Raw genomic sequence first — 57,671 nt, forward strand, 5'->3', positions numbered from 1 at the left:
ACCGGGAACAGGCCCTTGCCGTATAGGCTCTAACCGCTAGACCAGTCCAACTACTGGGGACCAGTTCAGAATGGGTGCCGGGGTTCCAATGGTCGTGTCTACCGATTACTTGCGCTTGCGGGTGAACGCAGAAATACCGGTGACTTCGCGGCCCACAATGAGTGCCTGCATGGAGTCGGTGCCCTCGTAGGTGGAGACGACTTCCATGTCCGTGAGGTGGCGGCCGATGTGGTTCTCCAGGAGGATGCCGTTGCCTGCGAGCATGTCGCGGGCAGTACGGCACATGTCCAGGGCCTTGCGGGAGGTAAACATCTTGACCATGGATGCCATGGCATCGGTGAGCTGGTCGTTCTCCGCCAGGTGAGCCATGCGGGTGCACATGAGCTGCATGGCGGTCAGATCCGCGAGCATGGTGGCGAGTTTTTCCTGCACGAGCTGGAAGCTGCCAATGGGGGCACCGAACTGCTCGCGGTCCAGGGCGTATCGAGCTGCGATCTCGAAAGCAGCCATGCCATGGCCCAGGGCCTCCCAGGACGCGCCTCCGCGGGTGGCCTTCAGGACCAGGTTGACGTCCTTGAAGCTGTTGCAGTTGGGCAGGCGGTTCTCATCGGGGATTTTGAGGTTCTCGATCACGATGTCCGCCTGGTTGATGGCGCGCTTGGCGATCTTGCCCTGGATCACCTCGGGTCGGTAACCCTCGGGGTACTCGCCGTTGTCCTGCTTCTCGACTACGAAGGCCTTGACCTGGCCATCGGCTTCATCGCGGGCGTAGAGCACGATCACGTTGGCGGCATGGCCGTTTCCGATCCATCGCTTGTGGCCATTGATGACCCACTGGTTGCCTTCCTTGCGGGCGGAGGTTTCCAGGGAGACGGAGTCAGAACCGTGATCCGGTTCGGTCAGGGCAAAGGCGCCCGTCTTCTCGAGCTTGGCCATGACCGGGAGCCAGCGGTTTCGCTGTTCCTCGTTACCGAGCATGTAGATGCTGCCCATGCACAGATTGGAGTGCACGCCCAGGAACGTGTTGAACGAGCCGTCGATACGGCCGAACTCGCGAGCCACAATGCCCGCAGTCTGACGTGAGAAACCGGGGCACCCGTAACCGGGGATGAACGAGCCGATGATTCCCAACTCTGGCAGCTTGGCGAACACCGGCTCGGGGTGTTCCGCCCGCTCCCAGTACTCATTGATGGTCGGCAGGATTTCCTTCTGGCCGAAGGCTCGGACTTTGTCCCGCAGCTCAATGTCCTCGGGGGAGAGGTCCTGGTCGAGGAGGAAGAAGTCAGGATGGTCGATGATCGCGGTCATGGTGGGCCTTTCAGTAGCAAGTGATTGGGCGGTGATGACCGCTTCGTGGCGGTCTTGAAGGTCAGGGTTATTCGGTGATGAGCGCGCTCGAGAGAGCCTGGCGCATCTGATCGTCCAGGGGTTCGGGCTTCTGGGTTTCGGGGTTGAGCTGGACGATCGCGGTTTCCGCCACGACGCACGGTTTGTCGTTCTGGTGGAGTTCGTGGTGCACGGTGTAGGACGTGGAGCCGATCCTGGAAATCCACACGTGCGCCCACAGCTCAGGTCCGTAATTGATGGGCCGAAAGAAGTCCACGTTGAGCGAGCGCACCACACGAGGTCGCGCACCGTTGGGCATGGTGCCCGTCCAATGCAGGGCAGCACGCACCCGCGCTTCCTCCACCAGCGTGATCGCACGAGCATTGTTGACGTGGCCGTTTGCGTCTTGATCGGACCAACGCAAGTCGATCTCACGCGAGAACTTGGTGCCTTGCGGTTGGTTGGTCTCAGTCATGACGACGGCGCTCCTCTAGCCATGCGAGCACGGTTGCTTGATCTGCCCCCAGAGCTGGTGGCGCTTTGTCGTAACCGACGGGCGTGCGGCTGAAGGACATGGGGTTCTTGATGGTGGGAACAGCATTCTCGCCAGCGCCGGTCTCAACCACGGGGTTCAGGCCCAGGCGCTCCGCGTATTGCACGCCCTCATCGATATTGAGGATGGGCGCGCACGGAATCCCTTGGGCCTGCAACTTGGTGAACCATTCGTCGGCGGTTCCGGTGGAGAGAGCTTCTACCAACATGGGCCGGAGAATGTCGCGATGGTTGTTACGGCCCTTCATCGTGGCAAAGCGTTCGTCATCGGCCAGGTGTGCCACACCCAAGGTGTCCACCAGTCGCGCGAACTGGTTGTCGTTGCCCACGGTGATGATCAGGTCTTTATCACTGGTGGGGAAGGGCCCGTAGGGATAGAGGCTCGGGTGATCGTTGCCCAAGCGCTGGGGCACGTTGCCGCAGGCCGCATAGCCGGTGGTCTGGTTGACCAACCCGGACAAGGCGGAGGACAGAAGGTCCAGCTGCAGGTGCTGGCCCTGGCCGGACTGTGCACGTTCATGTAATGCGCCCAGGATTCCGATGGCGGTGTGCAAACCAGTGATCACATCGAACATGGCTACGCCTGCACGTTGAGGCGGCCCGTCCGGGTTACCGGTGACAGACATGAATCCTGACATGCCCTGCACCAGCAGATCGTAGCCCGGCATGGTGCGACCGCCCTCGGTCCCGAACCCTGTGATGCTCGCGTGGATCACGTGCGGCCAGCGCTCCGCGACTGAAGCGGCGTCGAGCCCGAAGCGTTCCAGACCGCCCGGTTTGAAGTTCTCAACGAAAACGTCCGCGGAATCCACGATCTGATGAGCGGTCTCCAGGTCTGCCGGGTCCTTGAGATCCAGCACCACCGAGTGTTTGTTCCGGTTCACGGACAGGAAGTAGGTGCTGACACCGTCACGGTGCGGCGGGATCCACTGGCGGGAATCGTCGCCACCGGGACCTTCGACCTTGATGACTGTGGCGCCCATATCGGCCAGGAGCATGGTGCAGTACGGTCCCGCGAGAATGCGGGTGAAATCAGCAATGACTACTCCGCTGAGAGGGCCCCGGGGAGCCTCGGTGGTTGGCAGCGTCATGAAGGTGACCTCTAAGGGTGGAATCGAATGTGTTTTGAACCACATAACCACCGCTATTAGGCTCTGTCTAATATAAATTGCGTCCCCCGGTGATGCTCGAAACGCAATAAAGGCGGCAATTGATGGAAGTGCACCAGGCCAAGGCGTTCCTCGCGGTTGCCGAAGAGCTACATTTCGGACGAGCGGCTACCCGATTGCGGGTCGCCCAGCCCCCTCTGAGCCGACTCATCAAACAGGTCGAGAAAAGCTTGGGTGCGGAACTCTTCGAGCGCAGTACTCGTCACGTGGCACTCACCCCCGCGGGAAAAGCACTGGTCGAACCGGCCACGAGGCTGGTGGCAACTTCTGAAGAAGCTAGGCAGGCCGTGAGAGACGCTGTCAGCGGCGAGACCGGGCGCGTGCGCTTGGGCTTTGCTGGGGCGTCTATCAATCACAAGGTCGGTGAGCTTGCTCGGCAGGTGAAGGCCAAACGACCCGGCCTCATGCTAGATCTGCACAGTTCGCAGTTCTCGCACCTGGGCCTGGAACGGCTTCTGGATGATTCGCTCGATTTGGTCATCGGGCGCTGGGATTTCATCCCCGCCGAACTCAACTCCTGCATTCTCGCGCTAGAGGAGGTCATGGTGGTGCTGCCCAAGAATCACCGGTTGGCTCATCAGCCGCGCGTGAGTATGGCCAGCCTGTCCGAGGAATCGTGGGTCACCCTGCCGGGCGGAGCGGTATCGGCGCTCTCGAACCGTTTGAACTCATTGGCAATGAGCGCGGGATTCGTGCCACGTGTGGTGCAGACCGCCCCGGATTCCTGGACCCTGGTCGTGCTGGTGGGCGCGGAAATCGGGTGTGCAGTGAGTCTGGATTCCGTGCGCGACAACGTGTCATCTGACGGCGTGGTGTTCCTGCCGCTCGCTGAGGAGCAGCGCCCGCTGGAAGTCAGATTGGTGTGGCGGGCCTCGGACCGCAACCCTGCATTGCGATCAGTGATCCAGATCGCGCGCACGATGTTCGCCGAGGCCCGCCACACCGGTGAGCAGAACGCTCAGTCGTAGCTGTACCAGCCCTGCCCGGACTTTCGTCCGAAGCGGCCGGCCTCATAGAGCTCCTTGATGGCGGGCCGCGGGAGGCTCTCCGGATTTCCGGTTTGCTCGTACTCGGCCATACGGATCAAGTAAACGACGTCCACACCCACCAGGTCCATCAATTCAAACGGGCCCATGGGATGGCGCAGCGCGGTCTTCGCGGCGACATCGATGTCCTCGAAGTCGGCAATGCCCTCTTCGTAAAGCTTGAGCGCCTCGGTGCGGAGCGCACCCAGCAGACGGTTGGCCACGAAACCGGGGGTCTCCTGCTTGAGCTTCACGGGCTTCTTGCCGAAAGACTTGGCCAAGGCCACCGCCGTTTCGACCGTCTCAGCGGAGGTGTGCTCATTGGGAACCACTTCCACGCACTCCATGACCAGGGCAGGGTTGAAGAAGTGAAAATTGCAGACCTTGTCCGGGCGTTCGGTCGCATCGGCCACGCGGGAGGACACGATATTGGACGAGTTCGTGGCCAGGATCGCGTGCGGTGGGCAGATCTGGTCCAGCTCCGTGAACAGTTCACGTTTGATACCCAGATCCTCCACTGCCGCCTCGATGACGAAGTCCGTCTGGGCGGCGCTCCCATCGCGGTCGGTGGTGAATGTGAGCCGATCGAACGCGGCTGCCACGTCCTCCTGAGAACGGCGGCCCTTTTCGACATCGCGATTCATGCGGGATTCAAGTTGAGATTTGGCGCGCTCCACGTACTCCTCGGCGATGTCCACGAGGGCGGTGGTGTATCCGGCCAGCGCGGACACCATGGCGATCTGGGAGCCCATGGCACCGGCACCGATCACGGTGACGTGCTTGGCGCCCTCCAGGGGATTGCTGTTGTCGCTCACGCTTCATCGTCCTTTCGCTGGGCAGCTCGGTAGTCGGGCGTGCGCTTTTCCAGGAACGCGTTGGTTCCCTCGACCTTCTCGGCGCTGCTGTACAGCACCGACTGCGCCAGGCGTTCCAAGAGGATTCCCGTGCTGTGATCGGCGTCGAATCCGTGGCGCACCACGGTCTTGGCCAGCTGAGTGGCCAACGGTCCCTTGGAGAGGATCGTCTGCGCGGTTTCCTTGGCCTTTGACATGAGTTCTTCGGGTTCGACGACGTCCGTCACCAGTCCCATGGTCAGGGCCTCTTGGGCTTTGACGCGCCTACTGGTCAGAATCATCTCGGTGGCTCTACCCACTCCCACCAATCGCGCCAGGCGCTGAGTGCCCCCTGCGGCCGGCATGATGCCCAGGCTGGTCTCTGGTAGGGCGAACTGGGCGTTGGTGGACGCGATCCTGATGTCACACGACAAGGCCAGCTCGTGGCCCCCGCCGAAGGCATAACCGTTGACCGCGGCGATGGTCGGCTTGTGGAACTGTTCGACCTTTTCGTAGACACCCTGCATTGCGGCGCGCAGGCCGTCCTTCGGCTTGCGGACGGCCAGCTCATTGATGTCAGCACCGGCCACAAAGGCCTTTTCGCCGGCACCCGTGAAGATCACGATCTGAGCGTCGTCGTTGGCGGCCAGCTCATCCAAGGCCTGGGAAATTTGGCCGAGAACGGTCGCGTTGATGGCGTTGCGTACCTCGGGGCGGTCGATGGTGATCACGGCGATGCCATCCTGGATGTCCACCGTCACGGTGTTGTCAGCAGAAGTCACTGAGCGGGCTCCTTTTCTTCGGCTTGGGGAATGCGGGCTATTTGGCCGGTGTCCGGGTCAATCACCGGTGCAGGTTTCATGATGCGAACCACCACCGCAGAGACGACCACGATGGCCAGACCGATTAAGGTCACTACGAGACCGGGCAGGAACATCATGAATCCGCCCACTGCCAGTAGGACACGGAAGGGAATCGGGACCTGGCGGTCCACGAAGGACATCCAGCCGCCGATGGCCGCTGCCAGTGCATAGACGGCGATCAAGCTGAACACGAAGGCCAGGGCAACTTCTCCCGGGGGCGCCTGGGCAACCAGGGCGGGGTTGAGGGCGAAGCCGAACGGCACCACGTATTTGACCGCTCCGAGTTTCATGGCAGAGAAACAGGTAGCCATTGGCGAGGCCTTGGAGATACCGGCGGCAGCAAAGGCTGCCAATCCCACGGGCGGGGTGATGTAGGAGACCGAGGCCCAGTAGATCACGAACAGGTGTGCGGCGATCGGATCGACGCCCAGGGCGGTCACCGCTGGGACCATCACGATGGCCAGGAACACGTACGCGGCGGAGATGGTCAACCCCATACCGAGCACGAAACACACTGCTGCGCCGGCCACGAGGAGCAGTATGACGTTGTCGCCCACCAAGGCCACCAGGTCACGCGACAGTGACAGGGCCACACCGGTGGCGCTCAAGCCACCCAGGATCAGACCCACACCGGCAATGATGGCCACGATCTGACCGAGGGTCTTGCCCACGTCCACGCCCAGGTCGATCCACTGCGAGGGACCGAACTTCAGGCCGGGCTTGATCAATGCGATGACCAGCAGCAGACCGACTACCCAGAAGGGGACCTGGGATTCGGAATCTCCCACGAAGAGCATGACGGTCAGTAGACCGAGTGCGGCCAGGTACGGCCAGCCGGCGATCAGCGAGGCACCCGCACGGGGCAATAGGTGCTTGGCGGTGCCGCGCAGACCGCGCTGCGCGGCATAGCCGTCGATCTGGAAGAAGATGCCCAGGTAGTAGAGCAGGGCTGGGATCGTCGCGGCGATGAGGATGTTGGTGTAAGGCACACCCACGAAGGACACCATCAGGAATGCCGCGGTGCCCATGATGGGCGGGGTGATGGAACCACCGGAGGAGGCTGTTGCCTCCACCGCGCCGGCCACCTTGGAGCTAAACCCGGACTTCTTCATGGCTGGGATGGTCATGGGGCCGGTGGTCAGAACGTTGGAGACGGCCGAACCGCTCATCATGCCCATGGCTGCGGAGCTTGCCACGGAGACCTTGGCGGAACCACCGCGGTAGCGGCCGAAGATTGCCATGGACAGGTTGTGGAAGAAGTCCGCGCCGCCGGTGTGCTGGAGCACGGTACCGAACAGCAAGAAACCCACCAGGATGGTGCCAGCGGTCTGAAGCGGCAGCCCCAGGACACTGTCCGCGCCCATGGTGTGAACCTGGGCCAGTGTGGGCAGGTCGTAAGAGATGCCCTGCAGGAAGGAGAGCGGAATGGCACCGGCGAATAATGGGTACACCGAGAACGCGAAAGCAATCACGGTCACGATCCAGCCGGACCCGCGACGCAGAGCCTCCAGCACGATGATCCAGAACACGAAACTGAGCACGGTGGCCAGAGTGGGCGCAATGAACTGCCAGCCGTATTCCTGGATCTTCACACCGTTCACAGCGAAGTACCCGCACGTGCCAATGGTGACCAGAATCAGAAGGATGTCGTACCACGGAACTCCGCGAGCGGCGTCGGCGGTCTTGCCAGGGCGCGCTGCCGAGGAACCATCGCCGTCAGATCGTTCAGTAGTCTCTGCGCCCTTGGCCGGCTCCTTCTTCTTGACCAGCGGGGTGGCGATGAAAACGATCGGCACGAAGCACGCGATGAGCAGGTACAGGAACGTATTCGTCAGGACTGCCAGACCACCGATGTTCCAGAAGAACACCTGGTTCATGGTCAGGAGGATGCCGGCGACGGACAGCGCGATAATGACCCCGCGCCAGAAGGGGGTCAGGCGAGGGTTGTGGTCATGGAGCACGGCGTCGCCGGCGTGCGCGTGGGTATCGGCGAACGGATCCACATCCTGCGCCACGGACTGAGCGGATGGCTGACCGGCGGATTTGGCGGGTTGCTGGACGGTGCTCATGCCGCACCTCCGTTATCTGAAGAGTTGGGAAGGTCATCGATGGTGGGGAGCTTGGGTAGGTTCTCGCGCTTCCAATCGACCCACTTGGCGGGCACCTCGGGGTCGTTCTTATGCTGCTCCCAGAAGTCCGGCCAGGCCTCCGCCATCCGTTGTTCCCTGTCCAGCAGGGCGTCGTTGCGGGTTTGAAGGTCTTTGGTCCAGCGACCTTTCTCCTTGAGGAAATCGACCATGGCCTCGTGGAACGGGACCACCATCGGGTCCAGCAGGATCTGGTCGAAGGCGAAGTTCTTGGCGTCCGGGGTGGCGTTCTTGTAGTCCTCGAAGTACTTGTCCATCGCTGTGACCAAGCGAGTGACCTCGTCGTAGGGGCGCTCCGCCAGGGTGGTCAAGGGAATGGAGTACTGCATGTTGACCGCGGACTCGCCGTCGGCCATGCCTGCGCCGTCCGTGAATCGACCGGGGATGACCATGGGGGCGAGTTCTTCCCAGGTTTCGTAGCGGGACTGGTCGTTGCCGCCCAGGTCCAGCCAGCGGATCGGGTACTGCGAAGCAAGTTCCTCCACGTTGGCGCCCACCACGTTTTGATACATGGCGTCCAGCTGTCCGGTCTTGACCGCCTCGATCTGGCCGCCGTAGGAGATGTCCACCATTTCGACGTCCGACCCGGTGAGACCGCCGTAATTGAGGATGGCCTCCAACTTGCGGTTCATGGACGTGCTGGCGACCAGGCGAGGGTACTTTTTGCCCTTGAGGTCGGCCACAGTCTCGATGCCGCTGTCCTTGCGAACCAGCACGCCGTAGTTGCCCGGGGGTGTCCACACCTGGCGCAGGGGTTGGGGTCCCCACTGTTCGGAGGCGAACTCGTCGTTGCCTTCAAAGGCGTAGTAGTACTCGTCGCCCGCTCGGGAGTACTGAGCGGTGCCGTTGATCAGTGGAGCTAAGCGGCCAATGCCGGTGTCAGAGGTCATGAGTCGGATCTGGCGACCCGTTTTACCGGTCAGCGTATTGGCTATGGCGGCGAGGTCGTTGTAGGTGCCCGTGCCCACGTTGTAGGTGGACCACACGAGCTGTTCGGAGCGATCGGTGGCGCGGGGCCCCGAGGCGCAGCCGGAAAGTACGGCCAGTGCGGACAGTGACGTCATGCCCGTGAGCAATGAGCGTCGACTGATGGAACTAGGCATATTGCCTCCGTAGATCACTGTTGGAGAAAAATCGCTCGGCATGGGCGCGAGGATCAAAAGGCGCCGCGCGGTCGCGAAAACCGGCGTTGTCCATTCTTACCGTCATTGTGTGATGCGCAACACTACAGAGGGTAATTCATGTCTAACCGGTCATAATCTGATTCATGTGAGGCAATGGGCTTCGAATTGACCACGTTCGCTACGCCGGCGGAAACACCAACGTCCCACCCAGCGACACTGCCATGATCACCAACGTGGAGAGCAGCCCCAGGATCACCGGGCGTCCACCCACCTTCAGTAGAGATTTGAAATGCACGCCCAGCCCCAACGCGAACATGGCGGCAGCCAGTAGAAGGGTCTGCACAACTTGTAAGACCTCGAGAACTCCTTCTGGGAGAACCCCGGCTGAGCGGACCAGCATGGCGATCACGAAACCCACCACGAACAGCGGGACCAAGGGTGGGCGCTTGCCGGTGCGCTGCTCGCCTCTCCTGTTCATGTACACGGTGATGCCAGCGATGACCGGGGCCAGCATGAGCACACGGGCCAACTTCACAGTCACGGCAACAACCAACGCACCTCCGCCGACGGCGCCGCCCGCCGCCACCACCTGGGCCACCTCGTGCGTGGAGCCGCCGATCCACATTCCTAAGGATTCGTCGGATAGTCCGATCAGGCGACCCAGGAAAGGCGCCAGGGGAATCATGATGGTTCCGAAAAAGACCACCAGGGCTAGAGCCGTAGCTGTTTCTTCTTTGCTCGCTTTGGCGGTGTCCTCTGTCGCGGCCACGGCAGCCGCGCCACAGATCGAGAACCCGGACGCGATCACTAACCGCTGGGCCAGACCGATGCCCATCAGCTGCCCCATCCACAGTGTTGCCCCGAAGGTCACGGCAACGGCCAGGATCACCACGAGCAGTACGCCCGGGCCCAGGTCGAGAATGGTCGACAGTGACAATTGGAAGCCCAGAAGGATGATCCCCGTGCGCAGCAGCTTCACGGAGGAGAAGTCCACGCCGGAGTTCAAGGTCTCCGGGAGCGGCAGCAGATTGCGCCACAGGGCACCTAACAAAATGGCGATCAAGAGGGCACTGAGTCCTGGAATGGCTCCCGAAACGAGCCAAGAAACGCCGGCAACCAGAAGGCAGACAGCTACCCCCGGAATGAGATGTGTTGTCTCCCTGACACTGCCGACCATGCCTCCGAACCTACCGCCAATAGCGCGGCGGCCTCCGGAGCTGGAGGCGTGGTTACTCGGCGGTGGCTTACGATGCACTGAACGCGCATGTCAGACCCTAATCGGTGAATGACCGGACTTTCTCACTCAGCCCCAGCCGCACGGTGGGCCACTCGCGGTCGATGATCGAAAAGACGACGACGTCGCCCACGTTTCCCTCCCGCCGTACACCGTGATTGCGCAGTACCCCGTCCTGCTTGGCGCCGGGTGAACCCGACCTTGTAGAGATCGTCTTCCGCAATGGCCTCCGCCAGCTCGAGAGCGTGCTCAATTGTCAACGGTCCGAGATTGACCAAATCTCCGCTGAGGTGCGCCCTCGTGACCGGCTGCGAACGAAGGTGCTTTCTGAGCTAGTTCATTGGCGAACAGTGGCAGTCCCGCCTGGGATAGTCCGTGAAGATATTCACCCCAAGTTATCTTCGGATTACGCATATCTGTGACCACTTCATGAGCGATCGCGCACACCGTTGGAGTGTCTAAGTCCAATTGATCGAGTAGGAAGTCATCGGGAGATCTAACCCCAATGTCGTAAGGCCTGAGCGAGGTGGCGGGGAAGTCTTTCCCATTGAAAGTAACAATGAGCTCAGCACCTGCTCGCACCGCAGCTGCCAGCACGTGCCGGTCCTTGAGATCGCTGGTCATGCCTGGCACTAAGCTCTCGTAGTTCTCTACAAGAGCAGTCGGGGAAGAAGTTCCGCATGGCGTCTACTCGCCTGCGGGCGCTTGATGGCTCCTTGCTGAGCTTCCCTACCAAGTTACGCTCTACCTCGTCCAAAATTTCATCCGACCAAAGCGGCCTGAACTGTTTGGCTGTTGCTAAGCGAAGGAGTAGATCTGTGATTGGCATCGGGATCAGCACACAGGCATCGAGTACCACTGGAAACGACATAATCGGTCACCGAGTGGACGAGTCTGTTGGAGTGTCGAAGTAGGTGCCGTCGTTCGCTGCTTCTTGGGTCGCCAGTCGGAGACCTTCGCGACGTCGTTCCTCTAGATCTTTTTCGTAACCAACGAGGTCAGTCAGAAGCACTCTGCGATGCCTGCCAACTTTCGTGAAAGGGATGTCACCTTGCTCCAACAGCTTTACCAACGTTGGGCGGGAGATCCCAAGGTGATCGGCGGCTTGTTGGGTGGTCAGCCTTGTGTTGGTAGGCACCACAGACACGCCTCGATCGTTGGCGAGCGCGTCCACCACGTGAGTAAGCAAGAAGTAGACCTCTGCGGGGATCTCCTGCTTGTCGCCAGCGGGGGACACAAGGTAGGGGATCTGCCTGTCTTTCGCGGCGGGAGTGCCATCGAGGAATCGAGAAAGAGCCTTGAGCTCTTCCTTATGCGCAGGGCTGGGCGCCACGGTTGATCGTTCCTGGGCGTTGGTTGTCATGACTCCAGTGTAGTAAATAATCGAAATATTCGAAACGGTACCCGTGGCCCTAACTAGCCTCCCCACGCAACCGCTCATACAACCCGTTAGCCAGCAGCAGCGACACCAACTCCCGCTGCCCCAGCTCCTGCAACCGCTTGGAAAACTCGGCCGACCCCATCTGCTGAGACCAAACCCCGTCACCAGAACGCTCCACCAAGTGCGGTGAGAACGCGAAGTCCGCCTTGGTGTTGTTCCGCGCCTGCATCTTGAGCTTCTCGTCCTCAGCCACGATGGACGTGTACTGCTCCATACCAGCCACCAGGAACTGTTCCCCGAGTTCCAAATCCCCGAACAGTTCATTGACCCTCTCGATCAACTCCGCCTTGGCAGCCCGCTTCCGCTCCTGCTCGCGCTTCATCCCGGCCTCGGTCATACCCTGCAGCCCAGAGGCCTCGCCCTCTCGGAGCTTCAAATCTGCCTCGCGCTGCTTCTCCAGGCGGTAGTGGGTGAGCACCACGTCATCGGCGTCGACGATCTCCCGCGCTCCCGAATCCAGCTCCGAATTGAGCCGACGCGCCAACAGATCCGCGAACACCGACAACTTCAAGTAGTACTCGTCCCCGAAGTTCAAGATCTGGGAGAAGAACGCGTACGCCTTCACAAAGTTGGTCAGCAGCGAACGGAACTCTTCGAGCTCCTGGCGGGCCTCGGCGTCGTCGTCATAAATTGCGCGCTCCCACTTGTGCATGAACCGCTCGACCGCGGGGTCCATGCCCGCAGACAGGCCACTGTGCTTACCCCGCACCTTGGCCCACGCGGTCCACACTTGGTTGACCTCGCCTCGCGTGTAGATGCCCGAAGCATCCAGCTTGGTCATCTGCTTGGCCACCAGGTCCGGGTCTGAGGCGGTCTCAATCTCGGCTTCCTGGTAGTACTCCTGGAACGCCTCGAGAATCTTGTCCGGGTCATTGGCGAAGTCCAACACGTACGTGTTGTCCTTGCCGTCCGCTCGGCGATTCAGGCGTGACAGAGTCTGCACCGCCGCGATTCCGGAAAGCTGCTTGTCCACGTACATAGCAACCAACAGCGGTTGATCGAACCCAGTTTGATACTTATTGGCAACCACCAGGATGTTCTGGTCGTCCTGCTTGAACAGCTCGGCCAGGTCCCGCCCGTGGCGCTCGGGGTTCATGGAGGATTCCGTCACCTCGGGCACCTCCACACCCGGGAGAGCGGAGACATCCGGGTCCGGCAGAGATCCTGAGAACGCAACCAGCGTTTTCAACGGCAGATTTTCCTGCTCGATGTGCTTCTGGAACGCACGCTGATACCGCACCGCCGCCGCGCGGGAGCCGGTGACCACCATGGCCTTGGCGCGCCCACCCAGTTCGTGTCGCACCGTATTCAGGTAGTGCTTGATGATGACGCCCACCTTCGAATCCACGTTGGTGGGGTGCAGCTCCACGAATCCGATGTACGCGCGCGTTCCCTTGCGCACGTCCACCTCAGTTTCTGTTGACGACGCCGCTGCCTCCCGCTTCCTGCCCTCCGGCACGTTCTCGAGGTCGGTGCCTCGCAGTGCGATTCGAGCGGCCAATTCGTACGAGGTGTAGTTCTTGAGCACATCCAGGATGAAACCCTCCTGGATGGCCTGCTTCATCGAGTACAGGTCGAACGGCTGGGGTTTGCCGTCCCCTACCTTGACGCCAAAGAGGTCTAAGGTCTTGGCTTTGGGAGTAGCCGTGAAGGCGAAGTAGCTGATGCGCTTACCGTCATCGGCCTGAGCGGCCATTTGTACTAGCGCGTCCTGGTCAGCACCGGGTTCCAGCTCGGTGTCCTCGCCCACGTGCGCTGCCGAGGGGTCGTTCAAATACAACAGGTCCTTCACCGACGACGCCGCCGCGCCCGTTTGCGACGAATGCGCCTCGTCCGCGATCACGGCAAAGCGCTTGCCCGCGAAGGTTCCGCCTTCCTCGCGAATCTTGGATAACGCATAGGGGAAGGTCTGGAGAGTTACGCCGATGATCGGTACGCCAGCCGTCAGCGCTTCCAGGAGCTTCTTGGTCTTGGAGCCCTCATTGCCCGAGGTGATCGGCTGGAACTGGCCCGTCGTGTTCACAAGCTGGTCTACAGCGTCCTGCAGCTGGCGATCCAGCACCTGACGGTCCGCAATCACGAAGACGGTGTCGAAGACCTTCTCGCCCTCCGCCGTGTGGAGACTCGCCATGCGGTGGGCCGTCCAGGCAATGGAGTCGGTTTTACCCGAACCCGCCGAGTGCTGGATCAAATACTTGTTGCCAGGTCCATCCACGCGAGCTGCCTGGGTTAAACGAGTGACGGCCCGCCACTGGTGGTAGCGAGGGAAGCGGATCTGGGCCTTAGTAGTTTCCCGGCCGGTCTTGGGGTCCTTTTTCTTCTGATGGTTCACGTAGACGAACTTGGTCAGGATGTTGATCCAGGTGTCCCTGTCCAGGATCTCGTGCCAGAAGTAGGAAGACTTGGCACCATCCGGGCACGGAGGATTGCCCGTTCCGTTGTTATGCCCCTTATTGAAGGGGAGGAAGAACGTTTCCCCACCTTTGAGATCAGTGGTCATGTACACGTCGTTGTCTGTCAGGGCGAAATGCACCAAGGCCCCGCGAAATGGGGTGAGCAGTGGCTCGCCTGCGGGGAGGCGATCGAGCTTGTACTGCTGGATCGCATCCTGGAGCGACTGCGTGTAGTTGGTCTTGATCTCGATGGTTGCCATTGGCAGACCATTAAGAAACAGCACCAGGTCGATGCGGTCTGCTTTTTTCGTGGAGTAGCGAACTTCTTGCACTACGCGCAGGCGGTTCTTGGCGTACTTCTCCACGATGTTGGGATTGCGATCATCTGCTGGGGGCATCTGGAGCATCTTGAACTGTCGGGCACCGGGAACCGAGAACCCCTTGCGGAGGACATTGAGGACGCCGCCACCGTCGTTTTCCGGTTGCTCCAGCTGACTCGCGATGCGATCCAGGATCCGACGTTCACCCTTGGCACGGGCGGCCTCGTTGTCGGTATCCGGAACGATGCGGGCGAAATTGTCCGGATCGGTGTCCTCGAGCCAACCCAGGACATCCTCGGGGAACAATGCCCGCTCCCTGTCATAGCCCGAGGAATTGGGGGAGTTCAGCCACCCATGATCTCCGAGGTACTCAGCGATCTCCCGCTGTAGCTCCTTCTCCTGGTGCAGTGCGTTCACTAGGACTCCTTGTATAGACCCTGAGCGATGTCGTCTTCGAGCTGTTCTGCTGCAGGTTTGTTCTTTGCTGTGACGTCGATCTGACCCGTGACCGCAGCTGTGATGAGTGCGGCGCGGCGTTCGCGGGCGAGGGCGATCGCCTGCGCAGCTTCGGATGACAGGACTTCATGTGACTGCCAAAGATCGTCAAGAGAGTCGGCGGTGCCTCGTTGTTCGTCCAAGGTTGCTATGGGTATGGGGGTGCGGGCGACCTTTTCTGCGGTGAAATGAGGCATGGAGGCCACCGACGATACTGTCGTTATATATCCACGGTGACGCAATAAAATCAACGCGTAGGTGAGATAACGCCCGTCATTATCGAGTGTTGGGCGTACTCGAATGATGGAGTTCTGAAAGCCAGTTTCAGGTAGGTTTTTGGGGACGAACGCCGCGCGCCCATATCCACCGACACCGCCCTCAACGACAACGACATCTCCCTCTCTGAGGTCCAATGCGCGCTTTTCGTTCGTAGTAAAACGCATCTTCTTCATGTCGTCCAATTTGAGCCATCCCATTGGTTGGACATTGGCTGCTCTCAGGTAGTCCAGATGTAAATCATCGCCTGACGCAGCCTTTGTGTCGAGCATCTTTCCTAGAGATACGTGTCCAAACCGCTTAAGTGGGGCCAATTCATGTTTCAAGAGCGAGCTATCATGAAATATGCTTGGGTATCGAATTTTAGTTCCCACGCTAGCCATTCGGTGCTCAACGAGCAGTTCAATAAACTTTTGTTGGTCATTGATGAAGGCATCGATTTCGGCGGTCTCGTGGTCGAGGTAGTCCGCGATCCGCTGCTGCTCATGAAGAGGCGGAACCGGAATGGCTATATTTTTCATCTCCGACCATCGCGTGCTCCATAGGTCGGCCACGATACCAGTTCCGAATCGATAAAATTCTTCTTGAAATCCATAGCTGCGAATTAGATGGTGAGCAAATTTGGGAACGATGGAGCGAGGCTCCAAGACGGTATTTATGACGGACACCGAACCATCACGGGGTGCCAACCCGGAGGATCCCTTCCGGTCAGAGCGGCTATTGATTACCAAATCATTTAATTTGACTCGCTTCTTGGGTGCACCGTCGTAGGACAGAGCAACATCCCCAAGTTGCTCAACTACACCGGATTTTGTCACTGACAGCGGTGCGTCATTTTCTGAAGTAGTTTGTTCTTTTCGCTCTTGGAAAGCAGAACCGAGAGGAACTATGCGCCACTCCTTCGGTACTGAAAAGATCCATCCCGTGTCAGAAGCTATCGTCATCACCGCTTCACCTCTTCCAGCCGCGCGCGAATGCGGCCCAGTACCTCATCGAGATCACGGTCAATCTCTTCCAGCGGTCGCGGGGGTACGTACTCGTAGAAGTGCCGAGTGAACGGAATTTCTGCACCTTCTCGAGTTTTGGATTCGTCGATCCATACATCAGGAACGAAAGGCTTTACCTCACGTTCCAGGTACTCGTGGATGTCCTGATCCCAGGGAACGTTCTCGGTATCCCGCAGTGTGGAGTCCGGCTCTGGCTTGCGAACCCGGTTGAGCACGACCTCGCCATCCCCATCCCGTTCGCTGAGCTCGTTGACGACTACTTTGAGAACCGCTGGTTTCAGGGCGAGACCCGCTTCATTCAGCACATCCGTCAGGTGCTTGCTGAAGCTATCTCGGTTGGTGAAGGCCTCACCGGACGAACGCTGGGACTGGAGGTCGAGGGCGGAACGGAGCGAAGCGGCGTCGTCGGCGGGGAGCTTCGCGATCTGTTTGGCTGCCATCACGCGTTCGATGCGGTCGGCGGTGTAGGCGAAGTTCAATTTGAGGGGACGCTCGACCGTGATGGTTCGGTAGAAGAAGTCCTCGGTGCGGAAGATCTTGGAGCGTTTGGAGTCGGCGAACTCGTCGTAAAGGGCGGCGATGTCCTCAATGTTTTGGGGCGATAGTTCCTTGCGCTTGGAACCCACGGATTTGCGCATCTTGACGAACATGTCGGTGGCGTCGATGAGCTGGACTTTGCCACGGCGTTCCGGGGCCTTGTCCTTGGACAGTACCCAGATGTAGGTGGAGATGCCGGTGTTGTAGAACATGTCCGTGGGGAGGCCGATGATGGCTTCCAAATAGTCGTTGTCGAGGATCCATTTGCGGATGTTGGACTCGCCTGAGCCTGCGCCGCCGGTGAAGAGCGGGGAACCATTGAGAACGATGGCCGCGCGGCCCGCTGCGGTTTCCGGCTGGCTGGCATTGGGCTCACGCATTTTGGAGATCAAGTGCATGAGGAAGAGGAGCGAGCCGTCCGAGACACGGGGGAGGCCCGGGCCGAAGCGGCCGCTGAACCCAGCGAGGGTGTGTTCGGACTCGACCTCCTTGCGGTTCTGCTTCCAGTCCACGCCGAACGGGGGATTGGAAAGGCAGTAGTGGAAGGTGCGGTTCTCGAACGCAGGGTTGGTGAGGGTGTTGCCCAGGACGATGTTGTCGATGGGCTGGCCCTTGACCACCATGTCCGCCTTGCAAATGGCGTAAGAGGCGGGATTGATCTCTTGGCCGAGGAGGTTGACCTGGGCTTGGCTGTTGAGTTTCTTGATTTTGTCGTCGGCAACGGAGAGCATGCCGCCGGTGCCGGCGGTGGGGTCGTAGACCTCGCGGATCACGCCGGGTGTTGAGAGATCTTCCTCGCCGTTGAGGAGGAGCGTGACCATGAGGTCGATGACCTCGCGCGGGGTGAAGTGCTCACCGGCGGTTTCGTTGGAGGCTTCCGCGAATTTGCGGATCAGCTCCTCGAAGATATGGCCCATCTTCTCGTTGCTGACCGCATCAGGATGGAGGTTGGCCTTGGAGAAGTGCTGGAGGATCTGCAACAGGAGATCGTGGGAGGCGAGGTCCACGATGGTGTCCTCGAACTTGTAACGCTGAAAGATGTCACGAACGTTGCCGGAGAACGCGTTGACGTAGTCGCGGAGGTTTTCTTCGAGGTTGTCCGGATCGCCTTGCAAGGACTTGAGGTCGTGCTGGGAGCGGTTGAAGAAGCTGTAGCCGTGATCCGTGCGGCTTCGAATCATTGCGATGGGCGGCTCGGTGTCCACGTAGGTGGGGCCGATGGCCTCAAGGACGGCTTCCTTGGTGGGTGCCAGCACCGCATCCAGTCGGAACAGGACCGTGAACGGCAAAATGATGTCACCGTACTCGTGCTGCTTGTAGGTGCCGCGGAGGATGTCTGCGGCACCCCAGATGAAGGATGCGTGGTTGAACACTGTGAGTGGCTGCCTTACTTGGTGAGGTGGGGGCTCTTGCTGAGTTTAAGGGCGACGGGCCCGTTGGGCATGTAATCAGGCCGTTCGAGTGACATGCATTTAGAAGTCATAATGCGCGATGAGAAAATTATGAGAAACTGGAGTAACTCATAATCCATCGGAGCATCGTTATGACTGAACACCAGGGGTGGCCACCCATCCGCCACGAGGAACAGCTGTGGGTTCCTGCTACTCAGACCACGTGGGGTGTCGGTACGGAACGAGGTGCGCGGGGCGCGGCCTATCGTTCGGCCGTAGTGCCGGCCATTGCTGGTAGAGATCCCATACTCAGTTCTGACATCCGTCGAGCCGCAGAAGATGCCGAGCGAGAACTTGCACGCTTTGACGCGGAAGTGGGTCAACAGATTGCGTCATTCGCACCGGTGCTGCTGCGATCGGAAGCGGCGTCGTCATTGCAAATCGAAAACCTGACGGCTTCGGCCCGGGCGATTTTCAGTGCTGAACTCGGTGCAAAACGAAGCCGTAATGCAGAGGAGATCACGGCGAACACGTTGGCGATGCGAGCCGCAATCGACCTGGCTCGCGATCTCACTGTGGCATCGATTCGCGAAGTGCATCGAGTGCTCATGGGGGATCAGCCTCGGCACACTCCGGGGGAATGGCGCGATCAACCCGTGTGGATCGGGGCGCGCTCCGACTCTCCGGTAGGTGCTACCTACGTGGCCCCGCATCATCCACATATTCCGCATCTCATGGACGACCTGGTGGTCTTCATGAACGATTCATCGTTGTCTCCGCTTACATCTGTGGCTGTGGCGCACGCTCAGTTCGAGACCATTCACCCCTTCAGCGACGGCAACGGCCGAACTGGCCGTGCGCTTGTGCAGTCGATGCTGCGACATCGGGGTGTAACTAGGAATGTTGCGGTTCCCGTTTCGGCGGGGCTCTTGGCCGACGTCGAGGGGTATCACGTAGCCCTGACGGCATATCGGGCGGGGGATGTGGAGCCGATAGTTCGCCAGTTCACAGATGCTTCGCGGCGTGCTGTCAACAATGCCCGCAGGCTGGTGGCGGACATCGAGCAGATTCGCCTGAGCTGGGATGAGCGTCTCAAAGCCCGGCGAAACTCCAACGCCTGGAAACTACTCGATGTTCTGGCCCGCCGGCCAGTGCTCAACAGTGCTGCCGCAGCTGAGGAGCTCGGGGTGAAACGGCCGAACATCTACCCGCCGCTACGGGCATTGGTGGAGGCAGGCATCGTGAAATCAAAAGCCGAACATCAGCTCGGCCCTTTCTGGCGCAGCGACGAGGTGCTCGCCGCTATAGACGCTTTTGCGGAGCGGGCCGGAAGGCGGTCGGCCGATTGAAGGGTGGGTGCGCCAGCGGCTCAACCCACGCCAGCCACACTTCGTTAACCCCCACGAAACCTTTTGATGAGTAACTCAAAATATGACATAGTCCAGGTATGACCTCGACCACATCATCCGAGCAGCCCAAGGGCCAGGAGAGCTTCGGCGACACCGCCGTCGCGCCCGTGCCGTGGGCTGCGCGGATCCGAGAGGCCGGGCTGCGAGTTACCAAGCCTCGGTTGGCCGTGCTGGACGCTCTTGAGCGTTCCCCGCACGCCACCGCGGACGAGGTGCTCGCTGCCGTCCGCACGGTAATGCCCAGCATCACCGTGCAGTCCATCTACGTGGTGCTCCACTCACTCACCAACGCCGGATTGTTACGCCAGCTCGACCTGGCCAACTCTCCGTCCCGGTATGAGACTCGGGTGGAGGATAACCATCACCATGCGGTGTGCACGGTGTGTGGGCGTATCGAGGACGTTGCCTGCGCTGTTGGGCACGCTCCTTGTCTGACCCCCGCTGACACCCATGGAATGAACATCCACGTGGCCGATGTCGTCTACCAGGGCGTGTGTTCCGATTGCTCGGCCGTGCAGGCTGACAAGATGGCCGTGCTGGCGTAGACCCTTAGTTCTCCGGAAAACCCACCTGGGCAGACCGGTTTGTTCACCCGACCCAAACCCAACCAAGGAGTACGTGATGACGGAAACCACACCGCACGGCACTGGTTCCACCACTCAGGCAGGTATCCCTGCAGTCAGCGACCGCAACTCGCTGACCACCGGCCCCGATGGGGCGATCGTTCTGCATGACCACCACTTGGTGGAGACCCTGCAGCACTTCAACCGCATGAACGTTCCCGAGCGTCGTCCGCACGCCAAGGGTTCCGGTGCTTTCGGCACCTTCGAGGTCACCGAAGACGTCTCGAAGTGGACCAAAGCCGACTTCCTGCAGCCGGGTAAGAAGACCGACATGTTGGCTCGTTTCTCCACCGTGGCCGGCGAGCTGGGCTCCCCGGACACCTGGCGTGACGTGCGCGGTTTCGCGCTGAAGTTCTACACCGAAGAGGGCAACTTCGACCTGGTCGGTAACAACACCCCCATCTTCTTCGTGCGCGACCCAATGAAGTTCCCGCACTTCATCCGCTCGCAGAAGCGTCTGCCGGACTCCGGTCTGCGTGACGCCACCATGCAGTGGGACTTCTGGACTCAGAACCCCGAGTCCGCTCACCAGGTGACCTACCTGATGGGTCCCCGTGGTCTGCCGAAGACCTGGCGCAACATGAACGGCTACGGATCCCACACCTTCATGTGGGTCAACGAGGCCGGCGAGAAGTTCTGGGTCAAGTGGCACTTCATCAGCAATCAGGGTGTGGAGTTCCTCTCCAACGACGAGGCCGAGGCTCTGGCCGGCTCTGACGCCGAGGCTCACCGCCGCGACCTGTTCGATGCGATTGAGCGCGGCGAGCACCCCTCGTGGGATTGCTACGTGCAGGTCATCCCCTACGAAGAGGGCAAGACCTACCGCTTCAACCCCTTCGACGTCACCAAGACGATTTCCAAGAAGGACTACCCGCGTCACAAGGTCGGCACCATGACCTTGAACCGCAACCCGAAGAACTTCTTCGCGGAGATCGAGCAGGCCGGTTTCTCCCCGGCCAACGTGGTTCCCGGAATCGGCATGAGCCCGGACCGCATGCTGCTGGGTCGTAACTTCGCCTATGCGGATGCTCAGCGCTACCGCATTGGCACCAACTTCCAGCAGCTGCCGGTCAACCGCCCGAAGAACGAGGTGCACACCTACAACTTCGAGGGCAACATGTGGTACGACCACAGCGGTGACCGCCGCACGTACGTGCCCAACTCCTTCGGTGACTCCTGGTCGGACGAGACCGGTCCCGTGGACAACGGCTGGGAAGATGACGGCGCGCTGGTGCGCGGGGCTCAGGAACTCCGTCAGGACGACGGCGACTTCGTCCAGGCAGGCATCCTGGTCCGCGAGGTCTTCTCTGACGCAGAGCGTGACGGATTCGTCGAGACCGTTGCCGGCGCCCTGGACGGCGTGCAGGAGCCGGTGCTGTCCAACGCCTTCCAGTACTGGAAGAACGTTGACGCCACCATCGGTGAGCGCATCGAAAAGGCTGTCAAGGACAACTCCAAGGACGACGCCGTGCCCGGCATGGGCGTTGAACAGGGCAAGTAAGGTCTGAATTCTTCATCACTCGCCGCCGCGCGGTGTGATGGATGGACCTGAGCGAACGGTCCGGCTGGATTCTCCAGTCGGACCGTTTGCATGTTCAAGGGCGGGTTGATCTATGCAGCCCCATGCGCGCCTACCCTTGAGGCATGACCTCCCTGTACGCCCTAAACCTCCCGCCCGTCGAAGATTTCCTCGATACCGTCCGCGTGGTCGCGCTTCCAATGCGCGTGAAGTTCCGTGGGGTCACGGTTCGCGAGACCGCGATCTTCCAGGGCCCCGCGGGGTGGGGCGAGTTCGGACCGTTCCCCGAATACCAAGACGCGGAAGCCTCCCAGTGGCTTCGCGCCGGCATTGAAGCAGCCTGGCAAGGATTCCCGGCACCCCTTCGGACGACCATCCCCGTCAACGCGACGGTTCCGGCGGTTCCCGCGGGCCGGGTGGCTGACGTGCTCGATGGATACGGCGGAGCGGTCCCCGCCGTGAAAATCAAAGTCGCCGAGCGTGGCCAGACTTCGGCTGACGACGTCGCTCGCGTGGCTGCCGTCCGCGACCTCCTTCCGGACGCCGAGCTTCGCGTGGACGCGAACATGGGCTGGGACGAGGATCAGGCCGTCGCCGCGCTGACCGAGTTGGCGGCATTCGATCTCGAGTACGCCGAACAACCGGTAGCCAGCATCGAGGGCCTGGCCGCCGTGCGTCAGAGGCTGCGGGACAAGAACATTGGCCTGAAGATCGCCGCGGACGAGTCTGTGCGCAAGGCTGAAGATCCGCTCGCGGTGGCCCGTGCCGGTGCAGCTGACCTGATCATCGTGAAAGTGGCCCCGCTCGGGGGAGTGCGTCGAGTAGTCGAGATTGTCCGGGAAGCGGGACTGCCCGCCGTCGTCAGCTCAGCGATCGACAGCTCGGTAGGAATCCGCGCCGGTGTTGCGCTGGCCGCCGCGCTACCCGAGCTGCCGTACGCGTGTGGACTGGGGACGTTGTCCCTCATGGAGGCGGACGTAACCCGCGAACCGCTCAAACCGCAGGACGGCTTCATCCCCGTGCGTGACGTTGCCGTGGACGAAGGTCTGCTGGAGGAGTTCGCTGTGACGGGGGAGCGGCGGGACTGGTGGCTCGATCGGATCCGGCGGACGCACGGCCTGCTCGAGCAAGGCTGATACCCCCCCTCGACCTCGACGGTTAGCTGTCGCAGCGCCACAGGGCACGCAGATCAGCAATTCCTCAGACCTGGGAATCCGCCGAACTAGGCTGTTTCCGTGAACAAGAAATCCGGATTCTGGCGCAGACTGGTCAATCAACTGTGGTTCGTCCCCGCAGCCTGTGTGCTCGGTGCAATTCTTCTGGCGCAGCTCATGGTGGGCCTGGACCGAATGATCCCCCCGGATTCGGACAGCATCTGGGTCGACTGGGTCTATGCCGTGGGAATCGACGGGTCCCGCTCGATGCTCTCGGCCATCGGCGGTTCCATGCTGGGGGTTGCCGCGACCGCGTTCTCGATCACCATTTCGGTGGTGGCCACCGCGAGTTCCACCTACGGCCCCCGGTTGGTGCGGAACTTCATGGCGGACCGCATCAACCAGGTGGTCCTGGGCGTGCTGGTCTCCACGTTCATTTACACGCTGCTGGTGCTGCGGACCATTCGCTCGGCCTCGGACGACCTCGCCTCGCCCTTCGTGCCGCACATCGCCGTCAACTTTGCGGTGCTCCTCGCGATCGCCGACGTCGCTCTGCTGGTCTACTTCATCCACCACATCGCGGATTCGGTTCAGGTCAACACGCTGGCGCACGGAGTCCGACGTCGTTTCCTCACCGTGATCGAACGCTGGTACCCGGAGGAGACACCCGAGGAAATGACCCGCACCCTCAGCGACCGCCCCGGAGGTGAGCTGATCAGGGCGGAGAAGACCGGCTACATCGTGGACATGGATTTTGAGAAGATCCGTTCCTGCGCGGAGGAAAAAGACCTTCGGGTCACCATGATTCCGGGGGTCGGGGACCATATCCTGCCGGGCGAGCCGCTGTTTCGGGTCTGGCCGGAATCGCTCGCGGACGACGTGGAGAAGACATTGCGGGGCTCGGTGGCCCTGGGGGACTCGAGGTCCGCGCTGCAAGACATCCGTTTCGCGGAACAACAGGTCGTGGAACTGGCGGTGCGCGCGCTGTCCACGGGGACCAACGACCCGTACACAGCGATCAACGCCGTCCAGGAGGTGGCCCCCGGGATCGTCACCGCCGTATCTCGACCGGTACCCGGAGACACCGTGGTGGTCGATGGCGTCCCGCGCTTCAGCTACCGGACCATCGGCCCCGCGGAAATCGTGGACATGCCCTTCGACCAGATCCGTCCGCACATTTCAGGCCAGGTGGAGGTGGCAGAAGCGCTCATCGATCTGGCGGCCAGGATCGAGGCGGCCACCATTCATTCGTCGATTGAGGACCTTGCACGGCAGCACGTGAACCTCGTGGTGGAACAGTTCCGTCGGGACGATCCCGTGGACCGGGACCTCAAGCGGGTAGAGGACTATGCCGCGAAGCGTCTGACGTTCACGAGCGAGGGCTAGCGGACGTTGCAGGAACGTATAGCCGCAACTTGAGTAGCGCGAGCGCGGCGAGCACCACGATCACGGACACCCCGATGTAGAGCTGAGTCGGAGTCCACCCGGCGTCCAAGAGCACGCCCACCAGAATGGGTGCCAGGATCGCACCGAACCGGCCCACGCCAATGCCCCATCCGACGCCGGTGGTGCGCACCGCGGGAGCGTAGGTTTGCGGCGCCACGGTGTAGAGGCCGGCCACGCAGCCGTTGATGAGCATTCCCACGATCACGCCGCTGAAGAACGCGAGGGTCGGCATGGAGGTGGTCGTAATGAACACCACCAGGGTCACGGCGGAGAGCAACGAGAACACGAGCAGGGTCAGGCGGGCATCGCGTCGGGTGGTGATCGCACCGTAAAGCAGGGCGCCGAACGTTCCGCCCATGGTCAGCATGATGCCGCCCACGATGCCCTGTTGTTCGGTCATGCCGGACTCGACCAGCAGCTTGGGCGTCCAGGAGTTGGCGAAGTAGAAGCCGAACATGATCACGATGAACGCGATCCACAGCATCAAAGTAGGCACGCGGTAGCGGCCGTTCAAGAGTTGGGCCACGCTGCCCTGGTTAGTGGCGGCGGCGTCGGGCGGGCCCAGAACGACGTCGCTCGGCAGGCCGATGCGGCGAGCAATACGAGCGATCTTCTCCTCCGCGTTCCTGGGCCGGCGGGCGCGATAGTAGTCGACCGACTCGGGTAACAGGGCCGCGGTGAGCACGATCCCGACCACCGTGAGGATCGCGCCGGTCATAAACACCGAACGCCAGCCGAAGGTGGGAATCAACTGGGTTGCACCCATGCCGCCGAGCGTGGCACCCACGCCGTAGCCGGCCGCGTAGATACTGACCGCCATGCCGCGGTTGCGGTTGTTGGAGTACTCGCTGGTGAGCACGGTGATGGTGGCCAGGATGCCGCCCACTCCTATCCCGGTGAGCACGCGCCACAGCCCCAGTTCCACGGCGCTGCCGGACGTTGCAGACAAGAATAAACCCAGGCCGTTCAGACCCAGCGCGAGCAGGAGGATGTTCCGCCGCCCGTAGCGGTCCGCGAATGGACCCAGGAGTAGAGCGCCGGCACCCATGCCGATCAGGCCCGCGCTCAGCAGCCAGCCCAGCTGGGAACCGGACAAGTCGAACTCCGCGGTCACGGAGGTGGCGGTGAATGCCATGGCCAGAACGTCGTAGCCGTCCAGGGCATTCAGGAAGGTGGCCATGGCCACGATGATCCACTGGTAGACGGACATCGGGGACTGATCGATGGCGCGACGAATGTCCAAGGAAGTGCCTTTCGGGGGTCTGTCACCGATGTTGGGTGACGGCTGGCGCGAATCGGAAAATCTCCGCATGTGCAGCCTAGTCAGGGCTGACGGGTTAGGTGAGACTGATGACACTCGAGGTCATCTGGACCGGGTCGAAACGGAATCAGCACGCCCACCGATAGGTAGCTCAGCAATTAACCTGCCGTTTGATCTGAGATCGCACCCGGATCACCCACGGGTGATGAGCTATGCATCGAAAGAACTCGCTGACATGTGTATCCGCATGTCGTCACCCAGGGGGATCCCATGACCCAAACACCTGAACGTCGCAAGCTTCTGCCCATGTTGGGCCACGTCAAGGGCAAGCGTAGCCCGCTGACCTGTGAACTCAAGTGCGGCAGCCAGTGCACCAACCCGGACTGCAACCAGTCCAACAACGAGTACGCACACGACATCATTTCCGCGGCCGTGAGCCGCCGATCCGCTCTGGGCCTGGGCCTGGCCGGTGCTGTCACGGTGGGGGTCGTGGCAGGTACCTCTGAGCCCGCCAATGCAACCTACGCGTACTGGGGCAAGGGCCGCGGCCGCTTGGACTTCAACCCGATCAAGCCCGTTGACATGACCGTGGACGATTTCAACGTCCCGGAGGGCTATGACTGGTCTCCGATCATTCGCTGGGGCGACCCGCTGTTCTACGACGCTCCGGAGTTCGACCCGGAGAACCAGACTCCGGAGGCGCAGTCCAAGCAGTTCGGCTTCAACGCCGACTACCTGGACATCCTCCCGGATCCCAACGGTCTGACTGGCGTGCTGGTGAACAACCACGAGTACACCAATGAGAACACCATGTTCCCCACGGGGGAGCAGGAGAAGAACCTGGCCAACGTGGTGCGCACCGCCATGGCCGCACACGGCATGTCGGTCGTGGAGATCACCCGCACCAAGGTGGGCGAGCCCTGGTCCTACGTGCGCGGTGGCGCTCGCAACCGTCGTATCACCCTGAGCACCCCGTTCGTGGTGGACGGCCCGGCAGCGGGCTCCGACCTGCTCAAGACGCAGGACGATCCCACCGGTAAGCGCGTGGCGGGTACCCAGAACAACTGCGCCGGTGGCGTGACTCCCTGGGGCACCATCCTCTCCGGTGAGGAGAACGTGCACCAGTACTTCATCACCTCCGGCACCGCTGAGGAGAAGCGCTACGGTTTCCCGACCGCCATGCCTTCGCGCCGCTGGCCCGAGGTCGAGAAGCGTTTCGACGCTCGCATCGAGGGCTACAAGAACGAGCCCAACCGCTTCGGCTGGATCGTGGAGATCGACCCGCAGAACCCCAACTCTGCCCCGGTCAAGCACACCGCGCTGGGCCGTTTCAAGCACGAGGGCGCCAACGTCCACGTGGGCGACGACGGAACGGTGGTGGCCTACTCGGGTGATGACGAGAAGTTCGAGTACATCTACAAGTTCGTCTCCTCCCGCAAGTACAAGGAGGGCGACAAGCGCCACAACATGAAGCTTCTCTCCGAGGGCGACCTGTACGTGGCCAAGCTCACGGGCAACTCGCCCAAGGGCCAGATCACCGGTGACGGCACCCTGCCCGCGGACGGCGAATTCGACGGTTCCGGTGAATGGTTGCCCCTGATCAAGGGCGGCAAGTCCATGATCCAGGACATGGCCGTGGACGAGGTTCTCGTGTACACCCGCCTCGCCGCGGACAAGGCGGGTGCCACCAAGATGGACCGCCCGGAGGATGTGGAGCCCAACCCGCACACCGGCAAGGTGTACGTGGCGCTGACCAACAACTCCGACCGCGGCAAGCCCGGTTTCGCCCCGGTGGACGAGGCCAACCCGCGCACCGGCAACCGCGACGGTTACGTCCTGGAATTCACCGAGCGTCACGGCCGCGTGAACTCCACCCGCTTCAACTGGAACCTGCTGCTGGTCTGCGGTGATCCCACCAAGGATTCCGGCACGTACTTCGGCGGGTACCCCAAGGACAAGGTTTCGCCCATCTCCTGCCCGGACAACGTGGCCTTCGACCGCGCCGGCAACCTGTGGGTCTCCACGGACGGTGCGCCCTCCAAGATCGGCTACAACGACGCCCTGTTCAAGGTGGGCCTGACCGGTTCCGAGCGCGGCCGCGTGCAGCAGTTCCTCTCGGTTCCGCAGGACGCCGAGACCTGCGGTCCGGTCATCCACGACAACGAGGACATGGTCTACGTGGCCGTGCAGCACCCGGGCGAGGACGGTTCCTACGAAGAGCCCCGCTCCTACTTCCCGGACTACGCGCTGCCCACCCGCCTCGAGGAGGGCGAGTTCTCCATGCCTCGCCCCGCCGTGGTGCAGGTGTTCAAGCTTGAGCGCGACAAGGATCCGGGGTTCCCCGGTGGCGTGAGCGACAAGCCGGGCAAGGGTCACGGTCGCGGCAAGCGTCGCAAGAACGGCCCCAAGGGTCCCAAGTACCGCGGCTACCGGGGCAAGTCCAACCAGGACACCCGCAACCGCGCTCGCCGGGCGCGCCGTTCCTACGAGGACTGGAGCTTCCAGGACAGCGGCGGCGAGGGCAATATCACTCGCCCGCTGCCCAAGCGCTGAGCAGGCATGACACGCGCCTGAGCGCGTGCTGAGACCCGAGCGGGGTCGCGGTTTTCCGCGGCCCCGCTCGGGTTTTAACGCGCACAGCTCGACGAGGACGCTCGCGCCCCGGGTGCCTCGCGCACCTGTGTGACGCGGTGTGACGTGATGTGACGCCCCGTGACAACCGGCTGTTGAGGTGGGCCGGTCGTCGGTAGCTTTTAGGCAACGGGTCACGCAGAACTGCGCCGCTCGGGGACTTCACCCGTTCCTCGAAAACTCGTGGCGCACCTCCGATCACTAATTTCCGTTCAAGGAGCTGCCATGGCCGCGCACACCACGTCGACCGAAACGCCTTCCAAGTCAGCCGCACCGCGTGTGCGCGGACCCCGCCCGGGTACCAACTTGGGCCAGTGGAAGATCAGCGGCAAGGAACCCCTCAACCACAACGAGGAGTCCAAGTCGGAAGGCAACCCGCTGGACGTCCGCGAACGCATCATCGACACGTACTCCAAGCAGGGCTTCGACTCCATCCCCACGGATGACGTGCACGGTCGCTTCCGCTGGATGGGCCTGTACACCCAGCGCAAGCAGGGCGTGGACGGCGCGTCGACCTCCAAATTGGATGCGGAGTCGCTCTCGGACAAGTACTTCATGATGCGCATCCGCACGGACGGTGGCCGCCTCAACGTGGCCCAGGCTCGCGTGATCGGTGAGATCTCCCGTGACTTCGCCCGGGATACCGCCGATGTCAGCGACCGTCAGAACATCCAGCTGCACTGGGTGCGTATCGAGGACGTGCCCGAGATCTGGGAGCGCCTGGACTCCGTGGGGCTGTTGAGCGTCGAGGCCTGCGGTGACACCCCGCGCGTGTTCCTGGGCAGCCCGGTCGCAGGCGTGGACGCCCACGAAATCATCGACTGCACCCCGCAGCTGGACGCCCTGAGCGAAGCCTTCGTGGGCAATCCTGACTTCGTGAACCTGCCCCGCAAATTCAAGACCGCGATCACCGGCAGCAAGAGCCTGGACGTGGTGCACGAGATCAACGACGTCAGCTTCGTGGGTGTCGAGCACCCCGAACTCGGCGTCGGCTACGACCTGTGGGTGGGCGGCGCGCTGTCCATCACCCCGCGTCTGGCCGAACGGCTGGGCGTGTTCGTGGCGCCGGAAGACGTGGTGCCGGTGTGGGCCGCCGTGGCCGGGATCTTCCGCGATTACGGGTACCGCAAGCAGCGCACCAAGGCTTGCCTGAAGTTCCTGCTGGCCGAGTGGGGCACCGAGAAGTTCCGCCAGGTGCTCGAGGACGAATACCTGGGCCGAAAGCTCCCGGACGGCCCCGCACCCGCCCGCGCGGTGGGCCGCCCCGATCACGTGGGCGTTCACGACCAGCACGACGGCAACAAGTACGTGGGATTCGCCCTCACCGTGGGTCGCCTCAACTCGGATGCGTTGCTGGCACTCGCGGACGCCGCTGAGGCCGCCGGTTCTGATCGCATCCGCCTGACGCCCTACCAGAAGGTTCTGGTGCTGGACGTTCCCGAGGATCGCGTGGCCGAGCTGACCACCGCGCTCAAGCCCCACGGCATGGACGCGCACCCCAGCCCGTTCCGCCGCGCGACTATTGCATGCACTGGCATCGAGTTCTGCAAGCTCGCGTTCGTGGAGACCAAGGGCCTGGCCGCCCAGGTCATCGACCAGCTCGAAGAGCGACTCACGGACCTTGAGATCACCAATCCCATTTCCCTGCACATCAACGGCTGCCCCAACTCGTGTGCCCGCATCCAGACCGCGGACATCGGGCTCAAGGGCCAGTTCATCGGCGAGGAGTTCGTGTTCCAGGTCCACCTGGGCGGCGGCCTGGCCTCCGCCGACCGCGAGGAGGGCGGCATGGGGCGCACCGTGCGCGGCCTGAAGGTCACCTCCGACGACCTCACCGACTACGTGGAGCGCGTGACCCGCCGCTACATGGCAGAAACCAACGGCGACCTCACCTTCGCCGAGTGGGCACAGAACGCCGAGGAGGATTCTCTGCGATGACCACACCTACTACTTCATCCACTTCGTCACCCACGACGACGCCGCCAGCGGCACCTACCGTGGCCACGTCACCCAACGCGAGCACCTCGCAGGCCGCAACCGGCGAGACCAAGGCGCCCGGAGCGGCGTCGTCGCCCCAGCGAACCCGTTCCGAGGCCGAGCTCAAGGCTCTGGTCGAGGAAGCCAATGAGCTGTTCGGCGGGCGTGACGCGGACACCCAGGAACTACTGGCGTGGGCCGGGAAGACCTTCGGTAAGTCGCTCGCGGTGGCCTGCTCGATGGCCTCGGACACCGTGGTGCCCGCCCTGGTCAGCCAGCACATCAAGGACGTGGACGTGCTGTTCCTGGACACCGGCTACCACTTCCAGGAGACCATCGAGACCCGGGACGCGTTCGCCTCGGACTGGCCCGTGAACGTGCGCACCCTGCTGCCGCGGCTGACCGTGCCGGAGCAGGACGCCGAGTTCGGTCCGAAACTTCACGACCGCGAGCCGGCCACGTGCTGCGGGATCCGCAAGGTCGAGCCGCTCGACAACGCTCTGGAGGGCTACGAAGCCTGGGTGACCGGGCTGCGTCGCGAGGAAACGCCCCACCGCGCGAACGCCGCGCCGGTCGAATGGGACGAACGCCATCACATGGTCAAGATCAACGCCATCGTGGACTGGACCTTTGACGACGTCGTGAGCTGGGCCGAAACCAACCTGGTGGTGGTCAACCCACTGCTGACGCAGGGATACCCGTCCATCGGTTGCGCTCCGTGCACACGAAAAGTTGCCCCCGGTGAGGATCCGCGCGCTGGTCGCTGGTCCGGGCTGGGCAAGACAGAATGCGGGATTCACGTATGACCACCACAACCACTTCTACTGTTGCTTCGACCGCGAACTCGAGCGCACTGACCCAGCTGCAGCGGCTGGAAGCCGAGTCGATGCACATCTTCCGCGAAACCGCCTCCGAGGGCGAGCGCCCCGTGCTGTTGTTCAGCGGCGGTAAGGACTCCGTGGTCATGCTGCACCTGGCCGCCAAAGCCTTCTGGCCGTGCCCCATTCCGTTCCCCGTGCTGCACGTGGACACCGGGCACAACTTCCCGGAAGTCCTGGAGTTCCGTGACCGCACCGCCGAGCGACTCAAGGTGCGCCTGGAAGTTGCCAGCGTGCAGGACTACATCGACGACGGTCGGCTCAGCGAACGCTCGGACGGCACCCGCAACCCGTTGCAGACGGTGCCCCTGCTGGACGCAATTACGGACGGCCGCCACGACGTCGTCTACGGTGGCGCTCGCCGTGACGAGGAGAAGGCGCGCGCCAAGGAACGCATTATCAGCCTGCGCGACGAGTTCGGCCAGTGGAATCCGCGCGATCAGCGACCCGAGCTGTGGAGCCTGTACAACACGCGCCACCGCCCGGGAGAGCATGTGCGCGTGTTCCCGCTGTCCAACTGGACCGAGCTGGACATCTGGCGCTACATCGCGGCAGAAAACATCGAACTGCCGCCGCTGTACTACGCGCACGAACGGGACGTGATCCTGCGCGACGGCATGCTGCTGGCCGTGGGGGAGTACGTGACCCCGCGCGACGGCGAGGACATCGAACGCCGCACCGTCCGCTACCGGACCGTGGGAGATATGAGCTGCACCGGTGCCGTGGAATCACCGGCCGCCAACGCCCAGGACGTCCTGGCCGAGGTTGCCACCAGCACACTCACCGAACGCGGAGCCACGCGAGCGGATGACCGTATGTCGGAAGCCGCCATGGAAGACCGCAAGCGAGAGGGCTATTTCTAAAATGAGCGTTGACACCCAAGGAAGCCTGCTGCGCATTGCCACGGCGGGCAGCGTGGACGACGGCAAGTCCACCCTGGTGGGGCGCTTGCTCCACGACACCAAGAACATCCTGGTCGACCAGCTCGAAGCCATCGAGCGGGTCAGCCAGGCGCGCGGTCTGGACTCCGCGGACCTGGCGTTGCTGACCGACGGCCTGCGCGCCGAACGCGAGCAGGGCATCACGATCGACGTCGCCTACCGCTACTTCGCCACGCCCGCGCGCAACTTCATCCTGGCCGACTGCCCGGGACACGTGCAGTACACCCGCAACACCGTGACGGGCGCGTCCACTGCGGATGCGCTGATCATCCTGGTGGATGTGGAGCACGGGATCGTGGAGCAGACCCGCCGCCACCTGGCGGTGGCCGCGTTGTTGGGTGTACCCCATTTGATCGTGGCCCTCAACAAGATCGACCTGGTGCCGGATGCCGAGCAACGGTTCGCGCAGTTGAACACTGACCTGCACGAGCTGGCCGATCAGCTGGGCGTGCTGGCGCTGCAGACCATCCCGATCTCCGCGCTGCGCGGGGACAACGTGGCGGAGAAGTCGCCCAACACCCCGTGGTACGAGGGCCCCAGCCTGCTCGAATGGCTCGAGACCCTGCCGGATTCGGCCGAACTCACCCAGTCGGAGCGGTTCGCGTTCCCCGTGCAGACGGTGCTGCGCCCGCAGTCCGCCGCGGTGGACCCGGCCTTGGTGGACTACCGCGGTTACGCGGGTCAGATCGCCTCCGGAACCGTGCGCGTGGGCGACACGGTCACGGTGCAGCCGGCCGGTCGTCAGACCACGGTCGAGGCCATCGACCTGGCGGGTCAGCCGCTGGACGTGGCCGTGGCAGGTCAGTCCGTGACCCTGCGACTGGCCGATCAGATCGACATCACCCGCGGTGATCTCATCGCCGGAGTGGACACGGGTGCTGAACCCAGCCAGTCCGTGGAGGCGGTGGTCTGCTGGCTCGACGAGAAGCCGCTGCACGAGAGGCAGCGCGTGCTGCTCAAGCACACCACGCGGGTGGTTCGCGGGATCGTGGGCTCCATCGACGGTCGCCTGAACTTGGACACTCTCAGCGCGGAGTCCGTGGATTCCTTGGGGCTCAACGACATCGGTCGGATCACGGTGCGCGTGGCCGAACCGGTCTTCGGCACCGGGTACACGCAGTCCCACGCCCTGGGGTCGTTCCTGTTGATCGACCCGCAGACCGGCCGCACGAAGGCCGCGGGAATGATCCAGGACGACAGCATCGAAACACCCGGTGTGCTGGGAAGTCTCAAGGCAGAGCACGGGGACTGGCGCATCTGAGGTGAGCGCGGCGGCGTCGTCGAGCGGACGACGCCGCCTGGTTCCATCACGCGCGTGACGTCGCTACATGGCGCCGCGTGACACCTTCGGCTACGAGTGTCCGCGGGGCTTACTAGAGTAGGCTGCATGATCACACCAAGCCTGCTGACCGCCACCACCGCACTGAGTGCCCTCGCTCGCGCGGGTATGGGGCAGATGGTGGTCGCGCCGGGATCTCGATCCGCACCCGTGGCGTATGCTGCGGCGGCGGCCGAGGCCAGCGGGGCGTTGAAGGTGCACGTCCGCATCGACGAGCGCGCTGCAGCCTTCACGGCGCTCGGGATTTCCCGCGCCACGGGGCGCCCCTCCGCCGTTCTGACCACCAGTGGCACCGCGGTCGGTAACTTGCTGCCGGCCGTCATGGAGGCTTCCCACTCCGGGATTCCGCTCGTAGCGCTGACGGCTGACCGGCCACCGGAACTGCGCGGAACCGGTGCCAACCAGACCACTCACCAGCCCGGAGTGTTCAAGTCTTTCGTGCGAGCGCAGGTGGATATCGTTCCGGACGATCAGGAGGCTGCCGCGCAGACCCTGGACCACGCGCTCGCCGCCGCCGGAGGAGACACCACCACCGCGCCGGGGCCGGTGCACCTGAATCTCGCGCTGCGGGATCCCTTGTACCCGTGGGCGGAAGAGGATCATGTGTTCCTCAAGAAGTGGGCCGAGGATCTCGCTGCGGAACTGGCGGAGAATCGCCCCGGTCGCATCGCGCATCCCTGGGCCGTGTTCGATGAAGCCCTGGTGACCGACAGCCTCGAGACCGATACCAGCGGTCTCCCGCGGGATATCGGCCGAAATTTCCGCATTCACGACGTCCACGGGGGGAGCATCCCGGCCCCGCTGGGGGAAAACCCCGGTAAACGTCCCACCACTCCGGACGGCGCGCGAGCCGTGGTCATGGCCGGCGACGGCGCCGGCCCCGCCGCAGCACGATTCGCTGAGGAAGCCGGTCTGCCGCTGATGGCAGAGCCGTCTTCCAACGCGCGTTTCGGTAAGTCAGCGGTGCATTCGTACCAAAACGTCCTGGAACTGGACATTGTCGACTACGTGGACACCGTGGTGCTCGTCGGGCGTCCCACACTGTCCAGGCAGGTCGCCGCCCTGTTGCAGCGCGAGGACGTCCGGGTATTGGCAGTGCGGCCGGGACCGGTGCCGTGGTTCGAGGAGGGCCGCCGCGACGAAGAAGTCGTCGAATCGTTCCAGGAAGCCTTGGAGTTGCTCGGCCCCGTGCGCGACGGCTGGTTCGAGCTGTGGGAGGCCACCGGAATCGCTGCCTGCGATGCTCTCAAGACCCAGGCGAATTCCACGCCCATCCTGACCGGACCGCACGTGGCTCACGCCGTGTGGGATGCCTGCGCGGCCGATGGCGCCGTGCTGGTGGCAGGCTCGTCCAATCCGATTCGCGATCTCGATCTCGTGGCCTGGCCGGATGACCCAGTCGCCGTAGTAGCCAACCGCGGTGTTTCTGGCATTGACGGAACGGTGGCCACGGCTCACGGTGTCGCGCTGGGAACGGGCCGCCCGGTGCGCGTGTTCCTGGGTGACCTCACACTCCTGCACGATGTCGGAGCGCTGCTCGTGGGCGAGGGCGAAGAAATCCCGGACGTCCAGTTCGTGGTGCTCAACGACAAGGGTGGCGGCATCTTCGGAAAGCTCGAACACGGTGCCGTCGCGGAAGACGAACGCTACACCAGCACCGTGGAACGGTTCTTCGGAACCCCCCACTCGGTATCCCTTCCGGACCTGTGTGCGGCCTACGGGGTGGAGTACAGCGAGGCGAACACCGCCATCGAACTGGCGGCGATCTTCGCGGCCCCGTTGCGCGGGCGCCGCGTGATCGAGATTCCCATCGACCGAGCTGGGTTGCGTGAATTCCATAAGGCCATTCGCGGGGCGGCTCAGGATGCGGCACGGGAGTACTTGGCCAAGCATCCCGCCGGGGGCTGATTCTCGGGCCCGCGTGCCCAGCTGCCGCCGAGCGCCCCTAGCTAGCATGGGTGCATGACTGAACAGCAGACTGCCTCCAGCAATTCGCCACGTACCGCACTGGTCACCGGGGCCACCCGGGGCATCGGCCGGGCCGTGGCTGAGGACCTCGCGCGGGACCACGTGGTGTTCGTGGGCGGGCGGACATCCGAGGACGTCGAGCGAGTGCGCTCAGAACTTGAAGGCCTTGGCCCGGGCACTCGCCCGTTCGTTGCCGAGCTCACTGACGACGCCGCCGTTGAAGCAGCCTGGACGCCCCTGGCCGAAGAGTTCCCGGGTTTGAACGCGGTGGTGCACTCTGCTGGCATCGCGCCCATGGCCCGCGTCGAGGAGGCGACCCGTGAGCAGTGGCGGGAAATCTTCGAGGTCAACGTGTTCTCCGTGGCCCAACTGACCAAGCTCGTACTGCCGCAGTTGCGCGCTGCGGGCGGGGACGTCGTGGCGATCAACTCAGGCTCGGGCTTCACGGCGGGCCCGGCGTCGTCGTTGTATTCGGGCACCAAATTCGCTCTGCGCGCGTTCACGGACGCGCTGCGCGAGGAAGAGCGCGAGAACGGTGTGCGAGTGTCCTCGGTGCATCCCGGCCGCGTGGCCACGGATATGCAGCAGGAACTGCACGACTACCTGGGCAGGGAATACCGCGCCGAAGAGTGGATTCAGCCGGCTCAGATCGCAGCTGCCGTGCGCGTGGCCGTAGATGCGGAACGCACCTCGCAGGTGGAGGTCATCACGGTGCGACCCTCGGGGATGCGCTAAGCATTTCTGACCCCCTGGGGTGTGGGCGTACTTGAGCCGGTTTCTGTGTGTTGACTGGTTTAGGTACGCCCACATTTCAATGACTAGAGCCTGTATTAGGTAGCAATTGGTACAAACTTCGACCAACTCATATCCCTAACCGGCATTAAGGCCCCCTGGCGAAACCCTGGGGGTTCTCCCCGTGTGGTATGACTCACACTCGTTCAAGATGGGAGTCTAATGCGCTACCGATCCGGAAACGCACCGGGGGTCTAGGGGCTCTCCGGAAGATCTTGATCCGAGAGGACCACCACTATGAGCAACACACTCGTTGCCGCGGACCCGCGAAAAGAGGCGAGGACCGCCGCATGGGTCGCAGGTATCGCCTGCACCGCACTGATTTTCGACGGCTTTGACCTCACCATTTACGGAACCGTCCTTTCCACGTTGATGGCGGATCCCTCCCACATCGGCGCACTCGATGCCGCCACTGCCGGAACCCTGGGTTCCTACGCGTTGATCGGCGTGCTCATTGGCGCTCTGATCTGTGGTTCCATTGGCGACTACGTGGGCCGCCGCCGCATCATCCTGGTGGGTGTTGCATGGTTCTCCATCGGTATGTTCGTCACCGCGCTCTCCACCTCCATCTTCGCTTTCGGCGCTCTTCGACTGCTCACCGGTATCGGCCTGGGCGCGATCCTCGCCACCGCCGGTGCCACCATTGCGGAGTTCGCTCCCGCCGGGCGCCGTAACTTCTACAACGCCATCGTGTACTCGGGTATCCCCGCGGGTGGTGTGCTTGCCGCGCTACTGGGCATGATTCTCCTCGAGCCCATCGGCTGGCGCGGCTTGTTCATGATCGGTGCCACACCCATCCTGTTCCTGCTGCCCATCGCGTTCTTCAAGCTCCCTGAGTCCCCGCGCTGGTTGCTGTCTCGTGGCCGCCGCGAAGAGGCCGAAGCCATCTCCGCGAAGACCGGTACTCCGTTGCTCGAGGAAGTCGTCGTCCAGAAGGCCGGCGCTACTCCCGCTAAGACCGGTTTCGGTGCAGTGTTCTCCTCCCAGTTCCGTTTGGGAGCCATCCTGCTGGGCTTCATGTCCTTCTCCGGCCTGTTGTTGACCTACGGCCTGAACACCTGGCTGCCCAAGATCATGGAGGGTTACGGTTACGGAACCACCTACTCGCTGGCGTTCCTGCTGGTGCTCAACTCCGGTGCTGTGATCGGTGGTGTGGTCGCATCCAAGCTGGCTGACCGCCGCGGCCCGCAGTTCATCGTGGCCACCACGTTCGTGATCGCAGCTATCACCCTGGTGCTGATGACCTTCCAGTTCCCGCTGCCGGTGCTGTTCATGTTCATCGCGGTTGCCGGTGTGGGTACCTTGGGTACTCAGGTGCTGATCTACGGCTTCACCTCCAACTACTTCACCACCAACGCTCGTGCCGCAGGTGTGGCATGGTGCTCCGGCTTCGGTCGACTGGGCGGCATCTTCGGTCCGCTCATCGGCGGCTGGTTGGTAGCAGCTGGTCTGGGTGGCGCCACCGCGTTCTACATCTTCGGTGGTGTGGCACTGTTCGGCGCTCTCGTGACCGTGTTGGTTCCCCGCCAGAAGGCCGTGGAAGCAGCCAAGGAAAAGGCAGAGGAAATCCTGGAGACTTCCGACAACCAGGACACCAACACTCCCTCGACCGTCCTGAACTAACTTTCCGGGAACGACAGTCGGCCGGCGAACTAGCGAGCTGACCGCCGACTGCCTCGGGAAACATAGAAACACCAAGGGTGCCGTTGCTCATTGCGAGCAGTGGCACCCTACTTTTGTGCGTGCCCACACCTGAGGCGTCACTAGGGCCCTCCCGCGCATCTGAGGTGGCGTTGGGACCTTTCTGTCCTTGCGAAAGGGTTCTAACAAGACCTCACACGGGGTCGACGGAGCTACCGTCGCCTCCCACGCGCGGCTTCAGTTCGCCGACACCGCTCGGCTCGTTCCCATCTCGTCTCGCCGTGCGGAGGGCTCTCCACAGTTGCCCAGTTTGCAGGGAGTGGATGCGAAAGAGGCTCGGCCTGTGGATGAGGCGCCCGAACGGCGTCGAAAATTTCTAGGGTCCGAGCCATGCGAACTCTTGAAGCCATGGACCTGGGACCAAAACTGACAGTGCTCAGCGCGGCGGAATGGGAACGACGACCCAGAGACCTCCGACGCAGGCCGTTCATGCACCAGTTGGCCAGGGGAGCATGGGTCCGAAGTGCGGAACCGCTGACTGTTCAGCAACGATCGGTCCTCATGCGGGATCACCTTGAACGGCACGACGGACAGCTGACCCTCACAGGACTCACTGCCCCTGGGGCGACTGAGCATGAACGAAGTGGTGGCACTCCTGGATCAGCTGCCGCCCCGTGCGCAGAGCGTGGTGCGGGTTCGGCAGGCGTTGGCGTTGGCTCAGGGACCCACCATCTCGGCGATGGAAACTCTGCTCCGACTGGTAGTTCTGAGATGTGGACTGCCGCCAATGGAAACGAACCACCCGGTACTGATGGACGGCAAGTACGTGTACCCGGATCTCGCCTGGCCTGTGGAAATGGTCGCTCTCGAATACAACGGGAGACCTCACTGGGAAGACGGTCGGGCCTACGGTGACGAAAACTATCGGATCCAACGCCTGCGCGATCACGGGTGGCAGGTCCGCGTGGTGGTGCTTGACGACCTCAGAGACCCCAAACGACGCCGCGAACTCTTGCAGTGGCTGTTCCACCACCTGGATTCCACACGCGCCAAGCGCCAACAGAGCCTCCAGCAGCACATGAGGGGCCGGTAGAACCCTCCAGCCAATGGAAAAAGGTTCTACCGGCCCCTCATATGTATTTCAGGGTTCTAACGGCACCTGAGGCGCCGCAGCAGGCTTACTCCGGCGTATCCACCTTGGTGGGGTTGAGCACGCGGGACAGAAAGGACTGCGTGCGCTGGTGCTTGGGTGAACCGATGACCTCGCGGGCGGGGCCCTCCTCGACCACCACTCCGCCGTCCATGAAGACCACGCGGTCAGCGACGTCGCGAGCGAACGACATTTCGTGGGTCACCACGAGCATGGTCATGCCCTCGTCGGCCAATTTCCGCATGATGGCGAGCACGTCACCCACGGTTTCGGGGTCGAGCGCGGACGTAGGCTCGTCGAAGAGTATCAGATCCGGGTTCATGGACAGCGCACGCGCAATGGCCACGCGTTGTTGCTGACCGCCGGACAGCTGACCGGGACGCTGCTGGGCCTTCTCGGACAGCCCCACGCGTTCCAGATTGGTCAGCGCCACCTGCTCGGCTTCGGACTTGGAACGCTTGAGCACCTTGATTTGGGACACCGTGCAGTTCTCGAGCACGGACAGGTGCGGGAACAGATTGAACTGCTGGAACACCATGCCCACGTTGCGGCGCATGGCGTCCACGTCGATATCCGGGTCGGTCACGTCGAAACCACTGACCGTGATGTCACCGGACTGCGGTTCTTCCAAGAGATTGAGGCAGCGCAGCAGCGTGGATTTGCCGGAACCGGAGGGCCCGATCAGGCACACCACTTCACCGGGGTTCACGGTCAGATCAATACCGCGCAGCACCTCCAGGTCGCCGTAGGCCTTGTTAAGCCCGCGCACAGAAACGGCGGGCGTCGCGGAGGATGCGGAGGCCTGAGTGTTTTCAGTTGCAGATGTGGACACCGTGGCTCCTAGGAAGACTTCTTGACGCGGTCGGTCTTGGTTTCAAAGCGGCGGGACAGAATGCCCAACGGCACGGTGATGATCAGGTAGCAGATACCCGCCGCGACCAGGGGAGTCAGGCCGGCACCGGCACCGGAGATACCTTCGCGGCCGAACTTGGTGAGCTCGTACTGAGCCAGCCCCATGCCCAGCAGGTAGACCAGCGAGGAGTCCTTGGTCAGCAGGATGACCTCGTTGGTCAGCGGTGGCAGCACGATGCGTAACGCCTGCGGGATCACGATGGTCACCATGGCGCGGGTGTGCGACATGCCCAGGGACCGTGCGGCCTCGTACTGACCCTTGGGCACGGCCTGCAGGCCAGCGCGCAGGGACTCGGCAATGTATGCCGCAGCCACCACGCCCAGGGCGATCATCACGGTCACGTAGTGGTTGAACCGGAAGCCGAATGCCAGTGGAATGCCGTAACCCAGGGCCAGGAACACCAGCAGGGCGGGCACACCGCGGAAGAACTCGATGTAGAGCGTGGCGATCCAGCGGTAAGGCGCCACGGAAGAGAGCTTCATGAGCGCCAGAATCACGCCCAGGGTCAACCCAACGACAAAGCCCAGGGCCGTGTAGATCAGCGTGTTCTTGAGGGCGATGGTGATGATTCCGGGGAACTGATCCGCAATCACCGCAGGGTTGAACACCCGCTCGTACAGAACTTGCCAGTCCGCGAGAACGACCAGGGCGATCAACACCAGCACCAACACGGCGTACTGGATGCCCCGCGACAGCTTGGCGCGCTGTCGGGTGGTCATGGCCATCAGTTTTCTCCCTCAGTCTTCACAAAAGTCTTCACAGATTCTCTCGCTCAATGATCTCGCACGGCGCTGACAACGGGCGTGCCGGGCGAGAAACTCGCCCGGCACCCGTTGTCGATCACATCAAAGCCGGTTCAGGACCCGGTGTAAAAAATTGGATCAGAGTCCGATCCACTCTTCGCGCATCTTGTCCATGGTGCCGTCCTCGTTGAGGCGGTCCAGGGTCTTGTTCACGGAGTCGAGCAGTTCGGTGTTGCCCTTCTTTACGGCCACACCCAGGTTTTCACCGGTGTCAACGGTCTCGACGATTTCCAAGTCTTCGTTCTCATTGGCACGATTGCCCAGCGTGGAGATGTTACCGGACACGGCCTTCACACCGCCGGTCTCCAGGGACTGGAACATGAGCTCCACGTCCTCGAACTGCTGGATGGTCGCGCCCTTTTCCTCGGCGTACTTCTCACCGGAGGTTGCCTGCTGAGCGCCCACGGAGGCGTCACCAATGGAATCGAAGCTGGTGATGCCGGAATCCTTGGTGGTCAACAGGCCGATTTCATCGTTGAAGTAGGGCTTGGAGAAGTCCATGGACGCTTGACGCTCATCGGTGATGCCCATGCCGGAGATGACCATTTCGCACTGGTCGGTGTCCAGCGCGGCACCGGATTCCAAGGTCTCGAAGTTGGCCTGGATGAATTCCTTCTCCTTGCCCAGGTCCTTGGCGATCTCGTCGGCCAGGGCCATATCGAAGCCAACGACCTCGCCATCGCGCTCGAACTCGAACGGGGGGTAGGGCGAATTGGCGCACACGGTGATGGTTCCGCCCTCGCCACCGGCTTGGGAATCGGACTCGGACGTGGATTCGCAACCGGTCAAAATCAGGCCGGTTGCGGACAGCACGGCCAGTGCGGGCATTACGCGGCGAAGCTTGGACATGGGATCTCCCTCGAAGAGCGGTAGCGCTATCTAGTTTGTGGAAAACCTTACTACGCCGTCATTTCCAGGGGGCCCAATCGCGTGAATCAGTCGTGGATAGCGGGCAGCGCCTCGAGCATGGGGCGCAACTTGGCCCAGGTCTCGGCCAGCTCGGCCTGCGGGTCGGATTCGGCGACAATTCCGCAGCCGGCACTTACACGGGCCCGCTGGGAGTCGGCCTGCACCGCGCCACGTAGCGCAATACCCCATTCGCCGTTGCCAGAGGCGTCCAGCCAGCCCACGGGCCCGGCGTAGAGACCTCGATCCATGCGTTCCAGATCTTCAATGGCGCCGCCGGCCACTTCGGTAGGGGTTCCGCACACGGCTGCGGTGGGGTGCACGGCCTCGGCCAGTTCCAGCGGGGAGGGCAGAGTGCCGTCAACACCGGTGCGCAACTGTGCGCGCACGTCGGAGGCCAAATGCCACACGTTGGGCAATGCCAGGATGAACGGTTCTTCCTCGCCGTGAACGGTTTCCGCATACGGGGACAGCCCCGCCAGGAGGGAGTCCACGGCGAACTTGTGCTCGCGCTGCTGTTTGTCGGAGCCCCCGAGGGTCACTCCCGCGAAGTCCTCCGGATTCGCGCCGTCCGGTAGATCGTGCCGGTCCAGGGTTCCGGCGAGTACGCGCGCGGACGCGGTGCCCTGTTTCACGCGGATCAGCATTTCGGGCGTCGCCCCCAGCAACCGACCTGCATCCGGGTCCTCGGCGCCGCCCAACCGTACGCAGTACGTCCAGCACGAGTCGTAGCGGTCGCTGAGCCGCGCCAGTACCGCACTGAGATCAATGGGACGCCCCACGTTCACCACCACGTCGCGCGCGAGGACCAGTTTCTCCAGATCACCCGCCTGAATCATGCCCACGCCGTCTGCCACCGCTTCCATCCAGCGGTTCTCGTCCAGGGCGCCCGGGGTCGCGGTGGGGTACGACGACGCCGCTCCGCCGGTTTCCGCCGCATCGTGGGTTTCCAGGGCGGCAGGGGACTCAACCACGAGCGAACGCCAGGCGGCGTCGACGTCGGACACCGTGAGATCTGAGGAACCAACGCGGATCATCGTGACCCACGCACCGTGGTCGTCGGAACCGATGACGAGTTCCGGGACGACGAGCCCGGAATCGGCGGTGGACGAGGGCGAGAACGCGAAGGCGCCAAAGGCGAGCAGGCCGGTTCCAGGCCGGTTGACCCGGTCGTTCACCACGGCGGCGTCGCGCACTGCATCCCACCACACGCGAGCGGACGTGAACCGGGTGCCGCCGCGCACGCGGAACTCCGCAGAGCGGCCCAAACCCACCAAACCCTGCCCGCGCAGAATCCACGTGGCAGGATCTCGACTACCCAGCAACCGGCGAACGTCCGGGTGGGTAGCAAAGTCGGCGGCGGCCTGCACGTCGGTTGCGGGCACCGTGAGAACACTCAAGCTGGGCGGGGGCGTATCGATGGTCATTGTCCACAAGCATAGGACGGCTGAGGGCAGAGAAAGCTCACCGGCAATGACACAATGGACGACGGAGCGAGCAGTAACAGCTAAGGGCACACGGAGGGCCACGGCAGAGTGAAGGTATTGATCAGCGGGGGAGGACCCGCCGGAGCCACCGCAGCCTACTGGTTGGCCACCCAAGGAATCTCGGTCACGGTGCTGGAGAAAACCAGCTATCCGCGCGAAAAGGTGTGTGGTGACGGACTGACCCCGCGCGCCGTGAAGCAGATGCAGCTCATGGGCCTGCCCCATGACGGCGAGCACGGCTACAAACGCAACCAAGGGCTGCGACTGGTAGCCGACGGGCGCACCGTGGAATTCCCGTGGCCCGAACTCACCGACTTCCCCTCGTACGGCCTGGTCCGCACTCGCGCCGGGTTCGACGAAGATCTGATCCGCCACGCTCAGCGCGCCGGAGCCACCGTGATCGAGAACCGTTCCGTGCAGGATGTGCTGCGCGATGACACCGGCCGCATCATCGGCGTGCGAGCCACCGTGATGGACCCCGCCACCGGCCGCCGCACCTCGGAGACCGAGGACCACCACGCGGACCTCGTGATGGCCGCTGACGGCAACTCGACCCGCACGGCCGTGGCCGCCGGACTGCACCGCCGCAAGGACCGGCCCATGGGCGTGGCGGTGCGGACCTACTATCGTTCCCCGCGCTCCGAGCTGGACTGGATGGAGGGCTGGCTGGAACTGGTGGACGGCACCGACCCCAAGCGCTCGCTGCTGCCCGGCTACGGCTGGGTGTTCGGCGTGGGGGACGGTACCGCCAACGTCGGACTCGGCATCCTGGACACCTCGCCCGCCTTCGGGAAGCTCGACTACCGTGCGGTGCTGCGTGATTGGGCTGCCTCCATGCCCGCGGAGTGGACCTTTGACCCGGAACACCAAGAAGGCCGCGTGGGCTCGGCCGCCCTGCCCATGGCTGCCAACCGCACCCCGCACTACGTTCCCGGTCTCATGCTGCTCGGGGATTCCGCGGGGCTGGTGTCCCCGTTCAACGGTGAGGGGATCTCCAACGCTATGGAATCCGCGCTGTTCGCAGCGTCGTGTGTGGTGGACGCTGCTGAAGCCAACGGTCCGCAGCAGCGCGAGAATGCCCTGGCCCGTTACCCCCAGCTCGTCCACGAGGAATGGGGAGCCCACTTCGTGCAGGGCCGCGCCCTCGCCGAGCTCATCGGCCACCCGGCCCTGTTGAGCGCGGGGGTGCGAGCCGGCATGCGCATGCCCCAGCTGATGAGATTCGCGGTGCAGATCATGACGGAGCTCTCTGACCGCCCCGCCCAGACCTTGACCGATCGTGCCGTAGCGCTCATCGATGCGCTGACACCCGCCCGCTGAATTGTCGATAGAGTGGTACACCGTGACTGAAACCAGCCGACTGAATGGCTCCTTGCGTTTACCCGCGGGATTCGAGCTCATCGCCCAGGACGACCGCCTGGGTCCGCTCGTCGTGGAATCGCTCGCGCAGATCGAGGCGAGGCTGGAAGAAGCACTGCGCTCCACGGACCAGTTGGCGGACGTGACCGCGCGGCACCTCTTGCAGGCCGGCGGCAAACGTGTCCGGCCGCTGCTCACCCTGCTCGCCGCTGAAGCAGCCGGTCAGGTCAATGAGAACGTGATCGAAGCCGCCGCAGTGGTGGAAATGACGCATTTGGCAACGCTCTATCACGACGACGTGATGGACTCCGCCCCGCTGCGCCGGGGTGTTGAGACCGCACAGACCGTGTGGGGCAATTCGGTGGCGATCCTCACCGGCGACCTGATTTTCGCTCGCGCCTCAGCCATGGTCTCTGCATTGGGCCAGGAACCACTGCTGATCCAGGCCACAACGTTTGAGCGACTGGTGATCGGCCAGCTGCAGGAAACCACGGGCCCCGTGGACGGGCAGGACCCCGTGGAGCATTACCTGAATGTGCTGGCCGGTAAGACCGGTTCCCTGATTGCGGCCAGCGGTCAGTTCGGCTCTCTGTTGGGCGGAGCGTCGCGAGACGTGATCAACATGCTGGTCGAATACGGCGAGAAGGTCGGTCTGGCCTTCCAACTCGCCGATGACATCATTGACCTCACCGGTCACGACGATGTTTCTGGCAAGACCCCGGGCACCGATCTGCGCGAAGGTGTGGACACGCTTCCCGTCCTGCTGTTGCGTCGCGATGCTCAGAGCAAGGACCGGGACGTGGCGGATTCCGCCCGTGGGGTGCTGGAACTCATTGACGGTGATCTCTCCAGCGATGAAGCGTTGGCCCAAGCGGTAGCCGCGGTGACCGAGCACTCGGTGTCCACCGAAGCCTGGAACACCGCCAATCGCTGGGCGGATGACGCCATCTCCGCGATTCAGGCACTCCCGGAAACCGTGGCCAAGGCGGCATTGATCGAATTTGCTCACGCGGTGGTGCACCGAGAAGGCTGATACCTCAGTAAGCTGGGGAACATCCAAAAACCGCCCCGCGTCACGCTGTGATCCAGACTGATGCTCGGGCGGGATGTGTTCCCCCTGTGAGGATCATCGAATGTCCACTAAATCTTTACGTGGCAGCGCTTCCAACGAGGCTTTCTCCGGACGCACCATGTTCATCTTTGCCGCCATCGGCTCCGCCGTTGGTCTGGGCAATATCTGGCGTTTCCCCTATGTCGCGTATGACAACGGTGGCGGCGCATTCCTTATCCCTTACCTGGTCGCTCTGCTGACCGCGGGCATCCCTCTGCTGATGCTCGACTACGCGGTGGGTCACCGTTACCGGGCCTCCGCGCCCTTGGCATATCGCCGGCTCCACCCCAAACTCGAAATGATCGGGTGGTGGCAACTGGGTATCTGTGTGGTCATCGCGCTGTACTACGCGATCATTCTCGCGTGGGCCATGCAGTACACGATCTTCTCGTTCACCAAGGCCTGGGGAGATGATCCGGCGGGCTTCTTCATGTCCGATTACATGCAGGTCTCGGATGAAGTCACCATTAGCTTCAACTTCATTTGGCCGGTGTTCATCGCCACAGCCATTGCCTGGCTCGCCCTGTTGGTGGTGCTCATGATGGGCGTGCAGAAGGGCATCGGTCGTATCAATGCCATCCTGATTCCGCTCCTCGTGGTCATGTTCCTGATCATGGTCGGGATCGCCCTGACACTGCCCGGCGCTAGCGGCGGTTTGGATGCTCTGTTCACGCCCTCCTGGGAGGCACTGGGTGACTCCTCCGTGTGGGTTGCCGCGTACGGCCAGATCTTCTTCTCGCTGTCCGTGGGCTTCGGCATCATGATCACCTACGCCGCGTACCTCAAGCCCAAGTCGGACCTGACGGGTTCGGCGCTGGTGGTCGGTTTCGCCAACTCGAGCTTCGAGATCCTGGCGGGTATCGGCGTGTTCGCGGCCCTGGGCTTCATGGCCGCGGCAGCCGGCACCGGTGTGGACGAGGTCGCGACTTCCGGTATCGGGCTGGCGTTCATCGCCTTCCCGGCCATCATTTCCGAGGCACCGTTCGGCGTGCTCATCGGTGTGCTGTTCTTCGGTGCGTTGGCCTTTGCCGGCTTCACTTCCATGATCTCGATCGTGGAAGTGATCGTGGCCGGCTTCCGTGACAAGTTGGGCCTGAGCCGCCCGGTGGCAGTGGCGGTGGTTGTCATTCCGCTGGCGATTGTGTCGCTGCTGTTCTTCCCCACGACCACGGGTTTAAACCTCCTGGACGTGGTGGACGCCTTTGTGAACAACTTTGGCATTGTCGCCGCAGCCCTGATCTCGGTGCTCATGCTGACCGCCGGATTCTCGGCGCTGCCCACTCTGCGCGATCACCTCAACTCGGTGTCCTCGTTCAAGTTGGGCCGTACCTGGATGATCGTGGCCGGCGCTGTCACCCCCGTGGTGCTGGGCTACATGCTGATCGATCAGCTCACGCTCAACCTCGCCGAGGGCTACAACGACATGCCCCAGTGGTTCGTCAACGTGTTCGGCTGGGGTATGGCCGGCGGCTTGGTGGTCATTGCCTACCTGCTGTCCAAGTTGCCCTGGTCCCGTCGCACGTCGGCAGCCTTCACCAGCCCCGCGCCCAGCGTTGAGGATGCCTACCTGGACCGCGACCTGCTGACCCAGGACAAGGCCTTCACCCACTATCGGGGTACGGCCATGCGGAGCCCCGCGTTGGACCAGGACTACTCGTTGCGCGCCATTCAGCACGGCACGGTTGTCCACCAGCGCGCCCCCTGGGACGACCGCACGTCAACCGACGACGACGCTCCGGCGTCCACTTCCGCGGGTCGGGCCACCCGTGACAACCACGAAGGAGGTGCCCGATGAGCACCACCGCCATTGTCATGATGATTGTCGCCATGGTGTTGGTATGGGGCGGGCTTCTGCTCTCCATCGCCAACATCCGACGTTCTCCGGAAGAGGTCGACGAGCTGGACCCGGATTACCCGGAGCAGCCGGACCAGTCTGGTCAGACCGGTCAATCCGGCCAGCCAGGTCAGTCTGACAACGGTCGCGTGAGCGAACCGACCCGCTGAGCCAGCGCCGCCGCCTGCAGGCGAACGCGTAGCAAAGGCCGGGCCCGTTGGATTCCACGTGAAATCCAACGGGCCCCGGCCTTTGTCATACCGCAAGAAACCCGCGGAGAACTCGGTGCGCACCCGCAGGGGAGACCCGCGGTAGCGGCGGGTATCAGAAGCTAAGCTGCGTCCCGCTTGCGCTGGAGCCGGCGCGCACGAGGCGCGCGAACGGCGTCGAGAATCATGAGGAGCACGGCGCACCAGACGATGCCAAAGCCGATCCAGCGCTCGAGTGGCATGGACTCGTCCAGCACCGTGAGTGCCAGGATGAACTGCCCGATGGGTGCCACGTACTGGATCATGCCCACGGTACTCAGGGGGAGTCGGGCGGCAGCGGACCCGAACAGCAGGAGCGGGACCGCGGTGATGATGCCGGATGAAGCCAGCAGCCAGAAGTGGCCCGCCCCCTCGGAGAACAGCGTGACCTGGCCGTCAGAATTCAGGTAGAAGACGGCCGCGAGCGCCAGGGGAGCGATCGCCGCGGTTTCACCGGTGAGGGTGACGAGCGCGGGGTAGCGTCCGCCGATGGTGGATTTGACCAGCCCGTAGAAGCCGAATGAGAACGCCAGCGCCAGGGACAGCCACGGCACGGAGCCGTAGAAAACAGACATGACCAGCACCGCGAGGAACCCCACGATGATGGCCGCCCATTGCAGCGGGCGCAGCTTTTCTCGCAGCACAATGACTCCCAACAGCACCGCCACGATGGGGTTGATGAAGTACCCCAGAGAAGCCTCCAACGTGTGCCCCGTGGTGGTGGCCACCACGTACAGCAGCCAGTTCGTGGCGATCAGAACGCCGGCGATGACCAGCGCGATAACTGCCTTGCCATCCCGGAAGAGCTGCACCAGCGTGCCCAATGACTTGGTGACCGCCAGCAGAATCAGACAGAACAGCACCGAGAACAGCACGCGCATCGCGACGATTTCATACGCGGTGGCGGGCAACAGCAGCACGAAGTACAGGGGCAGCAGCCCCCACAGCCCGTAGGCTCCGAAACCGTACAGAAAACCGGCCCGGGTCCTTTTCTTGCGATCAGGTCCCGAGCCGGTCTCAACGTTATAAGTCACCGTCCGATCCTAACGGCGGACGGCCACTTGATCACACACCGAAGAAGCGGCTGAAGAAGCCCTTCTTCTTCTCGCCCTTCTTCTCCAACTGTTCGTTGGTCTCCACCTCTTCGCCGTCGACCACTGCGGGTGCGGAGATATCCTCGGCGGCGTCCGGGCCGGCCACGGTTTCACCGCGGTGGGCGGTCTCGGATTCGCGTTCCTCACGGACCTCGGTGACCGGGCGATCCTCGGGTTCGGTCACGACAGCCTCGTCCTCGGGAGAGACACCCGGCTGGGAGGCAGCCAGATCCGGCTCGGGGATGCGGGCCATGGTGGTGGTGTTCGGCTGCGGGGAGGCCTCGGGGCCGGCGGTGGTCTCAGAGGTCTCCTCGGGGTCCGGCAGCACGGTGGTCTGCACACGGCCCGGCACAGCCGGTTCCTGAGTGGGTTCCTGGTCGAACGGGCGATCGCCGTCGCGCACCTCGCTCGCGGGAACCGCCACGTCGTCCTCGGGCTGCTCCGGCTCCGGTGCGGAAATGTCCTCGGTGGACAGTTCCTGGGGCAGGGGCTCTTCCTCGCTCGCCGACGCCGCCTTGGCAGCCTCGCGCTCGCGGCGCTCGTTCTCTGCCGCCTCGCGTTCGCGCTGGTTCTTCTCCTCGGCTTCGGCCCGCTGGCGTTCACCCAGCTGGACAGCCAGGTTCATGGCGGCCCGGCGGTCCTCGCGCAGTGCCTCGCGGTGGGTTTCGGCCTGGCGTTCGAGTTCTTCCAGCTCCTTCTCGCCCACCGAGGGTTCGGCCGGTTCCACACCGGTGATCTGGTGGTCGTCGAACCAGAAGCGCTGAGCGCCGTCGTGAACGGTGACCACGCACGTGGCGTCCGTGTCCCATTCGACGTGGGCACCGCGCAGGGCGGCATAGCTGTTCACGGCAAGGTTGTGGTCCACGGCGGTGTCGGTGGTCAGGGATTCGCCGATCACCTGCATCATGCGCTGTTCGGTCAGGCGCGGCAGCTCGAACGCATCGCCGTCGAGCAGCAGCCACGCGGTGATATTGCCGCCGGCGCGGGCGGGGTAATGCGCGTACAGACCTGTGACGGCCTTGGACGCCAGAGTGAGCCGACGGGCCAGGCCGTCCTGGATGGGCTGCTCATCGGTGGTCAGCTCGTCGATTTCCAGCCGCTGGCCGGCCTCCTTGGCCTGCACCGCGGCCGAGACGACCTCGGGGTTGAAGTGGCCCAGTTCCTGCCAGGACCAGATCCAGCTGCCGCGTGAAGCGGACTCGGTGCCCAACAGGTACGGGGTCAGCGTGACGGGCGGGGTCGTCTGCAGGGTGAACGACGGCGCGGAAAAATCCACGTCCCAATCCGCACCCTGAGACAGTTCCGCCAGCACTGCCTGGTATTCGGTGGAGATGAAAATAGAAGCGTCGATCAGCTCCTGCAAGGTTTTTGTCATAACACCCAGGCTAACAACTGGGGCGGCACCTCTGCGCAGCTCATGTCGGTTTTGCCGCGTCTGGCAGAAACATCTCAGGCTGCTGCCGCCGTTGCGGCGTTCGATAGGGTTGTTTGCAGTGAACGCGCGGGGAAAACCCGCTCTATCAACCAGCACCGGACCGCCGGGCCGAAGGGACAGATACTCACTATGACCTCAACTCCGCACACCGAACAGGACCCGGGTACACGCAGCGAACGAGAACTGGTGGCGGAGATCGGCCGCTGGGTGCTGTCCGTGCTGCGGACGGAACCCGGGTGGGACTCCATGCGCGTGGATTTCAAGCCGCAGGGTGAGCGCGTGTACTTGCGGGTTGCGGAGAATCGGGACGGCACGGCAATTCCAGGAGCTGCCGGGCCCATCAAACAGGACAGTCCCGTATTGAACGCTCTCGACGAGCTGCAGCGCAGTTGCTATCTCAAGGGCCGGGGTTCCTGGTTCTCCGTGAGCGTCACGATCGCTGCGAAGGACTGGCCCGAACCCGACTATCGGTTTGCCGCGCGCTACAACTATCAAGACCTGCCGCCTCAGTTCTCGAACGAGGGCCAGTACGGGGCACAGGACATTGCCACTCACCTCAGCGCCTTTCCCCGCACGGCCGCTCGCACCCCGGAATGGGCGATCGGGATCACCGGTGAACAAGGTATCGATCTCGAGTTCGTGGATCCCATGGACGACCAGAGCGCCCAGGCCGACGACGCCCATCCCCGGTTGCGCGAGGCCATCGCCCAGTACGTGGCGAACCCCGTGGACCAGGCCATGGCCAATGTGCTGCGTGAAGCCATGACCGGCGTGGTTCTGCTGGACATCACCGGTTCCGATCTGGTGCCAGGGGAGGACGGTCAGCCCGTGGGGCCGGAATCGAACATCCGGGTCCAGGCACTGGGACAGAAGGACGGCACCCGGGCGTTGGCGGTGTACACGACCACCGAGGAAGCACGCACGGTGTTCCGGGAGAACAACAAGGACTCCGAGAAGACCGAACCCGTCCTGTTCCGGCAGCAGTCCGCTGCGGTGTTGAACATGGTGGCCACGGACCCGCAGTATGACGAGCTAGTGTACGACCCCGGGGGAGAGAACCCCATGCGTATCAAGCGCGAGCAAATCGAGTGGGTCAACCGCACTCCGCATAATCGGGCGGTCAAGGACGCGCTGTTGGACAACAACATGTCCGGGTTGCTCGCGGCGGTCCTCAACCCCAACGGTCAGTTGCTGTTCGGTACCCGGGACCAGGACGGTAAGTCCATGCCCGTGATGGTGCAGCCCCAGGACCCGAACGCGGCCCCGGACACCATCATGGTGTTCACCTCCGCCGCGGAGATCGCCGCCCTGGACACCAGCCTGCAGGTCCGGGCCGCGCCCTCGCGTGAGGTTCTGAAGTTTGTGGTGGATTCGGGCGCCGCCGGCATGTGCGTCAATGCCTTACCCCCGGTGGCCACCATTCCGACCGAGCAGTTGCGGGAGCTCCTCGAACTGGTCGCGCAGCAGGAGAACCAGCAGCAAGACGAACAGCGCTAATGGCCACGCTGCTGTACCGGGTGGGCGCGTGGTGCGCCCGGAAGGCTCCGGCCATCATGATCGTGTGGCTCATGATTCTCGCGCTCGCCGGTGCAGCGGCACTCGTTTTCGCCAAGGGAACGAGCAGCCAGTACTCGGTGCCGGACGCACCGTACCAACGGGTGCTCGACGAGATGAATGAGCGTATGCCCGAGGCCACCTTCGGTTCGGGCACCGTGGCGTTCCGCAGCGCGGACGGTCAGGCATTCACCGAGAAACAACGGAGCGAGATCACCGCGGCTCTGAACGGCGCGGCCGAGGACGTCCCGGTCATTTCATCGGTCACGGACCCGTTCGAGACACAGGAGCAACTGGACGGTGCCGCCCGTGGTGTCTCTGACGGCCAACAGCAGCTGGAATCCGGCCGTGAGGAACTCGAACGTGGCGAACGCGAGCTAGCACAACAGCGCGACGAGCTCGATCGCGCCTCGCAGGAGCTGGATCGTTCCCTGGGACAGCTCCCGGGCAACCGTGACCGAGAAGAGGCCGCTCAGCTCAACCCCGAGTTGGCCGATCAGATCGACCAACTCGAAGCCGGCCAGCGGCAGCTCCAGGAAGGCGAGACCCAGCTCCGGGAGTCCCGGCAAGAGCTGGACTCCCGCTCGGAAGAACTCACCGCGGCCCAGCGCCGGACCGCGCTCACGGAGGAACAGCGATTCGTCACCCAGGACGGGTCAGTGGCTCGAGGCATTGTGGACTTCGCCAAGAACCCCACGTCCATGAGCGGAGATGAACGCGAGCAGGTCACGTCCGCGATCAGTGGCGGTCTGCCCGCCGGCGTGATGGCCGACTACTCCGTGGAAATCACCCAGGACGTCTCCGGGCTCGTAGGGTCCACCGAAATTATCGGTATCGTCGTGGCCGCCCTCGTGCTGTTCATCGTGCTGGGGACCATTGTCATGGCGGGTCTACCCGTGGCCAGCGCCGTGATCGGTTGCGGCACGGGAGTGGCCCTCGTTTATGCCTTGTCCTCGGTCGTGGACATGACCGCGACCGACCCGGTGCTCGCACTGATGCTCGGCATGGGCCTGGGCATCGATTACGCGTTGCTCATCACCCACCGCCATCGCACCAACTTGCTGGACGGGATCCCGCTGCGCGAATCCATTGCGCGGGCTACCGGCACAGCGGGCACTTCTGTACTCTTCGCCGGCCTGACCAACGTCATTGCTCTGGCCGCCCTGGCCACCGTGGGCATCCCGTTCCTGGGAACCATGGGCCTGGCAGGAGCGGGCACCGTCATGCTGGTCATCCTGGCCTCGGTGACTGTCACCCCGGCGTTGCTGTCACTGGTGGGGCCTCGCGCGGTGCCCGCCAAGACATGGCGCGAGCGCGGTTTTACCGAACACGGTGAAAAAGCCGCACCGCCTCAGGGCGCGAGCCCGGCGGCGTCGGCGGAGGCGCGATCTGCTCGATCGAGCGCCCACGAGCAGGCCGAGCGCATCGAAGCCGAGGTGCGCCGCAGCGCTGAGACCGCAGGAACCGAACCCGGTGCGATGGCGTTGTCACGGGCCAATAAGGGATGGGGCGCGTTCGTCACCAGGCATCCGATCGCCATGATTGCGGTAGCAGTGCTCGTCCTCCTGGCACTGGCGTTGCCCGCAATGCAACTGCGCCTGGGCCTTCCCGACGGCGCCGCAGAACCTCCCGGGTCCACGGCGAATACCGCTTACCACGCGGTGTCGGAGAACTTCGGGGAAGGCGCCAACGCACCTATCGTGACCATGGTGTCCCTGCCGGAAGAGAATCGGTCCCGCGAACAGGCTGACGCCGCCGCTCTTGATGTCTCCGAGTACATTGCGGGCATGGAAGGCGTGGTGACGGCCGTGCCGGCGACCATCAGCGATGACTTCCGAACCGCTCTGGTGACAGTGACGCCGGAAACCGGGCCCGCGGATGCGCGCACCGAAGAACTCGTCACGGAGCTGCGGGACCAGCGCGAAGCGATTCAGGACGCAACCGGTACGGACGTCGGATTCACCGGCCAGACCGTGGCCAATATCGACATCTCGGACACGCTCAACGCCGCACTACCGGTCTACATGGCCATTGTGCTGGTGTTGTGCCTGGTCATCATGCTGTTGGTGTTCCGCTCCATCTGGGTGCCCGTCATGGCGACACTCGGGTTCATCTTCTCGACCGTGGCAAGTTTCGGCGCCGTGGTCATGGTCTACCAAATGGGCTGGGGAGCGGATTTCTTCGGTGTGCACGAGCCCGGGCCCATCCTGGCGTTCCTGCCCATCCTGCTGGTGGGTGTGCTGTTCGGGCTGTCCGTGGACTACCAGATCTTTATCGTCTCCGGCATGCGCGAGGCGTATATGCGGGGGTTCGAAGCGCACGACGCCGTGCGGGTGGGTTATCGACAGGGCGGTACCGTGGTGACCGCGTGCGGAGTGATCATGGTGTCCGTGTTCGCCGGCTTCATCTTCGCGCACGTGTCCGTGGTTCGACCCATCGGCTTTGCCCTGGCCTTCGGAGTGGCCATGGATGCGTTCCTCATCCGCACCACCTTCATCCCGGCCACCATGCAGCTGTTGGGCAAACACGCATGGTGGCTGCCTCGCTGGTTGGATCGGATCCTGCCCAACGTGGATGTGGAAGGGGAGAAACTCAACGAGCGTCTCGCGGCGGAGGATCGGAAGGGGCGGGAACTGTCGAACGCGGCCGGATGACGCGGCGTCGTCGTTCGTGAAACTGCGCCATTCTGGGCCGAGGCGAAGAAACGGCGCCGAACAGAAAAAGGTCCTGCCCCCGCGTGGAGCGGGGACAGGACCTTCCGCATAGCAACTGACAGTCGTTCTCCGACCGATCAGCTACCGATCATCGCCTGTGCGCGGCCGATCAGATGCCGTACGCGTCGTTCCCTGCGTCGCGAGCAACGGCCTCTCGCACGCGCTTGCCGAGATCCGAGTCAACGTTCTCCCAGTACTGGAAAGCACGTTCCTGGATGGCCTCGTCAGCCACATCACCCACGTGACCGGCAATGTTCTCGACCGTCATGGTCTTTTCCTCGTCGCCGAAGACCTCGCGGTAGAGCGTGCCCGCCTGGCCGAAATCATCGTCCTCGGAGTGCAAGGTGGCTGCGGCGCGCAGCATGTCGCCGTCGGATTCCCATCGCAACTCGTCAGCGGCGTCCTTGCCGCCAGCCACCGGGCCACCCGTGGAATTGGGTGCGTAGACCGGCTGGTTGGGGTGCTTGAACGAGTAGCGCATGGGGCCGTCTTGCGAGTAAGAGTTCTGCTCGGCACGGTACGGAAAGTTCACGGGCAGGTCCGCGAAGTTCGGGCCAATGCGGTGACGGTGGGTGTCCGGGTAGGAGAACACACGGGTCATCAGCATTTTGTCCGGAGAAATCTCCACACCCGGAACGGTATTACCCGGGGAGAACGCAGCCTGCTCGATCTGAGCGAAGTAGTTCAGCGGGTTCTGGTTCAGGGTGAACTTGCCCACCTTGATACGGGGGTAGTCCTTCTTGGAGACCGTCTTGGTGACGTCGAACGGGTTGAAGCGGTAGTTCTTGGCATCCTCGTACGGCATGATCTGCACGTACACGCTCCACGAAGGGAAGTCACCGTTCTCGATGGCTTCGTAGAGATCGCGGCGGTGGGCGTCTGCGTCCGCGCCAGCGATTTTCTCGGCCTCATCACCGGTCAAGCATTCGACGCCTTGGTCCGAGACGAAGTGGTACTTGACCCAGAAACGCTCGCCGGCCTCGTTGACCCACTGGAAGGTGTGGGAGCCGTAGCCGTTCATGTGACGGTAGGACTTGGGGATGCCTCGCGGGCCCATCAGGTAGGTCACCTGGTGTGCGGACTCGGGGGACTGGGTCCAGAAGTCCCACTGCATGGTGTTGTCACGTAGTGCCGAGCCGGGGAGCCGCTTCTGGGAGTGGATGAAGTCCGGGAACTTGATGCCGTCACGAACGAAGAAGACAGGGGTGTTGTTACCCACGATGTCGAAGTTGCCTTCGGTCGTGTAGAACTTCAGCGAGAATCCACGAGGATCGCGCCAGGTGTCAGGAGAGCCCTGCTCGCCGGCCACCTGCGAGAAACGAGCCAGCATGGGCGTCTTGGTGCCCGGCTGGAACACGGCGGCCTTGGTGTATTGGGAGACGTCCTCGGTGATTACGAGTTCACCAAAAGCCCCGGAGCCCTTGGCATGCACCACTCGCTCCGGAACGCGCTCGCGGTCGAACGCAGCCAGCTTCTCGACCACATAGGAGTCATGGAGAACGATGGGCCCGTCAGCGCCGACGGACAGAGAGTGCTCGTCAGAAGCTACTTTCTTACCCAACTGGTCAGTAGTTGCAGAGCCGGTCTTGCGAAGGCCGTGTTCGTGGGGAGTGTTGTCAGACACAGTTCCTCCTGGGTGATGGATGAGATCCGACGGACGTGCGGTCATTTACTTCGCGGTGGTTCCGTTCGTCATGTCTTCCTGACATTGCGGGCAGATCCCCCGATACACCACCTCGGCGGACAGCAGTTTCATGCCGTGGTCCTCTGAAGGTGTGAGGCACGGGGTGTCTCCCACTGCGCAGGCAACATCCTCGATCATGCCGCAGTTGATGCAATACGCGTGGTGGTGATTGTCGCCGGTGCGGGTTTCGTACCGTGCCGGCGAGCCGGGCGGTTCGAACTTGGACACCATGCCAATGGTCGTGAGGTCGGCGAGGACCACATAGACGGACTGCACCGAGATTTTCGGTAGGACCTGACGGACCTGTCGAACCGTGTCATCCGCAGTGGCGTGGGGCATGGCCTCCACAGCATCAAGTACCGCGAGGCGTTGTTTGGTGACCCTGCGTCCGTTCAAACGCAGCTGCTGGGCCCACTCCTGCTGTGAGGGGTGGCTTGCGCCTGTCTGCGTGGTCTCCATGAACCCCACGATAACGTTATTTTGAGTCACTCACAATAGAGCGATGTGGTGCACCTCGGGTGAAGAGTTTTAAAAATCTTTCCGGTTCTCGCGTCACGTTTTGGGTGCTGCGCTGTCTACATAATGAATCGGGCGCGGGCTGCGAACGATTCCGGACGACCCTTTCGCTCGGGGGTCGACGTACCGCGGCAGTTGGAGCAGATGGACCGGGGAGGGCCCTGCACAGCGGTGGGCTAGAGCGACCAATTTCCGAGCGGGCTGCTCGGGATGGGGGAGAGACGGGTGACATAGGAGACGGGGGTGCGGACCAGGGGAGACACCGCACCCCCGGCCCACCTCTATAAACATTGGGTACCGATTTCGTCACAGTCGGTATCTCGAGTCATGTACCGGCGCTGTGCTGACACAATAGATGGACCCGTCAGCACCCTTAAGGCGCCATGGAAGACTTTCAACGTCCCGCCCCGTGGGGCGGTCAGCAGAACCCGAAACCAGCGGCCAATGATGAGTCGCTGATCGAGGCTGTCCGAAACGGTGACAATGAGGCGTTCGGCGAGCTCTACACACGTCACCGCGGCGCGGTTCTTGCGGTTGCACGCTTACACAGCAACAATCACGCGGAGGCCGAGGACATCACCTCGGAAGCTTTCACCCGCGTTCTCGCGCTTCTGAAGACCGGTGGCGGTCCGCGACAATTCTTGCGCGCCTACCTGGTCACCGCCGTGTCCCGCTTGGCTGCTGACCGCGCCAACGATCTCAACCGCACCCAGCCGCAGGAGCCCCAGGAACAGGGCAAGCTGGACCGGATCCAACTTTTCGACGACACCGTGGTCCGTCAGGTCGACGCCGCCGTCGTCGCCAGGGCCTTCGCGTCACTGCCCGAGCGATGGCAGGAAGTGCTCTGGTACCTCGAGATCGAGGGGTACCGTCCCCGAGAGGTCGCCTCTGTCGTGGGGATTCAGCCCAACGCCGTTTCGGCACTGGGCAAGCGTGCGCGAAATGGCCTGCGTACCGCGTACATGCAACAGCATGTCTCCGCGCAGGCGCTCGAGGAGTGCGGTGAGTACTCCGCGCAGCTGGGTGCGTTCGTCCGTGGCACGCTCACCCCGTCCAAGATGAAGCTCATGCAGGACCACCTCGATTCCTGCGAGCGATGCACGGCGGAATACCTCCAGCTCCAGGACCTGGGCGTGGGTCTGCGCGGTTGG

At 63.0% G+C, this 57,671-nt stretch carries 44 protein-coding genes (1 of these 44 running past the window's edge); 22 read left to right on the top strand and 22 right to left on the bottom strand.

What is annotated here, in order from left to right:
* Positions 1–105: 105 nt before the first annotated feature.
* From ABD283_RS01870 to ABD283_RS01880, 3 genes are all read right to left on the bottom strand, one after another.
* Positions 106–1,308 carry an acyl-CoA dehydrogenase family protein gene (locus ABD283_RS01870; protein ID WP_344223374.1) on the bottom strand — a complete coding sequence of 401 codons (1,203 nt, stop codon included), beginning with the start codon at positions 1,306–1,308 and terminating at the stop codon, positions 106–108.
* Positions 1,309–1,375: 67 nt separating this feature from the next.
* Positions 1,376–1,801, bottom strand: coding sequence for an acyl-CoA thioesterase (locus ABD283_RS01875; RefSeq protein ID WP_344223375.1), 426 nt, complete (start codon positions 1,799–1,801; stop codon positions 1,376–1,378).
* On the bottom strand, positions 1,794–2,969 hold the full coding sequence (locus ABD283_RS01880; RefSeq protein WP_223286331.1) for a CaiB/BaiF CoA transferase family protein: 1,176 nt from the start codon (positions 2,967–2,969) through the stop codon (positions 1,794–1,796). The genes ABD283_RS01875 and ABD283_RS01880 overlap by 8 nt, the downstream gene beginning before the upstream one ends.
* A 122-nt stretch (positions 2,970–3,091) precedes the next feature.
* Between ABD283_RS01880 and ABD283_RS01885 the strand changes: the two genes are divergently transcribed.
* Positions 3,092–4,015, top strand: coding sequence for a LysR substrate-binding domain-containing protein (locus ABD283_RS01885; protein WP_344223376.1), 924 nt, complete (start codon positions 3,092–3,094; stop codon positions 4,013–4,015).
* Here ABD283_RS01885 and ABD283_RS01890 read toward each other — a convergent pair.
* The 10 genes from ABD283_RS01890 to ABD283_RS01935 form a co-directional block, all read right to left on the bottom strand.
* The gene (locus ABD283_RS01890) at positions 4,006–4,887 is read right to left on the bottom strand and encodes a 3-hydroxyacyl-CoA dehydrogenase family protein (RefSeq protein ID WP_344223377.1); all 882 of its coding nucleotides are present in this window, start codon (positions 4,885–4,887) and stop codon (positions 4,006–4,008) included. The genes ABD283_RS01885 and ABD283_RS01890 overlap by 10 nt on opposite strands.
* A complete protein-coding gene (locus tag ABD283_RS01895) occupies positions 4,884–5,687 on the bottom strand; it encodes an enoyl-CoA hydratase/isomerase family protein (protein WP_095796490.1) in 804 nt (267 codons plus the stop codon). The genes ABD283_RS01890 and ABD283_RS01895 overlap by 4 nt, the downstream gene beginning before the upstream one ends.
* Positions 5,684–7,837, bottom strand: coding sequence for a TRAP transporter permease (locus tag ABD283_RS01900; RefSeq protein ID WP_344223378.1), 2,154 nt, complete (start codon positions 7,835–7,837; stop codon positions 5,684–5,686). Before ABD283_RS01900 ends, ABD283_RS01895 begins: the two co-directional genes overlap by 4 nt.
* Positions 7,834–9,018 carry a TAXI family TRAP transporter solute-binding subunit gene (locus ABD283_RS01905; RefSeq protein ID WP_344223379.1) on the bottom strand — a complete coding sequence of 395 codons (1,185 nt, stop codon included), beginning with the start codon at positions 9,016–9,018 and terminating at the stop codon, positions 7,834–7,836. The genes ABD283_RS01900 and ABD283_RS01905 overlap by 4 nt, the downstream gene beginning before the upstream one ends.
* Positions 9,019–9,217: 199 nt before the next feature.
* Positions 9,218–10,216: a YeiH family protein gene (locus ABD283_RS01910; protein WP_344223380.1), complete on the bottom strand. Its 999-nt coding sequence runs from the start codon at positions 10,214–10,216 to the stop codon at positions 9,218–9,220.
* Positions 10,217–10,522: 306 nt separating this feature from the next.
* Complete coding sequence (locus ABD283_RS01915) at positions 10,523–10,897, bottom strand: VapC50 family PIN domain-containing toxin (protein ID WP_344223381.1); 375 nt, start codon at positions 10,895–10,897, stop codon at positions 10,523–10,525.
* 253 nt (positions 10,898–11,150) lie between these two features.
* Positions 11,151–11,636, bottom strand: a complete 486-nt coding sequence (locus ABD283_RS01920; protein ID WP_031272988.1) for a helix-turn-helix domain-containing protein — start codon at positions 11,634–11,636, stop codon at positions 11,151–11,153.
* A 49-nt stretch (positions 11,637–11,685) separates the two neighbouring features.
* Positions 11,686–14,844, bottom strand: a complete 3,159-nt coding sequence (locus tag ABD283_RS01925; RefSeq protein WP_344223382.1) for a type I restriction endonuclease subunit R — start codon at positions 14,842–14,844, stop codon at positions 11,686–11,688.
* Positions 14,844–16,142 carry a restriction endonuclease subunit S gene (locus tag ABD283_RS01930; RefSeq protein WP_344223383.1) on the bottom strand — a complete coding sequence of 433 codons (1,299 nt, stop codon included), beginning with the start codon at positions 16,140–16,142 and terminating at the stop codon, positions 14,844–14,846. The genes ABD283_RS01925 and ABD283_RS01930 overlap by 1 nt, the downstream gene beginning before the upstream one ends.
* Positions 16,142–18,115: a type I restriction-modification system subunit M gene (locus ABD283_RS01935; RefSeq protein ID WP_344223384.1), complete on the bottom strand. Its 1,974-nt coding sequence runs from the start codon at positions 18,113–18,115 to the stop codon at positions 16,142–16,144. The genes ABD283_RS01930 and ABD283_RS01935 overlap by 1 nt, the downstream gene beginning before the upstream one ends.
* A 170-nt stretch (positions 18,116–18,285) precedes the next feature.
* On the opposite strand from ABD283_RS01935, the gene ABD283_RS01940 reads away from it, so the two are divergent.
* From ABD283_RS01940 to ABD283_RS01960, 5 genes are all read left to right on the top strand, one after another.
* Positions 18,286–19,482, top strand: a complete 1,197-nt coding sequence (locus ABD283_RS01940) for a Fic family protein (RefSeq protein ID WP_344223385.1) — start codon at positions 18,286–18,288, stop codon at positions 19,480–19,482.
* 98 nt (positions 19,483–19,580) lie between these two features.
* The gene (locus tag ABD283_RS01945; protein WP_344223386.1) at positions 19,581–20,087 is read left to right on the top strand and encodes a Fur family transcriptional regulator; all 507 of its coding nucleotides are present in this window, start codon (positions 19,581–19,583) and stop codon (positions 20,085–20,087) included.
* A 76-nt stretch (positions 20,088–20,163) separates the two neighbouring features.
* Positions 20,164–21,666 carry a catalase gene (locus ABD283_RS01950; RefSeq protein WP_344223387.1) on the top strand — a complete coding sequence of 501 codons (1,503 nt, stop codon included), beginning with the start codon at positions 20,164–20,166 and terminating at the stop codon, positions 21,664–21,666.
* Positions 21,667–21,809: 143 nt separating this feature from the next.
* Complete coding sequence (locus ABD283_RS01955; RefSeq protein ID WP_344223388.1) at positions 21,810–22,820, top strand: o-succinylbenzoate synthase; 1,011 nt, start codon at positions 21,810–21,812, stop codon at positions 22,818–22,820.
* Positions 22,821–22,919: 99 nt separating this feature from the next.
* A complete protein-coding gene (locus tag ABD283_RS01960) occupies positions 22,920–24,224 on the top strand; it encodes a DUF2254 domain-containing protein (protein ID WP_344223389.1) in 1,305 nt (434 codons plus the stop codon).
* Here ABD283_RS01960 and ABD283_RS01965 read toward each other — a convergent pair.
* Positions 24,208–25,527, bottom strand: a complete 1,320-nt coding sequence (locus ABD283_RS01965) for an MFS transporter (RefSeq protein ID WP_344223390.1) — start codon at positions 25,525–25,527, stop codon at positions 24,208–24,210. The genes ABD283_RS01960 and ABD283_RS01965 overlap by 17 nt on opposite strands.
* A 288-nt stretch (positions 25,528–25,815) precedes the next feature.
* Here ABD283_RS01965 and ABD283_RS01970 point away from each other — a divergent pair, with 288 nt between their 5' ends.
* The 9 genes from ABD283_RS01970 to ABD283_RS02010 all read left to right on the top strand — a co-directional run bounded on the left by ABD283_RS01970 (position 25,816) and on the right by ABD283_RS02010 (position 38,805).
* On the top strand, positions 25,816–28,098 hold the full coding sequence (locus ABD283_RS01970) for a PhoX family protein (protein WP_344223391.1): 2,283 nt from the start codon (positions 25,816–25,818) through the stop codon (positions 28,096–28,098).
* A gap of 303 nt (positions 28,099–28,401) precedes the next feature.
* Positions 28,402–30,114 carry a nitrite/sulfite reductase gene (locus ABD283_RS01975; RefSeq protein ID WP_344223392.1) on the top strand — a complete coding sequence of 571 codons (1,713 nt, stop codon included), beginning with the start codon at positions 28,402–28,404 and terminating at the stop codon, positions 30,112–30,114.
* Positions 30,111–30,959: a phosphoadenylyl-sulfate reductase gene (locus ABD283_RS01980; protein ID WP_344223393.1), complete on the top strand. Its 849-nt coding sequence runs from the start codon at positions 30,111–30,113 to the stop codon at positions 30,957–30,959. Before ABD283_RS01975 ends, ABD283_RS01980 begins: the two co-directional genes overlap by 4 nt.
* Positions 30,956–31,894, top strand: a complete 939-nt coding sequence (cysD, locus tag ABD283_RS01985; RefSeq protein WP_344223394.1) for a sulfate adenylyltransferase subunit CysD — start codon at positions 30,956–30,958, stop codon at positions 31,892–31,894. The genes ABD283_RS01980 and cysD overlap by 4 nt, the downstream gene beginning before the upstream one ends.
* Before the next feature lies 1 nt (position 31,895).
* Positions 31,896–33,233 carry a sulfate adenylyltransferase subunit 1 gene (locus ABD283_RS01990; RefSeq protein WP_344223395.1) on the top strand — a complete coding sequence of 446 codons (1,338 nt, stop codon included), beginning with the start codon at positions 31,896–31,898 and terminating at the stop codon, positions 33,231–33,233.
* Between the two features lie 126 nt (positions 33,234–33,359).
* Positions 33,360–35,219 (top strand): 2-succinyl-5-enolpyruvyl-6-hydroxy-3-cyclohexene-1-carboxylate synthase, encoded by a 1,860-nt coding sequence (menD, locus tag ABD283_RS01995; protein WP_344223396.1) that lies wholly within the window; start codon positions 33,360–33,362, stop codon positions 35,217–35,219.
* Positions 35,220–35,273: 54 nt separating this feature from the next.
* On the top strand, positions 35,274–36,014 hold the full coding sequence (locus tag ABD283_RS02000; protein WP_344223397.1) for an SDR family oxidoreductase: 741 nt from the start codon (positions 35,274–35,276) through the stop codon (positions 36,012–36,014).
* A 294-nt stretch (positions 36,015–36,308) separates the two neighbouring features.
* Positions 36,309–37,694 (top strand): MFS transporter, encoded by a 1,386-nt coding sequence (locus ABD283_RS02005; protein WP_344223398.1) that lies wholly within the window; start codon positions 36,309–36,311, stop codon positions 37,692–37,694.
* A gap of 652 nt (positions 37,695–38,346) precedes the next feature.
* On the top strand, positions 38,347–38,805 hold the full coding sequence (locus ABD283_RS02010) for a hypothetical protein (RefSeq protein ID WP_344223399.1): 459 nt from the start codon (positions 38,347–38,349) through the stop codon (positions 38,803–38,805).
* Between the two features lie 85 nt (positions 38,806–38,890).
* On the opposite strand, the gene ABD283_RS02015 is transcribed toward ABD283_RS02010, so the two are convergent.
* The 4 genes from ABD283_RS02015 to ABD283_RS02030 all read right to left on the bottom strand — a co-directional run bounded on the left by ABD283_RS02015 (position 38,891) and on the right by ABD283_RS02030 (position 42,869).
* A complete protein-coding gene (locus ABD283_RS02015) occupies positions 38,891–39,694 on the bottom strand; it encodes an amino acid ABC transporter ATP-binding protein (protein WP_344223400.1) in 804 nt (267 codons plus the stop codon).
* An 8-nt stretch (positions 39,695–39,702) separates the two neighbouring features.
* Positions 39,703–40,500, bottom strand: coding sequence for an amino acid ABC transporter permease (locus ABD283_RS02020; RefSeq protein WP_344223401.1), 798 nt, complete (start codon positions 40,498–40,500; stop codon positions 39,703–39,705).
* Between the two features lie 156 nt (positions 40,501–40,656).
* A complete protein-coding gene (locus ABD283_RS02025; RefSeq protein ID WP_344223402.1) occupies positions 40,657–41,427 on the bottom strand; it encodes an ABC transporter substrate-binding protein in 771 nt (256 codons plus the stop codon).
* Between the two features lie 86 nt (positions 41,428–41,513).
* Entirely contained in the window at positions 41,514–42,869 is a 1,356-nt protein-coding gene (locus ABD283_RS02030; protein ID WP_344223403.1) for an isochorismate synthase, read from the bottom strand.
* 150 nt (positions 42,870–43,019) lie between these two features.
* Between ABD283_RS02030 and ABD283_RS02035 the strand changes: the two genes are divergently transcribed.
* The 4 genes from ABD283_RS02035 (at position 43,020) to ABD283_RS02050 (ending at position 47,445) form a co-directional block, all read left to right on the top strand.
* Positions 43,020–44,291 carry a geranylgeranyl reductase family protein gene (locus ABD283_RS02035; protein WP_344223404.1) on the top strand — a complete coding sequence of 424 codons (1,272 nt, stop codon included), beginning with the start codon at positions 43,020–43,022 and terminating at the stop codon, positions 44,289–44,291.
* 22 nt (positions 44,292–44,313) lie between these two features.
* Positions 44,314–45,363, top strand: coding sequence for a polyprenyl synthetase family protein (locus ABD283_RS02040; protein ID WP_344223405.1), 1,050 nt, complete (start codon positions 44,314–44,316; stop codon positions 45,361–45,363).
* A 100-nt stretch (positions 45,364–45,463) separates the two neighbouring features.
* Positions 45,464–47,236 (top strand): sodium-dependent transporter, encoded by a 1,773-nt coding sequence (locus ABD283_RS02045; protein ID WP_344223406.1) that lies wholly within the window; start codon positions 45,464–45,466, stop codon positions 47,234–47,236.
* Entirely contained in the window at positions 47,233–47,445 is a 213-nt protein-coding gene (locus tag ABD283_RS02050; protein WP_344223407.1) for a methionine/alanine import family NSS transporter small subunit, read from the top strand. The genes ABD283_RS02045 and ABD283_RS02050 overlap by 4 nt, the downstream gene beginning before the upstream one ends.
* Before the next feature lie 161 nt (positions 47,446–47,606).
* On the opposite strand, the gene rarD is transcribed toward ABD283_RS02050, so the two are convergent.
* On the bottom strand, positions 47,607–48,557 hold the full coding sequence (rarD, locus tag ABD283_RS02055) for an EamA family transporter RarD (RefSeq protein WP_344223408.1): 951 nt from the start codon (positions 48,555–48,557) through the stop codon (positions 47,607–47,609).
* A 31-nt stretch (positions 48,558–48,588) separates the two neighbouring features.
* Positions 48,589–49,992, bottom strand: a complete 1,404-nt coding sequence (locus tag ABD283_RS02060) for a DUF6882 domain-containing protein (protein ID WP_344223409.1) — start codon at positions 49,990–49,992, stop codon at positions 48,589–48,591.
* Positions 49,993–50,181: 189 nt separating this feature from the next.
* Between ABD283_RS02060 and ABD283_RS02065 the strand changes: the two genes are divergently transcribed.
* Both ABD283_RS02065 and ABD283_RS02070 read left to right on the top strand, forming a co-directional pair.
* A complete protein-coding gene (locus ABD283_RS02065) occupies positions 50,182–51,549 on the top strand; it encodes an SseB family protein (protein WP_344223410.1) in 1,368 nt (455 codons plus the stop codon).
* Positions 51,549–54,260, top strand: coding sequence for an MMPL family transporter (locus tag ABD283_RS02070; RefSeq protein ID WP_344223411.1), 2,712 nt, complete (start codon positions 51,549–51,551; stop codon positions 54,258–54,260). Before ABD283_RS02065 ends, ABD283_RS02070 begins: the two co-directional genes overlap by 1 nt.
* Positions 54,261–54,429: 169 nt before the next feature.
* Here ABD283_RS02070 and ABD283_RS02075 read toward each other — a convergent pair whose 3' ends face one another.
* Together ABD283_RS02075 and ABD283_RS02080 are read right to left on the bottom strand one after the other, a co-directional pair.
* Entirely contained in the window at positions 54,430–55,944 is a 1,515-nt protein-coding gene (locus ABD283_RS02075) for a catalase (protein WP_344223412.1), read from the bottom strand.
* Between the two features lie 45 nt (positions 55,945–55,989).
* Complete coding sequence (locus ABD283_RS02080; RefSeq protein WP_344223413.1) at positions 55,990–56,463, bottom strand: Fur family transcriptional regulator; 474 nt, start codon at positions 56,461–56,463, stop codon at positions 55,990–55,992.
* 440 nt (positions 56,464–56,903) lie between these two features.
* On the opposite strand from ABD283_RS02080, the gene ABD283_RS02085 reads away from it, so the two are divergent.
* On the top strand, positions 56,904–57,671 hold the 5' portion of the coding sequence (locus ABD283_RS02085) for a sigma-70 family RNA polymerase sigma factor (protein ID WP_344223414.1). The gene runs 1,575 nt beyond the window's last position; 768 of the gene's 2,343 nt are visible here — the first part of the coding sequence; the start codon lies at positions 56,904–56,906; the stop codon falls past the right edge of the window.

Origin of the sequence: Kocuria atrinae (genome assembly GCF_039531425.1) — a bacterium.
Classification (GTDB): domain Bacteria; phylum Actinomycetota; class Actinomycetes; order Actinomycetales; family Micrococcaceae; genus Kocuria; species Kocuria atrinae.

Excerpts from the sequence above, each read along its gene's own strand:
- ABD283_RS02020 (WP_344223401.1), bottom strand. The coding sequence starts at position 40,500 with ATGGCCATGACCACCCGACAGCGCGCCAAGCTGTCGCGGGGCATCCAG.
- ABD283_RS02060 (WP_344223409.1), bottom strand. The coding sequence starts at position 49,992 with ATGACAAAAACCTTGCAGGAGCTGATCGACGCTTCTATTTTCATCTCC.
- ABD283_RS02045 (WP_344223406.1), top strand. The coding sequence starts at position 45,464 with ATGTCCACTAAATCTTTACGTGGCAGCGCTTCCAACGAGGCTTTCTCC.
- ABD283_RS02010 (WP_344223399.1), top strand. The coding sequence starts at position 38,347 with ATGAACGAAGTGGTGGCACTCCTGGATCAGCTGCCGCCCCGTGCGCAG.
- ABD283_RS01915 (WP_344223381.1), bottom strand. The coding sequence starts at position 10,897 with ATGACCAGCGATCTCAAGGACCGGCACGTGCTGGCAGCTGCGGTGCGA.
- ABD283_RS01905 (WP_344223379.1), bottom strand. The coding sequence starts at position 9,018 with ATGCCTAGTTCCATCAGTCGACGCTCATTGCTCACGGGCATGACGTCA.
- ABD283_RS01875 (WP_344223375.1), bottom strand. The coding sequence starts at position 1,801 with ATGACTGAGACCAACCAACCGCAAGGCACCAAGTTCTCGCGTGAGATC.
- ABD283_RS01990 (WP_344223395.1), top strand. The coding sequence starts at position 31,896 with ATGAGCGTTGACACCCAAGGAAGCCTGCTGCGCATTGCCACGGCGGGC.
- ABD283_RS02080 (WP_344223413.1), bottom strand. The coding sequence starts at position 56,463 with ATGGAGACCACGCAGACAGGCGCAAGCCACCCCTCACAGCAGGAGTGG.
- ABD283_RS02065 (WP_344223410.1), top strand. The coding sequence starts at position 50,182 with ATGACCTCAACTCCGCACACCGAACAGGACCCGGGTACACGCAGCGAA.
- ABD283_RS01955 (WP_344223388.1), top strand. The coding sequence starts at position 21,810 with ATGACCTCCCTGTACGCCCTAAACCTCCCGCCCGTCGAAGATTTCCTC.
- ABD283_RS01900 (WP_344223378.1), bottom strand. The coding sequence starts at position 7,837 with ATGAGCACCGTCCAGCAACCCGCCAAATCCGCCGGTCAGCCATCCGCT.
- ABD283_RS01910 (WP_344223380.1), bottom strand. The coding sequence starts at position 10,216 with ATGGTCGGCAGTGTCAGGGAGACAACACATCTCATTCCGGGGGTAGCT.
- ABD283_RS02005 (WP_344223398.1), top strand. The coding sequence starts at position 36,309 with ATGAGCAACACACTCGTTGCCGCGGACCCGCGAAAAGAGGCGAGGACC.
- ABD283_RS02050 (WP_344223407.1), top strand. The coding sequence starts at position 47,233 with ATGAGCACCACCGCCATTGTCATGATGATTGTCGCCATGGTGTTGGTA.
- cysD (WP_344223394.1), top strand. The coding sequence starts at position 30,956 with ATGACCACCACAACCACTTCTACTGTTGCTTCGACCGCGAACTCGAGC.
- ABD283_RS01945 (WP_344223386.1), top strand. The coding sequence starts at position 19,581 with ATGACCTCGACCACATCATCCGAGCAGCCCAAGGGCCAGGAGAGCTTC.
- ABD283_RS01885 (WP_344223376.1), top strand. The coding sequence starts at position 3,092 with ATGGAAGTGCACCAGGCCAAGGCGTTCCTCGCGGTTGCCGAAGAGCTA.
- ABD283_RS02000 (WP_344223397.1), top strand. The coding sequence starts at position 35,274 with ATGACTGAACAGCAGACTGCCTCCAGCAATTCGCCACGTACCGCACTG.
- ABD283_RS01870 (WP_344223374.1), bottom strand. The coding sequence starts at position 1,308 with ATGACCGCGATCATCGACCATCCTGACTTCTTCCTCCTCGACCAGGAC.
- ABD283_RS01930 (WP_344223383.1), bottom strand. The coding sequence starts at position 16,142 with ATGACGATAGCTTCTGACACGGGATGGATCTTTTCAGTACCGAAGGAG.
- ABD283_RS01950 (WP_344223387.1), top strand. The coding sequence starts at position 20,164 with ATGACGGAAACCACACCGCACGGCACTGGTTCCACCACTCAGGCAGGT.
- ABD283_RS01975 (WP_344223392.1), top strand. The coding sequence starts at position 28,402 with ATGGCCGCGCACACCACGTCGACCGAAACGCCTTCCAAGTCAGCCGCA.
- ABD283_RS02070 (WP_344223411.1), top strand. The coding sequence starts at position 51,549 with ATGGCCACGCTGCTGTACCGGGTGGGCGCGTGGTGCGCCCGGAAGGCT.
- ABD283_RS01880 (WP_223286331.1), bottom strand. The coding sequence starts at position 2,969 with ATGACGCTGCCAACCACCGAGGCTCCCCGGGGCCCTCTCAGCGGAGTA.
- ABD283_RS01970 (WP_344223391.1), top strand. The coding sequence starts at position 25,816 with ATGACCCAAACACCTGAACGTCGCAAGCTTCTGCCCATGTTGGGCCAC.
- ABD283_RS01980 (WP_344223393.1), top strand. The coding sequence starts at position 30,111 with ATGACCACACCTACTACTTCATCCACTTCGTCACCCACGACGACGCCG.
- ABD283_RS02025 (WP_344223402.1), bottom strand. The coding sequence starts at position 41,427 with ATGTCCAAGCTTCGCCGCGTAATGCCCGCACTGGCCGTGCTGTCCGCA.
- ABD283_RS01920 (WP_031272988.1), bottom strand. The coding sequence starts at position 11,636 with ATGACAACCAACGCCCAGGAACGATCAACCGTGGCGCCCAGCCCTGCG.
- menD (WP_344223396.1), top strand. The coding sequence starts at position 33,360 with ATGATCACACCAAGCCTGCTGACCGCCACCACCGCACTGAGTGCCCTC.
- ABD283_RS01940 (WP_344223385.1), top strand. The coding sequence starts at position 18,286 with ATGACTGAACACCAGGGGTGGCCACCCATCCGCCACGAGGAACAGCTG.